The organism is Lactobacillus crispatus (assembly GCF_018987235.1).
Taxonomy (GTDB): Bacteria; Bacillota; Bacilli; order Lactobacillales; family Lactobacillaceae; genus Lactobacillus; species Lactobacillus crispatus.
Window position 1 is genome coordinate 1,960,828 of the sequence record NZ_CP072197.1, and the last position, 57,671, is coordinate 2,018,498.

The 57,671-nt window shown below is 36.0% G+C and carries 62 protein-coding genes, 3 pseudogenes and 1 other annotated feature (1 of these 66 running past the window's edge); of the genes and pseudogenes, 21 read left to right on the forward strand and 44 right to left on the reverse strand.

Going from position 1 to position 57,671, the window contains the following annotated elements:
• Window positions 1-898: 898 nt before the first annotated feature.
• From J6L97_RS09520 to J6L97_RS09540, 5 genes and pseudogenes are all read left to right on the forward strand, one after another.
• Window positions 899-1,066 (forward strand): hypothetical protein, encoded by a 168-nt coding sequence (locus J6L97_RS09520; protein WP_155515510.1) that lies wholly within the window; start codon window positions 899-901, stop codon window positions 1,064-1,066.
• Window positions 1,067-1,116: 50 nt separating this feature from the next.
• Window positions 1,117-1,295: pseudogene (tnpB, locus tag J6L97_RS09525) on the forward strand (IS66 family insertion sequence element accessory protein TnpB).
• Window positions 1,296-1,470: 175 nt separating this feature from the next.
• Window positions 1,471-1,680 carry an IS66 family transposase gene (locus J6L97_RS09530; protein WP_054833088.1) on the forward strand — a complete coding sequence of 70 codons (210 nt, stop codon included), beginning with the start codon at window positions 1,471-1,473 and terminating at the stop codon, window positions 1,678-1,680.
• 56 nt (window positions 1,681-1,736) lie between these two features.
• Window positions 1,737-1,826, forward strand: a pseudogene (locus J6L97_RS11300) (IS66 family transposase); the annotation flags it as partial.
• A gap of 252 nt (window positions 1,827-2,078) precedes the next feature.
• Window positions 2,079-3,257 carry an IS256 family transposase gene (locus J6L97_RS09540; RefSeq protein WP_005728142.1) on the forward strand — a complete coding sequence of 393 codons (1,179 nt, stop codon included), beginning with the start codon at window positions 2,079-2,081 and terminating at the stop codon, window positions 3,255-3,257.
• A gap of 34 nt (window positions 3,258-3,291) precedes the next feature.
• On the opposite strand, the gene J6L97_RS09545 is transcribed toward J6L97_RS09540, so the two are convergent.
• From J6L97_RS09545 to J6L97_RS09640, 20 genes are all read right to left on the reverse strand, one after another.
• Window positions 3,292-3,711 carry a DNA adenine methylase gene (locus J6L97_RS09545; RefSeq protein WP_081036439.1) on the reverse strand — a complete coding sequence of 140 codons (420 nt, stop codon included), beginning with the start codon at window positions 3,709-3,711 and terminating at the stop codon, window positions 3,292-3,294.
• Between the two features lie 222 nt (window positions 3,712-3,933).
• Window positions 3,934-5,442 carry an AAA family ATPase gene (locus J6L97_RS09550; RefSeq protein ID WP_057727056.1) on the reverse strand — a complete coding sequence of 503 codons (1,509 nt, stop codon included), beginning with the start codon at window positions 5,440-5,442 and terminating at the stop codon, window positions 3,934-3,936.
• Between the two features lie 874 nt (window positions 5,443-6,316).
• Window positions 6,317-6,916 carry a hypothetical protein gene (locus J6L97_RS09555; RefSeq protein WP_143436833.1) on the reverse strand — a complete coding sequence of 200 codons (600 nt, stop codon included), beginning with the start codon at window positions 6,914-6,916 and terminating at the stop codon, window positions 6,317-6,319.
• A 121-nt stretch (window positions 6,917-7,037) separates the two neighbouring features.
• Complete coding sequence (locus tag J6L97_RS09560) at window positions 7,038-8,216, reverse strand: IS256 family transposase (RefSeq protein WP_005728142.1); 1,179 nt, start codon at window positions 8,214-8,216, stop codon at window positions 7,038-7,040.
• 175 nt (window positions 8,217-8,391) lie between these two features.
• Window positions 8,392-9,819 (reverse strand): flippase, encoded by a 1,428-nt coding sequence (locus J6L97_RS09565; RefSeq protein WP_057726391.1) that lies wholly within the window; start codon window positions 9,817-9,819, stop codon window positions 8,392-8,394.
• 7 nt (window positions 9,820-9,826) lie between these two features.
• Window positions 9,827-10,936 carry a UDP-galactopyranose mutase gene (gene glf, locus J6L97_RS09570; protein WP_057726389.1) on the reverse strand — a complete coding sequence of 370 codons (1,110 nt, stop codon included), beginning with the start codon at window positions 10,934-10,936 and terminating at the stop codon, window positions 9,827-9,829.
• Between the two features lie 30 nt (window positions 10,937-10,966).
• Complete coding sequence (locus J6L97_RS09575) at window positions 10,967-11,920, reverse strand: capsular polysaccharide synthesis protein (protein ID WP_143436816.1); 954 nt, start codon at window positions 11,918-11,920, stop codon at window positions 10,967-10,969.
• Window positions 11,914-13,077 (reverse strand): hypothetical protein, encoded by a 1,164-nt coding sequence (locus tag J6L97_RS09580; protein ID WP_057726385.1) that lies wholly within the window; start codon window positions 13,075-13,077, stop codon window positions 11,914-11,916. The genes J6L97_RS09575 and J6L97_RS09580 overlap by 7 nt, the downstream gene beginning before the upstream one ends.
• Before the next feature lie 4 nt (window positions 13,078-13,081).
• Window positions 13,082-13,846 (reverse strand): DUF4422 domain-containing protein, encoded by a 765-nt coding sequence (locus J6L97_RS09585; protein ID WP_057726383.1) that lies wholly within the window; start codon window positions 13,844-13,846, stop codon window positions 13,082-13,084.
• A 26-nt stretch (window positions 13,847-13,872) separates the two neighbouring features.
• The gene (locus tag J6L97_RS09590) at window positions 13,873-15,000 is read right to left on the reverse strand and encodes a glycosyltransferase (RefSeq protein ID WP_057726381.1); all 1,128 of its coding nucleotides are present in this window, start codon (window positions 14,998-15,000) and stop codon (window positions 13,873-13,875) included.
• A 32-nt stretch (window positions 15,001-15,032) separates the two neighbouring features.
• On the reverse strand, window positions 15,033-16,037 hold the full coding sequence (locus J6L97_RS09595) for a glycosyltransferase (protein ID WP_057726379.1): 1,005 nt from the start codon (window positions 16,035-16,037) through the stop codon (window positions 15,033-15,035).
• Window positions 16,038-16,061: 24 nt separating this feature from the next.
• Window positions 16,062-17,141, reverse strand: coding sequence for a glycosyltransferase (locus J6L97_RS09600; protein ID WP_057726377.1), 1,080 nt, complete (start codon window positions 17,139-17,141; stop codon window positions 16,062-16,064).
• Window positions 17,134-18,258: a glycosyltransferase family 4 protein gene (locus J6L97_RS09605; RefSeq protein WP_057726375.1), complete on the reverse strand. Its 1,125-nt coding sequence runs from the start codon at window positions 18,256-18,258 to the stop codon at window positions 17,134-17,136. Before J6L97_RS09605 ends, J6L97_RS09600 begins: the two co-directional genes overlap by 8 nt.
• Complete coding sequence (locus J6L97_RS09610) at window positions 18,258-18,908, reverse strand: sugar transferase (protein ID WP_054832902.1); 651 nt, start codon at window positions 18,906-18,908, stop codon at window positions 18,258-18,260. Before J6L97_RS09610 ends, J6L97_RS09605 begins: the two co-directional genes overlap by 1 nt.
• 105 nt (window positions 18,909-19,013) lie before the next feature.
• Complete coding sequence (locus tag J6L97_RS09615) at window positions 19,014-19,784, reverse strand: tyrosine-protein phosphatase (RefSeq protein ID WP_057726373.1); 771 nt, start codon at window positions 19,782-19,784, stop codon at window positions 19,014-19,016.
• The gene (locus tag J6L97_RS09620; RefSeq protein WP_057726371.1) at window positions 19,784-20,569 is read right to left on the reverse strand and encodes a CpsD/CapB family tyrosine-protein kinase; all 786 of its coding nucleotides are present in this window, start codon (window positions 20,567-20,569) and stop codon (window positions 19,784-19,786) included. Before J6L97_RS09620 ends, J6L97_RS09615 begins: the two co-directional genes overlap by 1 nt.
• Before the next feature lie 14 nt (window positions 20,570-20,583).
• Window positions 20,584-21,462: a YveK family protein gene (locus J6L97_RS09625; RefSeq protein ID WP_057726369.1), complete on the reverse strand. Its 879-nt coding sequence runs from the start codon at window positions 21,460-21,462 to the stop codon at window positions 20,584-20,586.
• 22 nt (window positions 21,463-21,484) lie between these two features.
• Window positions 21,485-22,537 carry an LCP family protein gene (locus tag J6L97_RS09630; RefSeq protein WP_054832899.1) on the reverse strand — a complete coding sequence of 351 codons (1,053 nt, stop codon included), beginning with the start codon at window positions 22,535-22,537 and terminating at the stop codon, window positions 21,485-21,487.
• Between the two features lie 176 nt (window positions 22,538-22,713).
• Window positions 22,714-22,986 (reverse strand): Txe/YoeB family addiction module toxin, encoded by a 273-nt coding sequence (locus J6L97_RS09635; protein ID WP_013086891.1) that lies wholly within the window; start codon window positions 22,984-22,986, stop codon window positions 22,714-22,716.
• A complete protein-coding gene (locus J6L97_RS09640; RefSeq protein WP_054832897.1) occupies window positions 22,983-23,246 on the reverse strand; it encodes a type II toxin-antitoxin system RelB/DinJ family antitoxin in 264 nt (87 codons plus the stop codon). The genes J6L97_RS09635 and J6L97_RS09640 overlap by 4 nt, the downstream gene beginning before the upstream one ends.
• Window positions 23,247-23,356: 110 nt before the next feature.
• On the opposite strand from J6L97_RS09640, the gene J6L97_RS11260 reads away from it, so the two are divergent.
• From J6L97_RS11260 to J6L97_RS09650, 3 genes are all read left to right on the forward strand, one after another.
• Window positions 23,357-23,482 carry a hypothetical protein gene (locus J6L97_RS11260; RefSeq protein ID WP_255404450.1) on the forward strand — a complete coding sequence of 42 codons (126 nt, stop codon included), beginning with the start codon at window positions 23,357-23,359 and terminating at the stop codon, window positions 23,480-23,482.
• Between the two features lie 143 nt (window positions 23,483-23,625).
• On the forward strand, window positions 23,626-24,891 hold the full coding sequence (gene hflX / locus J6L97_RS09645; RefSeq protein WP_057726367.1) for a GTPase HflX: 1,266 nt from the start codon (window positions 23,626-23,628) through the stop codon (window positions 24,889-24,891).
• A gap of 16 nt (window positions 24,892-24,907) precedes the next feature.
• Window positions 24,908-25,936, forward strand: a complete 1,029-nt coding sequence (locus J6L97_RS09650; protein ID WP_057726365.1) for a CAP domain-containing protein — start codon at window positions 24,908-24,910, stop codon at window positions 25,934-25,936.
• A 438-nt stretch (window positions 25,937-26,374) separates the two neighbouring features.
• Here the strand turns inward: J6L97_RS09650 and J6L97_RS09655 are convergent, their stop codons facing one another.
• From J6L97_RS09655 to J6L97_RS09675, 5 genes are all read right to left on the reverse strand, one after another.
• Window positions 26,375-26,794, reverse strand: coding sequence for a DUF7679 family protein (locus J6L97_RS09655; RefSeq protein WP_054832896.1), 420 nt, complete (start codon window positions 26,792-26,794; stop codon window positions 26,375-26,377).
• Window positions 26,795-27,174: 380 nt separating this feature from the next.
• A complete protein-coding gene (locus J6L97_RS09660) occupies window positions 27,175-28,068 on the reverse strand; it encodes a C40 family peptidase (protein WP_005718198.1) in 894 nt (297 codons plus the stop codon).
• A 169-nt stretch (window positions 28,069-28,237) separates the two neighbouring features.
• Window positions 28,238-28,981, reverse strand: coding sequence for a C40 family peptidase (locus J6L97_RS09665; RefSeq protein ID WP_005726403.1), 744 nt, complete (start codon window positions 28,979-28,981; stop codon window positions 28,238-28,240).
• A 268-nt stretch (window positions 28,982-29,249) separates the two neighbouring features.
• Window positions 29,250-29,801, reverse strand: coding sequence for a C40 family peptidase (locus J6L97_RS09670; RefSeq protein ID WP_023488183.1), 552 nt, complete (start codon window positions 29,799-29,801; stop codon window positions 29,250-29,252).
• Window positions 29,802-29,973: 172 nt separating this feature from the next.
• On the reverse strand, window positions 29,974-30,516 hold the full coding sequence (locus J6L97_RS09675; RefSeq protein ID WP_057726362.1) for a guanylate kinase: 543 nt from the start codon (window positions 30,514-30,516) through the stop codon (window positions 29,974-29,976).
• A 95-nt stretch (window positions 30,517-30,611) separates the two neighbouring features.
• Between J6L97_RS09675 and J6L97_RS09680 the strand changes: the two genes are divergently transcribed.
• The gene (locus tag J6L97_RS09680; protein WP_023488185.1) at window positions 30,612-30,914 is read left to right on the forward strand and encodes a DUF2187 family protein; all 303 of its coding nucleotides are present in this window, start codon (window positions 30,612-30,614) and stop codon (window positions 30,912-30,914) included.
• A gap of 85 nt (window positions 30,915-30,999) precedes the next feature.
• On the forward strand, window positions 31,000-32,508 hold the full coding sequence (locus J6L97_RS09685) for an O-antigen ligase family protein (RefSeq protein WP_057726360.1): 1,509 nt from the start codon (window positions 31,000-31,002) through the stop codon (window positions 32,506-32,508).
• A 53-nt stretch (window positions 32,509-32,561) separates the two neighbouring features.
• On the opposite strand, the gene J6L97_RS09690 is transcribed toward J6L97_RS09685, so the two are convergent.
• Window positions 32,562-33,185: an LVIS_2131 family protein gene (locus tag J6L97_RS09690; protein ID WP_057726358.1), complete on the reverse strand. Its 624-nt coding sequence runs from the start codon at window positions 33,183-33,185 to the stop codon at window positions 32,562-32,564.
• 111 nt (window positions 33,186-33,296) lie between these two features.
• Between J6L97_RS09690 and nrdI the strand changes: the two are divergent.
• Together nrdI and J6L97_RS09700 are read left to right on the forward strand one after the other, a co-directional pair.
• Window positions 33,297-33,742: pseudogene (gene nrdI / locus J6L97_RS09695) on the forward strand (class Ib ribonucleoside-diphosphate reductase assembly flavoprotein NrdI).
• Window positions 33,743-33,744: 2 nt separating this feature from the next.
• Window positions 33,745-34,680, forward strand: coding sequence for a ribonucleotide-diphosphate reductase subunit beta (locus tag J6L97_RS09700; RefSeq protein ID WP_057726356.1), 936 nt, complete (start codon window positions 33,745-33,747; stop codon window positions 34,678-34,680).
• A gap of 39 nt (window positions 34,681-34,719) precedes the next feature.
• On the opposite strand, the gene J6L97_RS09705 is transcribed toward J6L97_RS09700, so the two are convergent.
• Window positions 34,720-35,250 (reverse strand): hypothetical protein, encoded by a 531-nt coding sequence (locus J6L97_RS09705; protein WP_057726354.1) that lies wholly within the window; start codon window positions 35,248-35,250, stop codon window positions 34,720-34,722.
• A 116-nt stretch (window positions 35,251-35,366) separates the two neighbouring features.
• Here J6L97_RS09705 and J6L97_RS09710 point away from each other — a divergent pair, with 116 nt between their 5' ends.
• A complete protein-coding gene (locus J6L97_RS09710; protein WP_013086905.1) occupies window positions 35,367-36,080 on the forward strand; it encodes a C39 family peptidase in 714 nt (237 codons plus the stop codon).
• Window positions 36,081-36,276: 196 nt separating this feature from the next.
• Here J6L97_RS09710 and J6L97_RS09715 read toward each other — a convergent pair whose 3' ends face one another.
• From J6L97_RS09715 to J6L97_RS09730, 4 genes are read right to left on the reverse strand one after another with little or no spacing between them, the layout of a single operon-like run.
• Entirely contained in the window at window positions 36,277-36,762 is a 486-nt protein-coding gene (locus tag J6L97_RS09715) for a threonine/serine exporter family protein (protein ID WP_061205119.1), read from the reverse strand.
• Between the two features lie 2 nt (window positions 36,763-36,764).
• Window positions 36,765-37,535 carry a threonine/serine exporter family protein gene (locus J6L97_RS09720; RefSeq protein ID WP_057726352.1) on the reverse strand — a complete coding sequence of 257 codons (771 nt, stop codon included), beginning with the start codon at window positions 37,533-37,535 and terminating at the stop codon, window positions 36,765-36,767.
• Window positions 37,536-37,545: 10 nt separating this feature from the next.
• Window positions 37,546-39,087, reverse strand: coding sequence for an ABC-F family ATP-binding cassette domain-containing protein (locus tag J6L97_RS09725; protein ID WP_057726350.1), 1,542 nt, complete (start codon window positions 39,085-39,087; stop codon window positions 37,546-37,548).
• Between the two features lie 17 nt (window positions 39,088-39,104).
• On the reverse strand, window positions 39,105-39,482 hold the full coding sequence (locus J6L97_RS09730) for a hypothetical protein (protein ID WP_054832736.1): 378 nt from the start codon (window positions 39,480-39,482) through the stop codon (window positions 39,105-39,107).
• Between the two features lie 144 nt (window positions 39,483-39,626).
• Here J6L97_RS09730 and J6L97_RS09735 point away from each other — a divergent pair, with 144 nt between their 5' ends.
• The 3 genes from J6L97_RS09735 (at window position 39,627) to J6L97_RS09745 (ending at window position 41,050) form a co-directional block, all read left to right on the forward strand.
• Complete coding sequence (locus J6L97_RS09735) at window positions 39,627-40,178, forward strand: GNAT family N-acetyltransferase (RefSeq protein WP_005722451.1); 552 nt, start codon at window positions 39,627-39,629, stop codon at window positions 40,176-40,178.
• A gap of 113 nt (window positions 40,179-40,291) precedes the next feature.
• Window positions 40,292-40,438, forward strand: coding sequence for a hypothetical protein (locus J6L97_RS09740; protein WP_005718178.1), 147 nt, complete (start codon window positions 40,292-40,294; stop codon window positions 40,436-40,438).
• Between the two features lie 39 nt (window positions 40,439-40,477).
• Window positions 40,478-41,050 (forward strand): PBECR4 domain-containing protein, encoded by a 573-nt coding sequence (locus J6L97_RS09745; RefSeq protein ID WP_225907786.1) that lies wholly within the window; start codon window positions 40,478-40,480, stop codon window positions 41,048-41,050.
• Here the strand turns inward: J6L97_RS09745 and J6L97_RS09750 are convergent.
• Complete coding sequence (locus J6L97_RS09750; RefSeq protein ID WP_057726348.1) at window positions 41,047-41,736, reverse strand: DUF554 domain-containing protein; 690 nt, start codon at window positions 41,734-41,736, stop codon at window positions 41,047-41,049. The genes J6L97_RS09745 and J6L97_RS09750 overlap by 4 nt on opposite strands.
• 66 nt (window positions 41,737-41,802) lie before the next feature.
• On the reverse strand, window positions 41,803-43,038 hold the full coding sequence (locus J6L97_RS09755) for an LCP family protein (RefSeq protein WP_057726346.1): 1,236 nt from the start codon (window positions 43,036-43,038) through the stop codon (window positions 41,803-41,805).
• Between the two features lie 165 nt (window positions 43,039-43,203).
• On the opposite strand from J6L97_RS09755, the gene pepF reads away from it, so the two are divergent.
• The 3 genes from pepF (at window position 43,204) to J6L97_RS09770 (ending at window position 46,030) form a co-directional block, all read left to right on the forward strand.
• Window positions 43,204-45,000 carry an oligoendopeptidase F gene (pepF, locus tag J6L97_RS09760; protein ID WP_057726344.1) on the forward strand — a complete coding sequence of 599 codons (1,797 nt, stop codon included), beginning with the start codon at window positions 43,204-43,206 and terminating at the stop codon, window positions 44,998-45,000.
• Between the two features lie 400 nt (window positions 45,001-45,400).
• Complete coding sequence (locus J6L97_RS09765) at window positions 45,401-45,616, forward strand: AbrB/MazE/SpoVT family DNA-binding domain-containing protein (protein WP_005723825.1); 216 nt, start codon at window positions 45,401-45,403, stop codon at window positions 45,614-45,616.
• Between the two features lie 3 nt (window positions 45,617-45,619).
• Entirely contained in the window at window positions 45,620-46,030 is a 411-nt protein-coding gene (locus J6L97_RS09770) for a type II toxin-antitoxin system death-on-curing family toxin (protein WP_057726342.1), read from the forward strand.
• 63 nt (window positions 46,031-46,093) lie between these two features.
• On the opposite strand, the gene J6L97_RS09775 is transcribed toward J6L97_RS09770, so the two are convergent.
• From J6L97_RS09775 to J6L97_RS09790, 4 genes are all read right to left on the reverse strand, one after another.
• Window positions 46,094-46,366 (reverse strand): bacteriocin immunity protein, encoded by a 273-nt coding sequence (locus J6L97_RS09775; protein ID WP_013086917.1) that lies wholly within the window; start codon window positions 46,364-46,366, stop codon window positions 46,094-46,096.
• A gap of 77 nt (window positions 46,367-46,443) precedes the next feature.
• Complete coding sequence (locus J6L97_RS09780; protein WP_223876341.1) at window positions 46,444-47,241, reverse strand: CPBP family intramembrane glutamic endopeptidase; 798 nt, start codon at window positions 47,239-47,241, stop codon at window positions 46,444-46,446.
• A 15-nt stretch (window positions 47,242-47,256) separates the two neighbouring features.
• On the reverse strand, window positions 47,257-47,454 hold the full coding sequence (locus tag J6L97_RS09785) for a helix-turn-helix transcriptional regulator (protein ID WP_013086919.1): 198 nt from the start codon (window positions 47,452-47,454) through the stop codon (window positions 47,257-47,259).
• A complete protein-coding gene (locus tag J6L97_RS09790; RefSeq protein ID WP_013086920.1) occupies window positions 47,451-47,930 on the reverse strand; it encodes a hypothetical protein in 480 nt (159 codons plus the stop codon). Before J6L97_RS09790 ends, J6L97_RS09785 begins: the two co-directional genes overlap by 4 nt.
• A 196-nt stretch (window positions 47,931-48,126) precedes the next feature.
• Window positions 48,127-48,375: a binding site (T-box leader), on the forward strand.
• A 216-nt stretch (window positions 48,376-48,591) separates the two neighbouring features.
• On the opposite strand from J6L97_RS09790, the gene J6L97_RS09795 reads away from it, so the two are divergent.
• Window positions 48,592-49,710: a 5-methyltetrahydropteroyltriglutamate--homocysteine S-methyltransferase gene (locus J6L97_RS09795; RefSeq protein WP_057726340.1), complete on the forward strand. Its 1,119-nt coding sequence runs from the start codon at window positions 48,592-48,594 to the stop codon at window positions 49,708-49,710.
• A gap of 58 nt (window positions 49,711-49,768) precedes the next feature.
• Entirely contained in the window at window positions 49,769-50,245 is a 477-nt protein-coding gene (locus tag J6L97_RS09800; protein WP_054832733.1) for an S-ribosylhomocysteine lyase, read from the forward strand.
• A gap of 85 nt (window positions 50,246-50,330) precedes the next feature.
• Here J6L97_RS09800 and J6L97_RS09805 read toward each other — a convergent pair whose 3' ends face one another.
• From J6L97_RS09805 to pfkB, 7 genes are all read right to left on the reverse strand, one after another.
• On the reverse strand, window positions 50,331-51,845 hold the full coding sequence (locus J6L97_RS09805; protein WP_057726338.1) for an L-lactate permease: 1,515 nt from the start codon (window positions 51,843-51,845) through the stop codon (window positions 50,331-50,333).
• A gap of 256 nt (window positions 51,846-52,101) precedes the next feature.
• A complete protein-coding gene (locus tag J6L97_RS09810) occupies window positions 52,102-52,896 on the reverse strand; it encodes a metal ABC transporter permease (RefSeq protein ID WP_005721027.1) in 795 nt (264 codons plus the stop codon).
• Window positions 52,896-53,543 (reverse strand): metal ABC transporter ATP-binding protein, encoded by a 648-nt coding sequence (locus J6L97_RS09815; RefSeq protein WP_005721761.1) that lies wholly within the window; start codon window positions 53,541-53,543, stop codon window positions 52,896-52,898. The genes J6L97_RS09810 and J6L97_RS09815 overlap by 1 nt, the downstream gene beginning before the upstream one ends.
• Before the next feature lie 26 nt (window positions 53,544-53,569).
• The gene (locus J6L97_RS09820; protein ID WP_013086924.1) at window positions 53,570-54,466 is read right to left on the reverse strand and encodes a metal ABC transporter solute-binding protein, Zn/Mn family; all 897 of its coding nucleotides are present in this window, start codon (window positions 54,464-54,466) and stop codon (window positions 53,570-53,572) included.
• A gap of 252 nt (window positions 54,467-54,718) precedes the next feature.
• Entirely contained in the window at window positions 54,719-54,997 is a 279-nt protein-coding gene (locus J6L97_RS09825; RefSeq protein WP_005721765.1) for an ArsR/SmtB family transcription factor, read from the reverse strand.
• A 217-nt stretch (window positions 54,998-55,214) separates the two neighbouring features.
• On the reverse strand, window positions 55,215-57,212 hold the full coding sequence (locus tag J6L97_RS09830; RefSeq protein WP_005721021.1) for a PTS fructose transporter subunit IIABC: 1,998 nt from the start codon (window positions 57,210-57,212) through the stop codon (window positions 55,215-55,217).
• A 20-nt stretch (window positions 57,213-57,232) separates the two neighbouring features.
• Window positions 57,233-57,671 carry the final stretch of a 1-phosphofructokinase gene (gene pfkB / locus J6L97_RS09835; RefSeq protein WP_005721020.1) on the reverse strand. The gene runs 476 nt beyond the window's last position, so the window shows 439 of its 915 coding nt (coding positions 477-915); its start codon lies beyond the right edge, outside the window; its stop codon occupies window positions 57,233-57,235.

Below are 57,671 nucleotides of genomic sequence, written 5' to 3' on the forward strand. Positions count from 1 at the left end.
ATTAAAAAATCAATTTACGAGAAAGATCTATTTACACAAAAGATTTGACAGTTTCGAATTAAGGGTAACTACTTAAAATTATAAAAATATCAAACACTTATTGCTGTATTATATTTTTATTGTTATCATTTTGTATCTCAAGTGTAGAGCAAGTGTTAGATATGCAAGTATATTGAATAATCCCCCAGTCCATATTCAGCTGAGGTGTATCTAATATGTCCTATGTACATTTATTTTAAATACTATTGCGGTTTGTAAGAATGTTTTTAATACTTAGGCTTTTATAATTAGCACCAGTTTTCTGGTTTCAATTTCGGAGATTAAAAATTTAACATGAGAACGAAAAGGCTGAACTTTTTTGCTCTCATGTTTGCAAAAAAAAGAATCAAATTTCATGAAAGGATTAATTTCAAAACTATTCATCACTTGAATTCAAAATAATATTTTCAGCTAGTATTCTAATCAAAGGAACCCCTTTTGCAAGATTATAATAGTCTCTAGTAGGATCATAATTATTAGCTCTTCCTTCTTTATTATGGACAAGGGCAGTTCTTATATTATAAATTGCTTTCAGCCTTTATAATATTTACGATTTCAGTTACAATTAAGTTCATAAAAAACCAGCTTCTAATTTTTTCGTTAACATTAGCCTACTGACTACTGGTCTTTTTGTTTTGGAGTCAAGTCCCGTAAGCGTCAAATAACCAGGTGTGTTGAAAAGTGTCTGGGAAAAAACTCAGAAATTAAACATACTAACCTAGTGCTAGATAATCATTCGACGGAATGATTGTCTAGCGCTTTTATTTTTGCTTTAAAAGTAAGCGTCAAATAACCTGGTACCTTCCAAGTGTTTAGGATTTCAGCTAAACTGATCTTGTCAACTTTAGGATGTATTTTTATGGAAAAGGAAAAGCATCCGATCATTTCCCTGGCTAGTCCTTGCACTGCCAAAGGTCGTAAAGGAAATATGATTTTGTTAAGCATCAAGCGTGATGATTACAGACTTGATTTGTACAGCAGTATGGATCGAGAATTCATTAAGGAAATTCTGCGTGACCTGTTATGATTAATCTTTGCAATTTAGGTCAAGTCTACATAGTTTGTGGCAAGACTGACATGAGAAAAGGGATTGATACTCTTGCCTTTCTGGTTAAGGAAAAATTTGAAATGGATCCCTTTGCCGGCCAGGTTTATCTTTCTGCGGCGGTAAGCAGAATCGTTTTAAAGCTCTTTATTGGGATGGTCAAGGATACTGGCTTCTATACAAGCGATTCGAAAATGGAAAACTAAATTGACCACATAACCAAGATGAGGTCAAAGCACTAACCCTCAGGCAAGTCGATTGGCTGATGAAAGACTTCTCAATCATGACTAAAATAAAGGACGCAAAAGCGCGCAGCTTCTATTAAGAGCTTGATACTGCGTGCTTTTTTGATATTCTTTTTGGTATTAAAGCAGGAGGATTCGATTATGTCAGATAAGCAGACTTTAGAACAAATCATTAAGCAACAAGCAGCTACTATTCAAAACTTAACCGATGAGATTAAACTTCTGCGCGAACAAGTTCAATACCTAATGCAAAAGCGTTATGGCAAGTCTTCAGAACAGATGCCACAAAACGGGCAATTGAATCTCTTCAACCAAGAGATTCAAGATTCGGATGATGGAGAACGTTCCTGAAAAAGTAGAGACAATAACCTACCATAAATAAAAAAGGTATGGCAATATTGTAGCCGCATATTTTGCTTAATGGCCGATTGGAATTACCCAACAATAAGGCTGAGCGTGCAGTTAAATCTCTGGTTATGGGAAGGAAAAACTGCCTAATGAAAACTGTTCAGATACAAGCCATTTGGAGGCTTATTTGCCAAGGCAAGAAGAAGTACAAAATAACTGTAAATAAAATATATGGAAAAAAGAGAAAAGCCTGGTTATATGACGTTTACGGAGACTGTAAAATAGTTTGTGTAAGGATGAATGATTCCTTAAATTTATTTCTTTAAACATTAGAAAAAGGAGTTCCTTTCTCGTATGATTGGTTTGAACAAAAAAACACATACAGAAAGAAGAACTCCTTCATGAATGATTTTACCAAAGATTTTGCTCAAGCTCTATTCAATCCAGACAAAATAAATGATTTATTGCGCAAAGAGCTACAACAGGCTGTTAATAACTTGCTAGAAGCTGAGTTGACTGCCTTTCTAGGCTATGATCCCTATGCCAGAAATGGCTGGAATACTGGCAATTCTAGAAATGGTGCTTATTTCCGCAAGGTTGATACCCAGTTTGGACCAATTGAAGTGCAAGTGCCTCGAGACCGCAACGGTCAGTTTCATCAGCACACGCTGCCTGACTACAAGCAGCACTCTGATGTTTTGGAAAGCACGATTATCAAGCTATACTCCAAAGGCGTAACTACCAGAGAAATCGCTGACTTGATTGAGAAAATGTATGGCAGTCATTATAGTCCAGCTCAAGTATCAAATATTTCCAAGCAGATGCTCCCCAAGATTGAGGCTTATCACAAGCGCAAGCTAAGCGACAAGTTTTTCTGTGTCTATTTGGATGCGACATACCTTCCTTTGCGCCGAGAAACGTTTGAGCGTGAAGCAGTATATATTGCCATTGGCATTAAACCTAATGGACATAAGGAAGTCATTGACTACTGCATTGCTCCTAGTGAGAACATTGAAGTTTGGACAGAGATGCTTCAAAACATGAAGTCCAGAGGCTTGAAGCAAGTTGAGCTTTTTCTTTCTGATGGTGTTGTTGGCATGAAAACAGCCTTGGCCAGGACTTATCCTAAAGCTCATTTTCAACGCTGCCTGGTTCATGTCATGCGCAATATCTGCGCTAAAGTACGCGTCGACGATCGTGAAAAGATCATGAACGAATTCAAGCAGATACATCAACAGACAAGCAAAAAAGAAGCTGCAGCTGTCTTGCACAAATTCTATGCCAAATGGAATAAAGCTTATAGCCATGTCATCAAAGGTTTGAAGGAAATTGAGCCCGATCTGCTAGTCTTCTACAATTATCCCAAACAAATCAGAGCTTCAATTTATTCAACCAATATGATTGAATCCTTTAACAACGTCATCAAGCGTAAAGCTAAGCCTAAGGCAGAATTTCCAACTGAACAGTCGCTTGATGCATTTATTGGCATCCAGGCAATGAGCTACAATGACCGTTATTTCAATCGAATTCATAAAGGCTTTGGTCAGGTTCAGGACACCTTAGAATCCTACTTTGATTAAATAAATAATTAAAAAATCAATTTACGAGAAAGATCTATTTACACAAAAGATTTGACAGTTTCCCATTAATAATCCCACTTACATTAGTTCTATTTAAAAAAAATGATGAAAAAGCATTATAAATAGAAGTAGGGTTATTTTTTTCTTTTTGGTGTATTCTTTTTTGTGTTTCCCATTCTAAAATATTCACAGGGGTAGAGTATATTAAATTAATAAATTCATCTGTTTCATTTAAAATGGCATTCCAAACTGAATAAATTGAAGGATCCAGATCATTTATTACTACCTTTTCTATATATTTTGAATAAAGTAATTCCAATCCCACACCGAAACCTCCCGCAAATGGTTCTATATAAGTACCAGAAATATTATTTATTTGTAAAAGATGTTTAATATAGTTTGACATTTGCGTTTTTCCTCCTGGATAACGCAAAGGTGATTTGGTTGTTGGCATTCTAAACCTCGTTGTTTTTTATTTTCTTGCATAAAGTATCCAAAATACCTAAAAATTCATTTACTTTTTCAGTATGATCTTTTATCCAATATTTTACAAAAATGTTTTTATAATTACTAATATAGTTAAACCACAACTTATATATCTTTGAGTTTGATTTTTCGTTTACCATAATCTGTGCGCTTGAACTCGTAGGATATATTTCTTTTTGATCAAACTTATTCATTTTTTAATATAATCTGTATTAATAACCCCCTTTCCTGTTAATAAAGGATCAAGGAACATCGGATCATCATCATTTAAATTATTTACATATGTCCACAGTTCTTTTTCAACTGAGTTATTTCCTGGCAATATTAACAAATTAGATGACGTAGAATTAACTTTGAAATTCACTATGTTATTCTCCATATATCCTTTTAAAGGCGAATTTTTATTATTTATGTTCATATCAGGATCTAATAGAAAGACATAATTACTATAATTATCTGGGTCATTATTTAACAATGTTACTAAAGTATTCCAAGACATTTTTACATCTAATTTATCAAATCTAGGTAAATTAAATTGATTTCCAGCCTGTATAATTAATTTATCAAAAAACCATCTTGCAGTTGCATCTTCACTCATTATCTTAACAGGTATATTTTCTTGGGGCATTTTTACATACGTGTCTTGTAAATTATTTCTATAATACCCTACTGATGGATTTTCTTTAATCCTTACATTTCCTGGCTCTTGATTAGACATTGATAAATAATTAATCAATATATCTTCACTATGATTTTTTTGAATATGAGATAAATGTTCTAACAATGTTAAACTATGTGTTGTAAAAACAATTTGCAACTTTAATTCTTTGGATTTTTTTAGCAACCAATCTATAAGCCTATTTTGAGCAGCCGGATGTAAAGTAGCATCGATTTCGTCAATGGCCAAAATACCACCTATGTAACTCTTTCCCAACTGTTTTTTTAACATTTCAAAAGATAAAACTGCCTCTATGATTTGCCCTGTATTGTCTTGACCACTAGAATTTGATTTAAATCCATAATATTGTGTATCAATTTCTGATTTTAAATGTGATACACCAATATCTAAATTTACCAAATTAGCACCTTCATTTAAATCTTCACCTAAAATTTCAGCGTGAGCCTGAACAATTTGTGGAACAATATTTTTAGGGATTTTTTTAGTGATCGCAGTATCATATTCACCTAATGGAGCTAATCTAGACAAACCTAAATAAAGCGACGGCCATTTCACCTTCTTTTCATTCTCATGACCCTCTACTTTTTTAGGTATTAACCTATATCTAGTATAATAGCTTTCTTTTTCAATTCGCTCATAATTATTTGTTCCCTTAATTTTATGATATGCATACTTTTTATTTTTGCTTTGCTGTCTTGTAGCTCGAAATTTTAATTGTTCAACAACATTAAACTCTTTTTTATTTTCAGGCAAATCTGCAAAATCAATGATTATCTTATCACCAGGCTTATCATAATTTTCATCATACATTATGACATCACTAAATTCTCCTCTAAATTGCGAACCATTAATAGTTTTATATTTAGAAAGGATTTCACCAACGTTTGTAAGAACAGCTAGTATGGTTGATTTACCTACACCATTCATTCCTGAAATTGCTGTAAGATGTTGATTTAAATTTATTTTCACTTTGTGCTGGAATGCTCTATAATCTTGTATTTTTAAGTCTTTAATCCACATAATCTATAATTTCCAATCAATAAAATAACATCAATTAATAGTAATTATAATACAAAAATAAATCTTAGTTAATGGTAAGCACTAAATATTGCAATAAGTGCATGTTTGATAACATTGACACACGTGATGCTAATTAATAAAAAAGTCCAATCAGATTAGACTCAAGTTATAGTATCAAAGAGTCCGATCTAATTGAGCTGCCTTAAGCTTAATCGTTTTTCTCACCATTTACAAGTTAGCTTTGCTCGTCTAAATGTAATTTGTCGTTCCTTGCCCTAATGGACTGAAACATCGCAAAAATATTGATCGGTCAAAATCTTCGAGAACTCTATATTAGCGATACTTATTTTGCAAACTGAAATTGGAATCGAATTTCAAAGAAGATGTTATAAATTCTTTGTCGGCTTGCCTTATTCTCGTTTTAATTGTCGAGTACGAATGCCTTATCTTTAATGCACTGTATTCGCCAGACTTGAAATCAAGAAGTAACGATAACTAGAGAATTCTTAATTATTTATAGCTTATTTCAGTTCGCCACCCATTTGCAACTGTCGGTCAAGATCTTTAGCGATATAGCTGATATCAGCTATAAAACCACTAAGAAAATCTGCTATTATGGTTCATGCTATAGTAAACTGGCTTTATATACAGTTACTCAAGTATTAGTACACAACGCAAAAAACAATGAAATTAATGCTCGATTATCTCTTAAACAATTAGGATTATTTAAGTTAAGAATCGATCTAGCTGCAAGGATAAAACATGTGGAACATGTTAATTAGACAAGGGCTTATTTAGCTTTACAGAGGCTAGAAGTAGCCATTAGCCATTTATTTTATAGCTTAGACCGATCTGCCTGTAAGCACTTTGCATATTAAATGTATTCTCCTATATGATCATTAAACTCCTGAATTGCTAACACATCAACTCCACAAGCATTACTTACATTATTTATATCCCTTGTCAATAATATCCCCACATTTACTTTATTGAATTCAAATCCAATCGCTTCTATAAAGCAATCTATATTTTCTAAAATTAATTTTTTTAATCTTAATAGTTTTCCAGCTTCTCCATTTAATTTTTTCTTCACTTTACTCAAAGCAGCTAAAGAAAACGGAATTTCATAGTCCTTCAAATCATAAATAATTAATGTATCATCTTTTTTATAAAATAAATCGATTTCATGAGGTATCTTTTTCTCATTATCAATAAGATATTTTGTTCTCATATCTTTACCAAAATCTTTATTTATTCCAACTGGACGTTTACCTTTTTCCAAGATTCTTTCTTTTATTTTAGGTAATTCCCTTTCATTTCTAAGTTCTTTTATCAAAATACTTAATTTTCTTTTCATTGGAATCTTTCTGTAAATTATTCTTTTTCTTAAATACATTGCTGCCTCTACCAGATTATACTTCATCACATATAAATTAGTATCACTATTTTTATGTACAAATGGTGTTGTAAACAAGCTACAATTTTCATTTTTTATAAATTTTTGCTTTCTAATTTTGTCGAAATCGAAAAACAGAAACTGTCAAATCTTTTGTGTAAATAGATCTTTCTCGTAAATTGATTTTTTAATTATTTATTTAATCAAAGTAGGATTCTAAGGTGTCCTGAACCTGACCAAAGCCTTTATGAATTCGATTGAAATAACGGTCATTGTAGCTCATTGCCTGGATGCCAATAAATGCATCAAGCGACTGTTCAGTTGGAAATTCTGCCTTAGGCTTAGCTTTACGCTTGATGACGTTGTTAAAGGATTCAATCATATTGGTTGAATAAATTGAAGCTCTGATTTGTTTGGGATAATTGTAGAAGACTAGCAGATCGGGCTCAATTTCCTTCAAACCTTTGATGACATGGCTATAAGCTTTATTCCATTTGGCATAGAATTTGTGCAAGACAGCTGCAGCTTCTTTTTTGCTTGTCTGTTGATGTATCTGCTTGAATTCGTTCATGATCTTTTCACGATCGTCGACGCGTACTTTAGCGCAGATATTGCGCATGACATGAACCAGGCAGCGTTGAAAATGAGCTTTAGGATAAGTCCTGGCCAAGGCTGTTTTCATGCCAACAACACCATCAGAAAGAAAAAGCTCAACTTGCTTCAAGCCTCTGGACTTCATGTTTTGAAGCATCTCTGTCCAAACTTCAATGTTCTCACTAGGAGCAATGCAGTAGTCAATGACTTCCTTATGTCCATTAGGTTTAATGCCAATGGCAATATATACTGCTTCACGCTCAAACGTTTCTCGGCGCAAAGGAAGGTATGTCGCATCCAAATAGACACAGAAAAACTTGTCGCTTAGCTTGCGCTTGTGATAAGCCTCAATCTTGGGGAGCATCTGCTTGGAAATATTTGATACTTGAGCTGGACTATAATGACTGCCATACATTTTCTCAATCAAGTCAGCGATTTCTCTGGTAGTTACGCCTTTGGAGTATAGCTTGATAATCGTGCTTTCCAAAACATCAGAGTGCTGCTTGTAGTCAGGCAGCGTGTGCTGATGAAACTGACCGTTGCGGTCTCGAGGCACTTGCACTTCAATTGGTCCAAACTGGGTATCAACCTTGCGGAAATAAGCACCATTTCTAGAATTGCCAGTATTCCAGCCATTTCTGGCATAGGGATCATAGCCTAGAAAGGCAGTCAACTCAGCTTCTAGCAAGTTATTAACAGCCTGTTGTAGCTCTTTGCGCAATAAATCATTTATTTTGTCTGGATTGAATAGAGCTTGAGCAAAATCTTTGGTAAAATCATTCATGAAGGAGTTCTTCTTTCTGTATGTGTTTTTTTGTTCAAACCAATCATACGAGAAAGGAACTCCTTTTTCTAATGTTTAAAGAAATAAATTTAAGGAATCATTCATCCTTACACAAACTATTTTACAGTCTCTTTTTCCTTAAAAAGGTAATTTCAAATCTTTTTCTTTTATTATATTATTTCTTAAACTTATTAGTAATCAACTTCTTAGCTTCATCCACAATAGGCGCTCTCAATAACATCACCATAACGACATAGATTACAACACCAACAATAACTTCAAATCCCATCATTAACCAAGAATCTTTCAAGTGTGTATTCATCCAAAAAACTGGTAAAAACATTACTACACCGGAGACCAAATACTTCCATAGGCTGTTAAATAGAGTCCTATAGCTCAATAAACCACGAACCGCAATCAATTGATACAAAGTAACGCTAATTTCAGACAACACAGTTGACCACATAGCACCATTCAAACCATAAAAGTGAATTAATGGGAAATTTAAAATTATGTTTACTATGGCACCAACTGTAACAGAAATTGTAAATTGCTTCTGATGGTGAATCGGTAATAGGTACTGCACACCAAGCGCATTACTCCAAGCAATCATCAAAATTACAATTGATTCAATCATCATCGCCGGACCAACAGGTCCATAACCAGGACCATAATATTTTGGAGCTAATGTTAAGGAAATTGCTGCTAATCCAAACATCATAGGTATTGCCACAGCAGACACAAAATCAAAAGACTTATACAACATCTGATTTACCTTCTTCATGTCACCATGCGATACCGCATTGGCTACGTGTGGCAACATGACCGTACCAGTTGCTGTCACTAAAGCCAAAATCAACTTCACTAAACTATCAGAATATTGATAGTAACCAGATGCTGTTTCATTAACCATGATACCCAACATCGTACGATTCAATTGTACATAAACTTGAGTAGCTATTTGCGGTATAAAAAGCTCGACCATTGGTAGAAAGTGAATCCACGGATTTAGACTTCTAATCTTAACCTTAGGCAAATCCCGATAAATATCCGGCCACAAAGTCAAATTGCCTAACAGTGTTGATAGTGCCAATACTACAATATATAAAGTTACATCATATGGTCCTTTGATAAAAAGGAAGATTGCAATCATCGATACAATCTTCACTAAAGAGTTTTTTAAAACCGTAACTTTAAAGTTTTCAACACCTTCGTAGAACCAAGAAATGTCAAATGCTACAGCAATTAGATTAAGCGATTGTGCCACCATATAATCAAATTGACGTGTATAAAAAATCAGAAAAATTTCAAAAGCAATAATTGACACAAGCGTCATTATTGTTTTAACTATTTGAATTTCCCAAAAAGTCTTGGCCATTTTAGGTCGATTATCACGAACGTAGGCTATCTGACGATTCCCATAATATCCAATACCCATGCTAGCAAACAGAATAAAATATTGAATAATAGAATTGGTAAACGCATTTGCACCTACACCTTCAGGTCGAAGTACACGACTAACATAAGCTGAGGTAATAAGTGGGACTATTATTGCTAATACTTGATAACCTACATTATAGAGATAATTTCTAATGACCTTCATTTAAAACCTATTCACCAAATTCGTTATTTACTGCATCGAGTGCAGCATCAATTACCTGATCCATATTGTAATACTTGTATTGACCAAGACGACCACCAAAGATTACCTTGTCTTGTTTCTTTGCTAATTCAGCATATTTAGCGTACAAACTATTATTTCTGTCATTATTCACTGGATAATATGGCTCGTCTCCACGTTTCCAATCAGCTGGATATTCCCGGGTAATAATTGTCTTATCTGGATCACCTTTACCGAATTCAAAATGTTTGTGTTCAATTATACGAGTGTAAGGAATTTCAGCTTCAGTATAGTTGATCACTGCATTACCTTGATAATTAGCAACATTCTTTTCTTCAGTTTCAAAGCGAAGCGAACGATATTCAAGTTCACCTAACTTATAGTCAAAGAATTTATCAATCATACCGGTATAGACAATTTTGTCATAGTTACTAAGATACTCTTCTTTATCATCAAAGAAATCAGTATTTAATTTAACTTCAATATTTGGATGATCAAGCATCTTTTCCACCATTTTTGTGTAACCATCAATAGGAATACCTTGGTAATCATCATTGAAGTAATTGTTATCGTAAATCAATCGCACTGGAAGACGCTTGATAATAAAAGCAGGCAATTCAGTACATGGTCTACCCCACTGCTTTTCTGTATAACCCTTGATTAACTTCTCATAAATGTCACGACCAATTAAAGAAATAGCTTGTTCCTCAAGATTTTGTGGTTCCTTTCCTGCCATTTCTTGTCGTTGTTCATTGATCTTAGCCATAGCTTCTTGCGGAGTTCTTACTCCCCACATTTCGCTGAAAGTATTCATATTAAATGGCAGATTATACATATGTCCTTTATAGTTGGCAACAGGACTATTAGTATAACGATTAAATTCAGCAAATTGTTGTACATAATTCCATACTTTTTTATTTGAAGTATGAAAGATATGAGCACCGTATTGGTGAACTTGAATTCCATCTACTTCTTTAGTGTAAATATTACCTGCAATATGGTTTCTTCTTTCAATTACTGTTACTTTGTTTCCACGTTTTGCTGCTTCATGTGCAAAAGTTGCACCAAAAAGACCAGAGCCAACTATTAAATATTTCATGAACATATCTCTCCAATTAACATTCTAATATTATAAATCTATGTTTTTTAACAGATCAGTAATCAAATTATCTGAATCTTTTAATAATCTTCGATTAAATTTATAGGTTGTTTTTTGGCAGCTGAACCAAAGATTACTATCAAATTTATGTAGTATCTCTCCATAATCTTTACTACCTAACTTAAAAGCGAAAAGATACGGATGCCAATTACCTTTACACCTATTTTGATAATTATTAAAAATTTGCTTATTTTTATAAAAAAAATGGGCCATGGCATCATCTGTTAAAAAATAATCAATAACAATATCATGAGATTCAAAATACGTATCATAAAATAAACACATATATTCAAATAAATTTGAGTTACTTTTTCCACCCAAAAACCAACTTTGCCATTTACCTAACGAAACATAATGATACTCCCTTTGCTGCATGCAAATTGAAATAAAATCTTCCAATCTATTCTTCTGAATAAATTGTCTAAAAAAAAGATTTGATAATATTAACGTTGAATCTATCCAATAGCCACCATTGTCTCTTAATAAATTAAATCTGACTATATCACTCCAATGAGTAAAAGAAATTTTGTTCGATTTTAATTTTTCTTCTATATTACCCGAAATCTGTGTAAACTTTTTATAATTTTTCTTAGTTATAACTACTACATTTTCTTTCCCAACCATATTTTGTAAGCGAATTATATTATTCTTCACTAATTTAGGAGCGCTTTCAATTCCCTGCCACCACATTATCCAAAATATAAATGGAATTTTTTCCTTTTCATTTTTTTCTTTTATAATCAATCTCAAATATTTTTTATCACTTTTCTGAAAGTCTTTATTTAAGCAACTAAAGATAAACTTGTGATACAAACTATATAATTGTTCATCTAATGGTTTTATACTTACCTTACTTAATATTTTATTTAAACTTTTTATAGCTAGCCTAATAAATTTATCCTTCATTTTTTTCAAACCTAACACATTACTACATGTCTATATGTTTGCCAATTCCAATAAAATAGCATTATTAAAGAAAAAATTACACTTGAATATTTATAAAAATAAATAATACTATAATTTAAAATATTATTTTTATATTCTGAAAATAAAAACATCTTTATTGGTATACTTAAAAACAATAATAAGAATATCGATCTTAAATACACCTGTACACTTAAGCAGGAACCTATTGTAAATAAAATTGCTATCATATAATATTGCAAATAATTTTTTGAAATTAATTTTTTGAAATTGCATTTACAAAAAATTAGCAATTCCAATATTAATGATACCAACAATAATGTAGAAAACAATATTTCTGGAAAATCTGAATATGCATTATAGGTTGTTTGACCAAAAAGATAGGTTTTTGAATCATCATTTATAAAATAAGTAAAACTACTAAATAACTGTAATATTTGTGGCAATAATACTGTATAAGTAGCTGCACAGACAGCTAATACCATTCGGATTAATTTGCTTTTTAAAATAAAAATTATTCTAAATAAAACAAATGGCAATGCAGCTGGATGTAATCCTATAGCTAAACAATAAGCTAATATACATAATATTTTTGTTCTAAATTTATAAGAATTAAAATCAATGAAAACAAAAGTCGCTAATATAATATAAGATAAAAAGTTACGAACACCTTCTATTTCAAAAAATATATTAAATGACATAAGTATTATGAATTTAACAATTAAACTTATTTTATTCGAAAATTTATAAATTTTTTGTACTTGAATAATTAATAACGACATTAGGAATAAAAATAATAATATATTACAATAAAAGAAAACATTATTATTTCGAAAGAAACTATATAACCATACATATACAACTACAACTGGTTGACCTGGATAATATCCTGAGGAATTTAAAGCCCAGTTTAAACCACCTGAGATCCCATAAATATTATTAGCTCCCCTAAATAGATTTAACATTGTAGCAAATCTAACGCTGTCCCATACACTAGGTATTGCAGTATTAATAAAATAAGCAGGAATTGCAATTAATATGTCTAAAAAATACAAAAAACAAGGGCTTACATATTTTAAATGTATCCAAAGACTACTAATTAGGAATGTAACTATTAAAATTGAAATATATGAACTACCAAAATTATTAAAAATCATTTTTCTACTTTATCGCATTATATATTTTCTTAAGTTTGTTCTTAATCCTTTTATTAACTGATCTTTTATCTGTAAAAGCTACAGGTAATTCCTTAATTTTTACTTTTTTATGCTTTATCCAGATATTGAATAATCTTTCGGCAGCAAATCCAAACATTCGTTTGTTATAATCATTATATCTATTTAAATCAACTGTTGGTTCCAATAAAAATAAAATAGAAAATAACCATTCACAATATTTATCAAACAACTCTTTCCGACAAATTAACATATTAAAAAGATATTCATAATTTTGATAATTTATTTCATCGAAATCATTCAAATATTCCGGATATTTACCCTTTATTATTTCTCTTATTGAACTCCATACTAAAGGATCATGTGAATAACAAAATTGCTGTCCGACTGTTTTATTATTAAGAAAAGAATATTTTTTTGGTACTAAAATATCATATTTTTTTAGATACTTTTTCACATCATCCTCATTTATTAATTCTTTTCGTTTACCATTATTTTCTTTTATAAAATATCTTCTATAATGATCTATACCGATTACATCATCTTTATAATTTTTCCAAATCCAATATAACCCAGTTAATTCACAATAACTTTGATTTTTTAATGAAATATTTATATCAGTATTATCCTTTAATGCTCCTGTATTACTTTTATTTCCATTCTCTACACCTACAGTTAAAGTAACATAAATATCCGGTACATTTTCAAATTTATTTTTATATGGTTTATGTGCAATAACAAATATTTTCAATTTTTTCTCCAAATATACTTAATGAATTAACCAATTATTAGCCGTTGTACTTTATCAGATTCCAATCTTATATCAAAACCCTTTTCTTCAAAATTCCTTTCTATTTTTTTATTATTTTCTCTTTTCAATTTTTTATGCAAATATAAACTCAAGATTTCATTAGCCCAAATCTCAGGATCATCTTTTAAACTCAATAATTTTAGATTATTATTGATTATTGATTGTTTCGGTACCACTGCCTTATTTACAATCATAGTTATACCATTTGCTTGTGCTTCTACTGCTGTTAACGGTAAACCTTCATATAACGATGTAAGTAGCAAAAGATCAAAAGAACTATACCAATCATTAACATTTTTTTGTACACCCGCAAATATTACGTTTTTTTCTATTTTTAGTTCTTTTACCTTTTTGCGTAATATTTTTTCATCTTCTCCTTGACCTAACAAAATCAATTTTGAATTAGGTATTTTCTTTGATAGCTTTTGCATGATTTTCAAAGAAAATATTTGATTTTTTTGTTGAGTCAACCTGCCTACATTACCCAAAACTAAAGAATTATTTAAATCATATTTATCACGAATTTTTCTTCTACCATTCAAATTAAATTCAAACTCTTTTACATTTATTGCATTGTTGATAATCTTAACTTTATTATATAACTCTGGAGGAAATAACCATTTTTTAGCATTTTCTGAGCATGCCCAAAAATCAGTCCCATATTCAATTATTCTTTTTTTATTTATTTTATGTCTAATATTATCAATTACGCCCACTTTGCTACTCCATTTAGAATTATGGCTATGAATAATTATTTTAGGAACTTGCATCTTTTTCGCTAATTTAATTAATTCTATATTTTTCAAATCTAAAGTATTAAACCATATACAATCATAGTTCGGAAAAATTTTTCTAGTAACGGTCTTAAGTCTTATAAAATGCCTTACAGGATTTTTCTTTATTGTGGGCATATTTAGTATATAGATTCTTCCTCCCCATGCTTTTATCCTATTTTCAAAAGCTAACGGTTCTGGATCATTTCCCAAAATATCTACTTGTATCTTTTTATTATCAAATTGACTACAATAATTTGTAATAAATCTTTCTATTCCACCTGGATTACTTCCATATCCGACTACCAGAATCTTGTACATTTCAAAGTCCTATTCCATAACACATTATATTATTAATTCTTAATAGAGTTTATTTTTTTTACATTTTTCTTCAATTGAACATACTTTTTTATCAATTTTAACCAACTATGTTCAATCGCAGCTATTTTTAGTCTATTAAACGCTGATATATTTTTATTATCAGGTTTAATTTTATATATAAATTTTTCAAAAAATTTTTTATACTTTTCTGCTTCTTTATAGCTGTTATCAACTATATGTGAATATATTTCAAAAATATTTTTACAATATTCGTTGTCAATATTACTACTTATATTTTCTAAATTATTTGAATCTATTTTTTGTAGAATATTTTTACGTAAATTCCATATATAATACATGTCATCAAGATTATTTTTTAACTTTAATTTTTCTCTTTCTACCCCCGTACTATAGCTATATAAATAAACATACAGAATTTTATCTATATATATTGTACTAGGATTTGATAATAGCAATTTAACAATGAAATCTAAATCCTCACCATTAACGTGAGATGTATCAAAATATATATTATTTTTCTGTAAAAATTTTCGATTATACACCTTAGAAAATACCCAATTTAAAATTCCATTTTCTAGTGTTTTTTCTAATAATTGCTTACCTTCAAATACATTATTGCTGATACAATTATTTAGTATTACTTTATGTGATTTATTATAATCAACATTAGTTTTTTGTACATTGAATATGACTAAATCACATTGTGAACACAAATCTTCACTTGATATTATTGGACATATATAATCATCCGCATCTACAAAAGTAATGTATTTTCCCTTAGCCTTTTTTATTCCAAAATTTCTAGCTGCACTTACACCTGAATTATCTTCATAATAATAATTCAATCCATTATTAATACAGATTTCTTTATATATTTTTCCCATATTTGGTGAAGATCCATCATCAACCACAATAATTTCATATGTAATATTCTTTACTTTAAGGATTGATGAAATACATCTTTTAAATTGTTCTTCCGACTTATTGTAAAGGGGGATAATAAAACTCAAATCCATATTTTTTCTCTTTCATACTTTACATTACGATTCAAATATTTTTTTAAGAAATTGCGCCGAATTCTTCATATCAAAGCCAGCTACTTCTATTTTCCTTCCAACATTCTTTCTAACAACAGAGCTCTGAGCTATATTCCTTAAATTAGTCTCCCATTCATTAATATCTGATAAATTAATGAATTTAACAAGATTAGTAACTTTTACTTCTTTAGAAACATTAGCTGATAATAATGTCTCCAATCCACTTGCCTGCGCCTCTATTGCAGCAACACTCAGTCCTTCCCACAAAGATGGCATTACAAAAACATCACAAGCTTGTAAAAGATTGGCTATATCATGTCTAGTACCTAAAAAAAGCACTCTATCAGCTAATCCCATATTTTGAACACTTTTTTGTATCTCAGGCTTTAAAACGCCATCACCTATCAATATTAATACAGCATTAGGATCATCTAATTTCGAAAATATTTTAAGTAGAAATTTGTGATTTTTTTGCTCTCTAAAAGCACCAACATGTCCTATTACAAACTTACCTTTTAGTCCTAATTGTTCTCGCGTTTTAACTCTAACTTCAGGATTATAAACATAATCTTGAGTAATTATACCATTTTTTATAATTTTTACATTTTTACTTTGATAATCTTTACCAAACATCCACTCTGCTGCAGTATCCGAACAAGCAAAGCGATAATCACTTAACTGGCATAACTTTTTTCTATTGAATTTATGCAGCACAATAGCAATTTTAGAACCGCCACTTGGACTCGTATTATGTGAATGAACTATTAATTTTGCATGTGAATACTTCTTCACCATAACTGGCAATAAAATATTTGCCGCAGAATTTTTATGCACATATACAAAATCATAATTATTTTCTTTAAGTAATTTTTTTACAAACTTAGAATATTGTAGGGGATCAGCGGGTACCTTGTAGATTGTTACACCTAGTCCTTTTAGTTCGTTCTCTAAATACGGATTGTTGCCTTTCATCAACATATCAAAATGGATATTCGTCATGTCCATTGACTTGGTTAAATTCAACAAAAAAGATTCAATACCACCGATATTAGATTGAAGTTCACTATGTAATACTTTAATCATTTAATAACCTCAAATACATTTGAATACTTTCATGAGTTAATCTGATAGCATTGTACTTTTCATTTACTATCTGCTCAGCATTATTGATCAATTGTCTTATTAAGCTAGATTCATCAAATAATTCATTTACAGCTTTGGAAACTGCTTCAAAATTATTTTTCCTTACTAAGATTCCATTTTCATTATTCTGAATAATATTTGGAATTGCATCAATATTAGTCGCAACTATAGGTACACCACAAGCCATATATTCTGGAAGAACTAAACCAAACCCTTCCCAACGTGACAGCAATGTTCCTACATTCATAATTTTCATATACGATGCAGGACTATCAACCCAACCAGTAATCAAAAAGCTACTATCTAATCCATCTTCATGAATCATCTTTTTAATTTGATTGCGAAGTTCACCATCACCTACTAAGATGAAATAAGCATTCGGAATTTCTTCTTTAATCAATTTAGCTGCTTTAACAAAAGTATCAGGCGCTTTCTGTTCCGACAATCTGCCAACTTGTCCAACAATAAAGGCATCTTCAGGAATGCCGAGTTCTTTTCTAGTTTTGGACTTAGTATTCTTTATTTTCTCTAAATCAATACCATTATAGATAACCTGCAACTTGTTCGATTTACAGATTTTCTCTCTTAAAGCTGACTCTCTTTCAGCATCTGAAATACATACAATCTTATCGCAAAAGTGGGCTGAAATTCGCTCAACCCATTTATACATTTCTTTTTTCTTAGGAGATTGTTGCATATTAAAAGCCCAACCATGAGGATTATAAATCACTTTATTATTAATCCCTAAGTCGGCAATTCGAGCTAGTGCACCAGCTTTACTAGAGTGAGCATATATAATGTCAGGTTTGATTTGCTTAATATAATGACGGATAGCTCTAACTGATTTAATATCAGCCTTGCTATCAATTTGATGTGCCATTTTAATCACAATTACTCGATCAGCTAACTGCTTTATTCTTTCATAATCGTAATTTTGTGAACAAATCAGTATATTCTCAACTTGATTATGGTCAGTGTATTTAAATAGAGTTTCTAAGTATCGCTCTACTCCACCTGCAGCTTCTGCAACATGGAGAACGCGGGTTTTCTTTTTCATCAATACGCTCCATTAGGATGAATAACCACCCCAATTGTCTTAATAATCAACTTAAAATCTTCCCACAAGCCGGAATGGTTGATATAAACAATATCAAGCCAAACCATTTCGTCGAAGTCCGCTTCACTGCGGCGTGTTACTTGCCACAGACCAGTACAACCTGGCATAACTAGCAAACGTTGCTTGTCATAATCAGTGTACTCAGCTACTTCACTTGGCAAAGGTGGACGAGGGCCGACTAATGACATGTCACCAATCAGCACATTCCAAAGTTGTGGCAATTCATCAAGACTGTACTTACGAATCGTGTGACCGATCTTGGTAATTCTTGGATCATTTTTGATCTTGAACATTGCTCCGTCAACTTCGTTTTCGTCTTCTAGTTGATCTAGCATTTGGTCAGCATTCACAACCATTGAACGGAACTTCCACATCTTGAATGGCTTTTCATACTTACCAATTCGCTCTTGTGAATAAAAGGCCGGGCCACCATCTTCATGTCTTATTTTTATTATCAGAAATAAAAATAACGGAGACAGTAAGATTAACCCAAGTGCACTAGCTAGTATATCAAATATACGCTTAATCGTATGATACACTGGACGTCCCTTAACTTTTGCCGGATTAACCTGTAGCTTCTCCATTACCATCATATTCCTCTTATACTCTAGTCTCTGATCTATTAAATACACTCTCTGTTAATATTACCACGCTCTATGCAGCTTAGATGCAAACTTGCATATTTACATCAAAAATTAAAATAACCAGAACTTCTTTTTCTGCTTCAATGGGTGCCAATCCATCTGAACTGGGTCGCCATTGATGATACTTCTAGCATTATCTTGCCACTGCTGAGCTAGGTCTTGACTGAATTCTTGACTCATCTTTTTATAAGCTTCACTCAATTGATACTGCCGTCTTGGCAAGTCGTGTGCGTCGCTGGCAAAGGTACATCCCTGCCCCGCCGCAATCAACTTACGCGACATCTCTTCAATCTTCTTGCCAAAAATTCCAGTATAAGAACTAGCAGTAATCTGCACCAAGCATCCTTGCTCCAGCATCCCTTGCAAGATCTCGGGTTCCTTCAAGATGCGGCTATTGCGCTCCGGGTGCACGATAATCGGCGTCACCCCGCGCTGCATGATCTTGAAGATCGTGTCTTGCGCATAAGTTGGCACATCTTCACTTGGAAATTCCAACAGCATGTAAGTACCGTCTTCATCACAGAACAAGATGTCATCGTTATCAAGCGCATCAATCAAGTCTCCCGACAAACGAACTTCCTGTCCGGGGAAGACTGTCAATGGGATCTTAGCTTCATCTAACTTTTTTTGGTAAAGATCAGTTAGCCAGATAATATCATCTTTATGATTCGTATAACGCCCATTCAGTGTATGCGGCGTACAAATTGCATGCGTTACGCCATCTTTTACCGCAGCCTTGGCTAACTTAATTGAAGTGTCCCAATCTTTTGAGCCATCATCAATGCCAGGCAAGATGTGGCAGTGAATATCGACTAAAACCATTATTGATCGTCACTCTTTTTTCTACCGAACAGGCCCTTTTTCTTCTCAGCGCCATATCCATAACCATAGCCATACCCGTAGCCGTAACCATAGCCACCGTTTTCAGCTCTAATATCGTTCATAACGTAGCCTAGAATTCGAGCCTTAGCAAACTTCAGCATTTGCACAGCTCTAGTAATCCCAGCCTTTTGCGTAACACCTTGACGTACTACTAGAACTACACCATCAAGGTGACTAGCCAATTCTTGCGTATCAGACACTTCAAGAACAGGCGCCAAGTCAACGATAACCATATCGTAATGTGACTTAACCAATTCAATGAAGGTTTCCATTCTACGTGAACCAATCAATTCAGCTGGGTTTGGTGGAATCGGACCAGAAGTCAAGATTGACAAGTTTTCAATTCCACTTTCTTCAACCACATCATTTAAGTTGATTTCGTCAGCTTCTGAAGTAAGAACAGTTGTCAAACCAGTATTGTTCTTAACGTTGAATGTACTGTGCAAAGTTGGACGACGCAAGTCGGCATCAATTAATAAAGTCTTGCGTCCTGCTTGGGCATAAGTAATCGCCACGTTAGCCGTGACAGTTGACTTACCTTCACTAATGTTGGCTGAAGTAAAGGCTAAAGTATTAATTTCTTCATCAACTGCCATGAAGTTAATGTTAGTTCTAATTGTTCTAAATTGTTCAGCTACCGCACTACGAGGATCAGCAACTGTGATTAATTGGGCACCATGCTTAATCGTATCATCGGTACCACGTTTTTTTCTAAATAATGACATTCGCTTCTCCTTTCCTATACTCGACGGCTTCTACGCTTAGGGCCATTAGAATTCTTATTCTTTTTTCTAATGACAAATGATGATGACACATGGAAGTGTGACACTTGACCCAAGTCAACTAAACCTAAGGTGTCAGTCAAGAATGCATCATCCTTAACTGTAGTGTCAGACATTTCACGAATTAAGACTACTGCGAAACTTAAAACCAAGCCAATAACAAAGCCAGCCAAGGTAAAGAGCTTCACATTAGGTGATGATTGACTACCATCAGTTGCTGGCGCAACAATCGTAACGTTGTTAATGTTCATGATGTTAGGAATTTGATCTCTGAATGAACGCGCTACAGCGTTAGCTTCAACCTTTGCCTTTTCAGGTGTATCTGCAGTAGCAGAAATTGAGAAGACCTGTGATTGTTGTTGGGTATTAACTGAAACGCTCTTAGCTAATTCGCTAGTAGAAACGCTGTAGCTCTTACCGCTACGTTCAACTACTTCTGGTTGAGCCTTTCTTACTAATACTCGGCGGCCCTCTTCATTAGTTCTGTACTTAGCAGGTCTAGCTTTTCTAACTACACGTACAGGGTTAGCCAAACGATCTGATGCGTCCTTCAAGATAACGTGACTAGTTACAATATCCTTATAGGTAGTAACCATTTGCATGTTAGCTTGTTGAGTATTATATGCCGCATTCGGGTCATTCTTGTTAGCCTTTTGGTTAACCAAGATCTGTGCATTAGAAGTATACTTTGGTGAAATAATAAAATTAGCGACGCTCCAGCCGACTAAAGCCAGACCGACACTCCAGATAATCAGTGCCCAGATGTGGCGACGGCAAATTTGTAGCAATTGAGTAAGATCAATTGTATTTTCAGTTTGCTTTTGCTCTTGTTCCATTTACCTTTTCCTTTAATAACGATTAATGATTCATAATATAGCTGGCCTTGTTAGCAGCTACCTTAACATGTGGCAATTCTAGCGCCGTTCTGATCTTGTCAGAAACTCGTTGACGCTCATCTTTACTTACCACTTCAATTTCCATTGTGCCAAACTTAGGGTTTTGCGTTTCTTTACTTACACCCTGAGCATGATCTTGAGAAAGATTGTTAGTGGCTTTTCTATAATCCATAGCAATCTTGTACATTTGATTCATGGTCAAGTCAGTTTGCATCTCGCTAGAAATGGAATTCAAGAAACTTGAATTAAGCAAAGTTGAAGGTGAAACAGACTTCTTAAGCAAGGCCATAATTACCAAGCGGTCACGCTCTTGTCTACCATAATCCTGACGAGGGTCACCATGACGAAGTTGGGCAAATGCTAAAGCCTTTTTACCATTCATATGATAAGTCTGGCCTTTGACAAAGCTATAACCCATATTGTTGAAAGTTAATGGAGAAGTTACATCAATTCCCCCAACTTGGTCAATTGCCTTCTTCAAACCACCCATATTGATCATGATGTAGCCGTCAATTGGAACACTGTAATATTTATCAAGTGTCTTAATTGTTTCGCTAACCCCGCCCAATGTATAAGCTGAGTTAATCTTAGTTACACCATATTGTGGGTAATCTGGGAAGATTGCGTTTGAGTCACGTGGAATTGAGACAATGCTTGTACTATTGGTCTTAGGGTTGATCGACATCATCATGATGGTATCAGTTCTACCCTTCCAGTGACGACCCATGGCACCAGTATCTGTACCTAATAATAGGATATTAATTGGCTTTTTCTCATTCAGCAAATTATCAAGAGTACGTCCTTTATTACTCTTGGTAGTCTTAGCAACGGGAGTGTACATATTCTGCGTCGTATCACGCAAATTCTTGTAGATCACCCCGCAAACAAAAAGACCGACTACAATGATCACGCCAATAACAATCCAAAAACCGCGCCAGAACTTACGGTGACGACGGTGGTGATGATGGCGATGACGATGTATCGGTTTATTACTTGATTCTGCGTTATTTTCCATTTTAATCCTCTTAATCCTATAATCGTTATTATTATATACTCAAGAACCCATTTTGACCACCCTTAAAAGGTTTACATGCGGCAAATACTTTGAGTAGAAATGAAAAATGCATCCCTCAAAAATGGAATGCATTGATGCTGAATCATTGTATTTACTATGTATGTTTATTCCTTACTCTAACTATTTTTTCGATAATGTGATTTACATTCAATAATTGTAAAATTATTATCTTCCTCAGGAACATATACTAAACGATCAACGTCATTAATTCTTCTCGACCACAAACCTGACAAATCACCTTTTAAAGGCTCTGGTTTACCTATGCCTTCGAATAATCCATCGCGTTGAATAGACTTAATTAATTTATTGATTCGTTTCAGCGTCTTCTTATCCTCTGTTTGCCAATTTACATACTCATTCCAAGCTTCATCTTTCCATCTGACAGTCATCCATCATCCTCCAGAAGCTTGTGATGAGAAATTGAAGTCCCCTTTTTATATTCTTCATACCTGGTCTTAAGTACATTCATATTTTCATTACTGTAAAAAGGACTTGCTTTAACTTCAAATGGAATTTTTCTTTCATTAACTAAAGCTTTCGTAGCTATGTTAATCCAAACCGAAAAATTCAATCCCATATCCGCCAATAATTCTTCAGCCTCGTTCTTTAATTCAGGATCCATACGAGCTGTAATCTTTGTATCTTTCATTGTTGTTATCACCTTGCCTTACATTGTACTTACATTGTATCATATAAATAAGACTAAACTAGCAAAAAGCATCTACAACTATGTTAAGTATTGATAGGAGTTGATTAATTATGCTAAATATTGAAGAATCAATTAAAGAATTTGAAACATATTTTCAAGGCAAGCCTAATGAAGTTGAAGTAGTTACACGAACTATAGCAGTAGTGAATAAGAAAGATCAGCATAAAAATAAATAATTCTACTTGCATCCTTCAAAACACATCTTACGAGTGGTCATTTGACCGCTTTTTTTCTACCTCTTTCCAATCAATTCGACTTCTTTCCTTATTATATGGATCTGTAATACAATAAACTTAACAACAAATAACGAGGTGTTTTTATGATTGATAATCAACCTAAAAAGACAAAAGCATATATCGCGGGCGTAAACTTAAACGACCCAAACTTCGACTACTACATGACCGAGCTGGCCAACTTGACTGAAGCCAACAACATGGAAGTAGTTGGACAAAGTTTTCAAAATGCAGAATCAATTGTCGCTGGGACCTACCTCGGTGTCGGCAAAATCAATGAAATTAGAACTATGGCTCAGGGATTGAAAGCCAAGGTATTAGTCTTAAATGATGAATTGACACCGGTCCAAATCCGTAACTTGGAAAAATTAACCAAGATGCGAGTAATCGATCGGACGGAATTGATCCTTGAGATCTTTTCTAACAGAGCGCGTACCAAGCAAGCTAAATTGCAGGTACAGCTAGCACGATTGCAATATGAACTCCCCCGCTTGCATCCCTCCGAGAACAACTTGGACCAGCAGCGTGGTGGTGGCTTCGCTAACCGTGGTGCCGGTGAAAGTAAACTAGAGTTGAACCGGCGGACAATTGGCAAGCAAATTTCAGCCATCAAGAAAGAATTGAAGGCTGTTGCCGGCCAGGAAGAAATCAAAGCGGCACGACGCAACCAAAGTCGCATCCCTAAAGTCGCTCTCGTTGGCTACACCAATGCCGGTAAATCAACCACAATGAACGGACTATTGCGTGAATTTTCTAAAGAAGGAGCCGACAAGGAAGTCTTCGTTAAAAACATGCTTTTTGCTACGCTAGATACTTCCGTGCGGCGGATCGACTTGAAAGATAACTTTAGCTTCATTCTGTCTGACACTGTCGGTTTCATTTCCAAACTGCCCCACAACTTGGTTGAATCCTTCAAGGCTACCCTGCAAGAAACGCGTGATGCTGATTTATTAATCAACGTTGTTGACGCCTCTGACCCGAACATGGTGCAAATGATTCGGACAACGCAGAACGTTTTAGATGAAATTGGCGTTAAAGGAATTCCGATGATTACCGCCTACAACAAGGCTGATAAGACTGATCGCAATTACCCACAGATCGAAGGCGACGACATTCTTTATTCCGCCATCGATCCAAAATCGATCAAACTACTGGCCGACTTGATCACCAAGCGCGTTTTTGCCAACTATGAAAAGTTTGACTTGATCCTGCCACTAAGCGCGGGTAAGGAACTGGCTTACCTGCATGATCACGCCCAAGTTTTACGTGAAGACTACCAAGACGATGGCGTACACATCGAAGCGAACATCGCGCCCGACGACCAAGGACGCTTCCGTCAATATTTGGCCTAACTAGACTAGGAAAAATATGAAAAAACATAATCTGCTGTTCCTTTTTGCTCTCACATTTTTGTTAGTTCCTACTAACACGCCTGTAATGGCTGCTAAATATAGTGCTAGTGAGGCAAAAAAGGTGCGCACTTTTCAAAAAAGCTATCATCGTTTGAGCCAGAAGAATTACGATCGGATTTCACTTTTTGCCATGCAGCCAAATTTTGGTATTCCTTTTTCAGCGGGAGTGCTTGACCCTGATTACATCAAAACTTCAATGGCTTATGTCAATTATTACCGCTCATTGGTTGGACTGCCTGATGACGCTAACTATGCTAATGACAACGTTAACGCACAACTTGGTGCTGCCGCGCTAGCTTCAGTTAACGCGGAGCAAAATCTGCGAGCCCATGGCTTACAAGGTTACGTCAAGCCTGGCTACATCAGCGATACTGACTGGGACACAGCGGAAAATACCACATTGGGCAATATCAATTTTTCAGAATCAACTAGCGGAACTACCGCTGGCGAGATCGTCACCGATCTGATACGTGAAGATAATAATATTGCAGGTAATGGCAACATCGGTCACCGCGGCATGATCCTGTCGACGCGAGCCACCCGAATGGGAATTGGTGCTGCTTATGGCACTGAAAATAATGTCTTGTATTCTGTTGAACATGGACTATTTGCTGATGATATTTTGCGTCAGCCTGTGAAAAGCCGAATCGTTTATCCAGCTGCCGGCGTTTTTCCCTACGAATTAGTTGGTGGTAAAACGCCATGGTCTTACTCAACAACCGAGCGAATTTCTGGTCAGCCGAAAATTTACATCACGGATTTGACCACCAAGAAAAAGCGGCAAGCGACACAGGTGCGCAACTTCGGCACCACTTTTTACGGTGACGGCTACACAACAACGATCACTTACCGACCTGGCAAAACCAAGTTAATCAACACGCACAAGTACCGTGTACAAATCGGCAAACATTATAGCTACAGTTTCAGATTTTTCAGGCAAAATAGCACATTGAAAAATAAACAGATTGTAAAGCATCGAAAATGAAATACGTTGATATGCAAAACGGCTCAAGCAGTTGTACATCCTGCTTGAGCCGTTTTAGATAGTAACAAATATTGTAGTCTGTTCAACAATCTTCATGTAAAATAATATTTAGGTCTATTGTAGCGGTTAGCTACCGCTAAGACTTAGTAACTTTAGCATGGCTACACACCCCTCGATCAATTCTTAAGTTATGGAGGTGGAAGCTATGCATAAATTGGGTAGACTGGAGAAGTAGGCTTCCAAATGATTGCTTGGGCTATCGCTATTGCGATTGTGCTGAATGCCTTAGGCGTTTTCGCTATTCGTTTGGCTATTGCGTATGCGATAACAAAAAAAGCTAATCACAAGGATTAGCCGAAACAACAGTCATCTTAAGTTACGATTGGAGTTAGCGACTGGTACTCGCTAGCTCCTTTTCTTTTATTATTTTAATATGATTTAGAATTTATTGCAATGTTTAGAAGCGCTTATTCTACGCCAATGACGTAACGCATGATGAATCAATAGCTTGTTATACCAAGCATAATTGTGCTTCATATAATTATAGGCGGTTGTAAAATTTTCCAGTTGGCTAGCCGCAATGAATTGATTGCGTGTCCAATGCCAATCCTGAGTAGGATAATATAAAATTTTCACTCGGATTACCCTTCCTACTGTAATAATTGCCTGATCATGATGATAACGCGTGCGAGCAACATTGAGGTAGCTACCAATTAAAGTATTGCGCCAGTATCGATTATGCAGATAATTTTTCTCCCAAAGCAAGGCCTTGCGCAATACCTTAGAAATGCAGTACCATTCGCGTTTGCCGTTAGGCAATTCAACCAAACACCAAAGATATTGGTGTCTCTTCGCCATTCAATCCACCCCTTCTAATTAATATCGGCTTTAATTATACCGCTACTAGCTATTCAGTTAGAAAATCAATAATGTCAGAAAATATTAGGTCATGATGTCAAATCTATTCAACTGACATCATTTGTCCTAAGAACGCATTTACCGCTTGCTTAATATACTCGCTGCAAAGGTGAGTATACTGCGTTGAATTTCTGGACATGGCTCTGCTTAAACGGTCTTGATGGGTGTCATTTTAATCCCTTCTTTAATTTTTGCCATAATTTTCTCCACACTGAAAACTATGGCAAAAAAGTAGAATTTTTCAGTCTAGAGAAAACTTTTATCAATACAAAAAAGCAAGCGCATTAATCGCCTGCCTAAAAGTATTCAAAATTACTTCTCTATAGCACTCTCTTAGCAATCGATGGTGTAAAGTAACTCGATACCGTTTGCAAAATAGTACCTTGCTCCGGTGTTGCTGCGTTTACATATTGATTGTTTCCTACATAAATTGCAACGTGGTATGGAGCTGTCGTTGAACCCCAGAAGACTAAGTCACCTGGCTGCAAGTTGTTCAATGAAACAGTTTGACCAACCTTAACTTGATCATAAGTTGTTCTTGGCAAGTTAACGCCGGCCGCTTTTTGGTAAACATATTGTACTAAGCCAGAACAGTCAAATGAATCCGGACCTTCTGCACCCCAGACATAATTCTTACCTATCTGTTGTTTAGCTAGCGCAACAATTGAAGCGGCCTTACTAGTAGCTTGCGTTGAAGAAGTTTGGTTAGTATTTTGGCTAGTCTTCTTGATTGCCGTATTAACAATTTGCTTAGCCTTCTTCACCTTAGCTATCTTTTCAGCCTTCTTCTGAGTAGCCGTTTTAGTAGCTACTGCCGCTGTCTTCTTATTAACAGTAGTCTTTGTCTGCTTAGCTTCCGTTTTCTTAACAGTTGGTGCTTGCGATACTTCTGCTTTTTCTCCAGCAGTAACATCTACGGTATAACGCGCTTCAATCCATTCACGCGTTCCAACCTTGTACCACAAGTTGCCCTTCTTATCGAGTGCAGTCTCAGCTACATTCCAGACCGTGCCGTCCTTAGCACGGTAGCCCATGAATTGACCATTCTCATAGTTGGTCCAAATATTCAGGCTCTTACCTGGTAAATAGCTAATCTTAACTTGCTTAATCGCAGTAAAATTAGCTGCACGAACAGTTTTCATTGATGTGATTGCGGAAACACCCGTAACGGTCAGGGCTGCAGCCGCTCCCACTTTAAAAAAATTATGTTTCATAATTGAATCCCCTTGGTAGCGAAACAGGTGAAAACTTTTCACCTAAAATTACCCACTCTTACTATGTAACGCCTTCATTATTGCATGTCCTACCTCAAGAAGCAAATTGGAACATTACAATATTACAAAAAAGACGGATCACTGGAATCCGTCTTCATTACTTACTATCTTAATTTAAAACACGCTTAGCAACACTTGGGTAGAAGTATGAACTCAAAGTTTGCTTGATTACGCCTTGACCTGGTGTAGCAGCGTGGATGTATTGGTTGTTACCAACATAGATACCTACGTGATATGGAGCACTTGCACTACCCCAGAAAAGCAAATCACCCGGTTGAAGATTATCCATAGAAACGGTTGATCCTTGCTTAACTTGATCATAAGTAGTTCTACCCAACTTCACGCCAGCAGCGTTAGAGTAAACATATTGTACCAAACCTGAACAGTCAAAACCGTTAGTTCCTGTACCACCCCAAACATAGGACTTGCCTAATTGTGCTGAAGCCAAAGTAATAACTGCTGAAGCATCACCAGTTGCTTGAACTGACTTCTTAGCCTTTTTAGCTTTCTTAACTGCTTGAGCCTTATCTGAACTAGCATCAACAGTATATTGAGCTAAAATCCATTGGTTATCACCAATTTGGTACCATGTACGGCCCTTCTTATCAGTCTTGGTGTCAAAAACATTCCAAGTAGTACCATGTTGAGCACGTTGACCAGTAAAGTGGCCACCATTGTAGTTGTCCCAGATGTTAATTCCATAACCTGCAATGTAGTTAATCTTTACTTTGGTAGTAGCAGCTTGAACAGTAGCATTAGTTGAATCTGGCTTGATGACATTTACTGCAGCTACACCGGTCAGAGTTAATGCAGCAGCTGCGGTAACTTTTACGAAATTGCTCTTAATATTCATCAAATTCTCCTATATGTTTTCACTATATATATAAGCATTCTTAGAATTTATTACTTAAGCTGGTAACGAAAATATTAATTCATCGAAAAATCTTTAAATTTCTTTAACGTATTTAACAAAATCTATAATAATGTCCTAATGTTACAGTAGTGTTACAAAAGTAATACTGATTTAATAAATATTACGTTTCCGTCAAAAAGAAAAATAGCTAGGGAGATTTCCCTAACTATCTTAATTAGATATTTTATTTTTAGGAAGACTAACGCAATTAGTCGATTACACGCTTAGCTGATGATGGGTAAAATGAAGCTAAGGTTTGTTGCTTAACATTTTGACCAGGAGCTGGAGCGTGAACAAACTTGCCGTTACCTACGTAGATACCTACATGGTAGTTACCCCAGAATAATAAGTCACCCTTCTTAAGCTTCTTAGTTGAAACTGAAATGGTCTTACCAAGAGTAATTTGACCGTAAGTAGTTCTTGGCAAAGTCTTGTTAATAGCATTCTTGAAAACGTAAGTAGTTAAGCCTGAGCAGTCAAAACCGCTAGGACCAGCAGCACCGTAAATGTAAGGCTTGCCGATTTGCTTCTTAACAAGCTTAACAACTGCATTACGCTTCTTAGTAGCAGCTGATTCTTGCTTAACTGAACTTGAGTCAGGTTTAGTAGTTTCAAGATCTGAAGTTGAGTTGTTAGTAGTTACAATAGTGTTTTCAACGTCATCAGCGTGAACAGTTGATGGAACATTGATAGCTGAGATACCGGTAAAGAATACTGATAAAGCTGCGGTGTATTTTACTAAAGTACGTCTAAAATTCAAAATTAATTGTCTCCTCTAAAAATTACTAAATTGTTTTTTTGATTTCTTAAATCAATTGACGTTTTATATAATACCGATTGAATGTTACACGAATGTTTCAAAAGAGCTACCATCGCGTTAAGAAACCTTATTAAAAAACACATTTTATGTAAAAAAGGGAAGACCCAAAAAGCTAGCGAAGCTTTGCTATCAGTGCATCGAGAGCACTTTTGGTCTTTGTTAAATTGTCGTTAATTAATATATGAGCGTAATTTTTCAGATCAGCTGGCAATGAATTTAATTCACTACCACTAAGTCTTTCTTTAATCTTACTTGGATCATCACCGCGCTTGAGCAAACGCTCTTCTAGCTCTTTTTTGGTAGATGTTGTTATATAAAGGAAATAGACTTTGTCACCCAATTGCTGAATATAGGTATAAACGCCTTTGATATCGACAATTAGAGAAACTAAGTCACTTTTTTTCCAAGCTAAATTCAATGCTTCACGACTTGAGCCATACTGATAAGATCCATACTTAATATGTTCAAAAAAGTGCAGCTGGGCAAAAGTTTCATCGGTTTCAAAATGATAAGAAACATTCTGCTCCTCGCCTGATCGCATCGGCCGCGTGGTATGCGTTAATACGCGTGGAATACCATATTTTTCAGTTAAATATTCTGAAACAGTCGTCTTGCCAGCACCACTAGGTCCTGCAATAAGAATTATTTTTTTCAAAACCTGATTCTCCCCACTTGAAAATGTTGCTTTTTTATAATAGCATTCTTGTGTTATAAAAGACTAAAACTTTTTCTCGGAAGGGAGAATTATAGATGAAAAAAGCAGATGTAAAAGTTGGTGCAATCGTTGGTGCCAAATCAGAAGAAGAACTTAAGAAGCCATTCCAAGGCAAAGTTGAAAAGATCTACGAAAATTCCGCATTGCTTGCAATTACTTCATACGATCCCGTTGACGCCACTGCTATCAGCGACTTGAACAATAAGATTGTAGTTAACTTCAAGAATTTAAAGACTGCTCGCGCTGCCAAGAACAGTAAGACTGCTTCAACTAATGAAGTTAAGATTGAAAAAATTGCCAAGAAGAACGACGATAAAAAAGAAGCAGACAAGAAGTAAAATTTGACAAAAATAGCCCGCGCAATGTTTACGCGAGCTATTTTTTTGCCTAAAATTAGGACATCGATACGAGAGGAAATATTTTATGAAAGAAAAAACGCGAACTGTTTTATTTTGGTTTATTTTAATCCAGCCCTTTTTAGACCTTTATTGGTTCTACAACGGTAAATTAGCGGAAGTTTTACCATTTACTCTACCTACGATTATCCGAATTTTAGCTGTTTTTGTGATTTTCTGTATGTTTTTCAGTCAAAAGCAAAATTGGCAAAAATTAGGGCAAGACAAGTGGTTAATTCTATATTTAGCCCTACTAATTTTGTATTCGATTATTCACTTAATCCACGTCAAAAACTTTAACAGCATTAATCCTAATGACTACAATTATTCAACCGTAAGCGAAATTTTTTATCTCATTAGAATGCTTTTACCTCTGATGGTGATCTTTTTTACAAAAGAATTGAATTTCAGTCAGGAGCAATTCAGACACGTTATCGAAGGCATCAGCGGACTTTTTTCATTTACAATTGTCATTACCAATCTTTTTGTCATTTCGCTTAGAAGCTACGAGACAGGCCCGATTAGCGCTAATATTTTTGAATGGTTTGTTAACCCCAATATCGGTTACTCCCATATGGCCTCCAAAGGCTTCTTCAATTTTGCCAACATGGTATCAGCCGTACTCTTTATGCTGGTGCCTCTGATGCTTTACTTCATGTTCAGTCGTTTTAACTGGAAAATCGTCACTTTGAACGTAGTTCAAGCTTTAGCGATGATCGAGTTAGGAACCAAAGTGGCCCTCATCGGTTTAATCGGTGGCGTGATTATCAGTATTTTGCTGTATGTTTTCCACTTATTTATTGTTAAGGATGTTAACAAAAACGGCAAAGCCATTATCGTGGCGCTTTTAATCGAAGCTGGCACCTTTGCCATCATCCCCTTTGGTCCAGCAATCCAGCGCTATAATTATGAAAAATATTTGGCTCAGCAATCCGATGATTCTTTGACACAGGCCAAGCGAGAATTAAATGCTGGCTTAAAAAAATATCCTCAAGGTAAACAGCGCAAGGAATTTTTAACGAATTTCATCGGCAATCATTATCAAGATTACGCCTTAAATAAGAAGTTTGTTTTTAAAAGCTACCCTTATAAATACGATCCTGAATTTTGGCTCAAAATCATGAACGAGCCAGGCACCGCTAGAATGCAAAACCGACATGTAGAAAAAGCGATGCTTGATCAAGTTGTGAAGACTAACAACAATCGGCTCGACAAGTTCCTGGGCATTTCTTACACACGAGAAACCAACATTTTCAACCTTGAACGTGATTTCACTAGTCAAATTTATTCACTTGGTTGGATCGGCATGCTGTTGTTCATTGGGCCTTATGTCATTATCCTGCTCTACGCTTTAATCAAGTGGCTAATGAACAAAGAAACGCGTACTTATTTGATCAGCTCAATGTTGCTTTCAATCGCCTTTATGATTTTCGCAGCATTCTCGTCAGGTAACGTAATGGACTTCTTAACAGCTAGCTTCATCCTGGCTTTCGTTGAAGGCAGCTTGTTAGCTAGCGTAACCAGAAAAGAAAATTAAACAAAAAAAAAGTTAGGTAGTTGCTCGCCTAACTTTTTCTTAGTTTTTAAACATTATTTTTCTTGCTTAATAAAGCTTGAATCTGGCACCCGAATTAAGTAGTACCGAGTTGCTAAATGACCTGCATGCATCCCGATTCCATTTTGCCAATTCCGCTTGTACTTAGCCGTATAAATTGCCACGTAAGCACGTTGATACTTTTTATCCATTTTAGCCAATTCCTTTTTTACATAAGGAATCTTCTCGGCATTCACATCAAGCGCAGTGTTACCATAAGCAATCGAGGCATAGTCACTACCAATCGTGACCTTGCTGCCATCGCGATAAAAAGTATAAGTTTGTGAGCCATATCTCTTCTTAGCAGAATTAATCGTTACATAGCTTGAATTTCCCGCACCTGTACGCATTATCAGTGGCTCATACTTCACGTTTGAAGTAATACGATTTGCATCTTCCAGGTCTGGATTGTCCATAAAGGTCTGATTAAACATCCAACCTGCAGCTAATAAAAGTACTACAATTTCCACAATATTAAGAGCCATATTCGGCCAACTAAAGCGTTTATGCTGTTTGATAATCATCTTGATTCGTCTTTGACGAATGTTTTGGACGATAAAAACTAAATAAAGAATGATGGCAACCCAAATTAAGATCCCAATGATATTCCAGCTGAACATATCTCGCCCTCCTTTTTTTCAATTATATGGTAAAAAAAGCAAAATTTGAATAGGATAATAATTGAATAGTGAGAAGATCTTACTAGTACATTAGATTTATTAGGGAACATTATGGTAGCAATAGCTTTTTATTCAATTACTGGGCAAACGGAACGTTTTATTAAGAAAACTCAACTTTCGGCCCATCAAATCGACGATGCCAACCCTAAGTATGATATGGGAAAATCTTATATCTTAATCGTACCCTCATATCAGGACTTCATGATGGATTCAGTCGTTGATTTTTTAACGTATAAAGATAACAAAAAAATATTATAGGGATTATCGGTTGTGGCAACCGAAACTTTAACGACCTCTTTGCTCAAACTGCCAAAAAGATCGCGGCAACATTGAAAGTGCCTATTTTGTATCTTTTGGAATTTAGTGGTACTAACCAAGATGTCAAAAATGTACGAAAAATCGTACACGATCTTTCTGCTGGTGAGAGTACTAAGCAAGTCCAAAAGCCTAAGGAATTACGTGGGAATATCAGCTCTTTGAGTGATTTTAGAGATTAAATATGACTGAAAAATATTACAAAGCAATTAACTGGAATGACATGGAGGACCGGGTTGACAAATCTGCTTGGTCCCGCCTGAATGATATTATCTGGGAACCCCGTAATGTTCCAGTTAGAGAAGATAAAAAAGAATTTTTACAATTAGACAAGCCGGTGCAAGATGCCTTGCTTCACGCATTCGGAGCACTATCTTTTTCATCTGGACTCCAAATGAAAAATGGGCTAGAGCAAATTAAGGTAGATGCCATCACACCAGAGGAAGCAGCTGTGCTGAATGCCTTGCAATATTTGGAATCTATTGCCAATAAAGGCTACAGCTACGTTATCAACGAGTTGACGGACTCAAATACAGCAAAAGACGTTATTAACTGGGCTGATGACAATCCTTACCTGCAAAAGAAGATTCGGATTTTGAATAAAATCTACCAAGGCGGGGATGCACTACAAAAGAAGGCAGCTAACGTTATCCTAGAGACAGCTCTCTATCATTCTGCCTTCTACGCTCCGCTTTATTTATTCGGACAAGGCAAAATGGTACGAACAGCTGAAATTGTTAAGTTAGCTTTACGTGGCACTTCATTTAGTGGAATTTATCCTGGTTACAAGTTCCGCTTAGGCTACCAAAAATTAGGTAAAACTGAGCAAGCAGAGCTAAAAGAATGGATCGATAACTTGTACGATGTGCTAATTGATAATGAGAAGAAGCACATTGAGTTAATGTACAGGGGCACTGACTGGATCGATGATGTTACGCACTATTTCTACTACAGTGTCAACAAGGCCTACCTCAACCTAGGTTTTTCAGCCAAGTATCCTGACACTTCTGATTCAATCAACCCTATTATTGAAAAAGGGGTCATCAAGAATGCAGTGCTTGAAGACTTCTTCTTCTACACTAACGATCACTCGCTGACTAAGTTTAAAGAAATTAAATAATTACAAAAGACGCAATCGAAAATTCGGTTGCGTCTTTTTTTACTTCTTAGTAGTTTTCTTGGTTGCCTTTTTAGTAGCGGTTTTCTTTTCTGCTTCCTTTTTTTCAGGCTTCTTATATTCACGTATTGTGGTTAGCTTTTCAATAATTGCCTCCACCAGTTGATCAACAATCTTCGCTGGATCTTGTTCGATCTCTGCTTCACTGGCTAATTGATCAATTCTAAAGCCTGAAACATTAACGTATTCAGAGCGCGTTTCAAAGTAAACATTTAAAGGATATTCCTTACCCTCTTCAAAGAAGTTAGCAACTCGTTTGTAATTGCTATAAGGCAAATTGATAATATTTGTCTCCAAGGCAAAAGTAGCCGGCCGCTGACCCGTCACTGCTAGTTGCGTTTGGATCAATGAATTATGCTTAAAAGCAGCGATAACTTCCTTGACCATCTTTTCAGCATACGGCTTGATTTTGCTCTTCGACTTGCTAATGTCGGCATATTTAACTGTTTCAAGATCTTGAATATAATCTTGATTTTCAATTTTTTCGTTGAGATCTTTTAAATTAATTTCCAAAATAAACTTTCCTTTTTCATTGGTTATAATTACAAAATACTACAAAAAAATTTTTTGTCATCCTTTTTAAGGATTCAATTCAGCATTTTTAGCTTTTTATTTGTTAAAATGACACTATGAAAAAGCAAAAATTTGATCTTAAGTATTTATTTTTACTCATTCCCATTACGTTAATTCTCATTATAGGATTGATTTACCTTTTTAACAAAAATAAAATCTATAATGAAATTAATTGGATGACAATGAAGGAAGAACAGCGGCTCAATGTCCCGCTAGAAAATCAACTGCCCGATCTACCCAACGGCTGCGAGGTTACTAGCCTATCAATGTTACTGAATTATTATGACATTAAGGTTAACAAATATGATCTCGCCGATAATATTGCTCATGTTGATTCTTTCACCGACAACGGTAAATATCGCGGCAACCCCAATCAGGGCTTTGTCGGCCATATGTCTGTCGCTAATGCTGGCTGGTGCGTTTATCACGGGCCTTTATTTGATGTTGCACGTAAATATACCAACCACATAGAAGATGCCTCTGGCAGCAATTTTTTAGCGATTCTCAAGTTAATCTCCGATGGGCATCCCGTGCTGATCATTACCACAACCACTTTTAATCATGTTAACAATATGCAAACATGGGAAACCAATACTGGTAAAGTCAACGTTACACCGTCATCACATGCCTGCGTGATCACGGGATACAACAAGCAAAAGAAGCTCGTCTATGTTAATAATCCTTACGGTATTAAAAACCAACCGGTTAATTGGCATAACTTAGAATTGAGTTATGACCAGCAAGGACGACAGGCACTTTACATCAAATAACAAAAAAGGGCAAGCCACGAAGGCTTGTCCTTTTAACTCAAGGCACATGCTCAAAGCATATGTGGACGTTTAAACTGTTCACATCAGTGCGTCCAACATCAGCACTTCCCGTGCTTGCCACTTAAGGCGGATGTCCTCTATCTCATAAATATACGCATCTCGCGTTCATTAATCGACTCGTCAGTCAGTAATTGTACTATTTTTTATGTTTGATGTACAGTCTAGCACTTTTAAAATGACGATATTTAAATTTATAAAAAACTTCAGTACACATAGTCGATAACATGAAACCTAAAGCAATAGCACCAGTAACAATTGCTACTCGTAGAAGCAAATTCTCTCCTTGACTATAATCCCCCACAACTAAAGCACGTACTGCTTGATAAGCAGGCACGCCCGGGACTAACGGTACTAAGGCAGGAATATTAAAGACCGTCACTGGACTTTTTTTAATGCGTGCAAAACACAAGCCCAAAATACCTATCAAAAAGGCGCCAATTAAATTTGAAATCATTCGCCCAAATCCCAAATTAAAGCAAGTCCAATATGCCATCCAGCCCACTGTGCCACTGACTCCTGACAGGTGAAGATCGCGATGAGGTATATTAATAGTTAATGCAAAACCCACCGAAGCTACATAAGAAAAAATGACATTAATAATAATTTCTAACCAAAGTGGCATTTTTATACTCCTATGAATTTAAGTACAAGTGCAACTCCACCGCCTAAAGCTAAAGCGGTTAACACAGCCTCGCACATTCGCATAATCCCTGATAATAAATCTCCCATGAATAGATCTCGCAAAGCATTAGTAATTGCCAAGCCTGGGACTAAAGTCATCAGAGCGCCGATCAAAATATTATCAGTAATCATTTGTGGATTAAAATGATTGAGTAATACTGCCAAGATCCCCATGACCATTGCTGCAATTAGCTCTGATAAAAAACGAATCTTAGTATATTTTTTAAACTCATAATACGACCAAAAACCAACAGCCCCTACTAAGGCAGCACCTGGGAAATCAACCCAGTCGTAATTATCCATAAACAAAACCATCAAGGTAGCAGACAATACAGCAGCTCCCAATACCTGGAGCCACATTGGGAAAGTAGGTGCTTGTGATACTAAAGCAATCTTTTCTTTTAATTTAGAAAGAGTGATTTTTTCAACTGCAAATTGGCGCGACAAGTCATTAACCCGGTCTACTAATTCCAAATTGATGTTGCGATCACGAATTTGTTTCATCTGACTTAGCTTGCCACCATCTAAGCTCATGAAAACACAGGTTGGCGTCGCAAAAACACGCGGATCATCAATTCCGGCATTGCGAGCAATTCTGAGCATTGTATCTTCTACCCGATACATTTCGCTCCCGCCTTCGATCATTAGTCGGCCCGCAGTTAAACAAATATCCATTACTTCTTGATAAAATTGGACATCCCGCTTCTCAGACATAGTTTTAGCCTCAGTTCATAGTTTCAATATCGATGGTCTTGTCGACCCAATCACCGCGGAAAAAGTCACGTTCGTGACTAACAATAATGACTCCGCCTGGGAAGTTAACAATCGCTTTTCTCAAAGCATCCTTGGTATCGTTATCCAAGTGATTAGTAGGTTCATCAAGGAAAAGCAAATTAGCTGGTTCAAACTGCATCTTAGCTAATTTTACTTTTTCCTGTTCCCCACCAGAAAGTTCCTTTAGCGGACTCATTGCTTGTTGTGCAGTTAAGCCCATGCGTGCCAGCGCTTGTCGCAATTCCTTTGGCTTTTTGCGTTCAAATTCTTCTTGTAAATATTGGAGTGGAGTCATGTTGCTATTAGGCCAGGTTAGATCTTGCTTGAAGTAAGCCAACTTTGCAGTAACAGATAACTCATATGAACCATAAATTGGCTTTAATTGCCCTAACAATGTCTTAAGCAAGGTAGTCTTACCAATTCCGTTAAAACCAGTAATCGCCACTTTTTCATCCCCACCAACAGAGAAATTGAAGGCTGACTTGACCAAAGCATGGTCGTAACCGATGACCAAATCTTGCGTCTGTAGCAACAAATTAGAAGCAGTCGCAACATATGGAAATTCAAAGCGTGCCTTGCGGTTGTTTTTTGGCGGTGTCAAAACATCCATCCGCGCCAGCTGCTTTTCCCGTGACTTAGCACTCTTAGCACGTGTACCCGCCTTGTTCTTGCGAATATAGGCCTCAGTCTTAGCAATCTTGCGTTGCTGGTTAGCATAAGCCTTCAAGTAGGTCTCACGGTTGGCTGCTTTTTGCCGCAAGGCTTGCTTCAACGTTCCTGTATAACGGGTAATTGTGCCAAAATCGATATCGATAATGCAGTTAGTGATTCGGCCTAAAAAGTCATAGTCATGGCTGACCACGATAAACGCACCATCAAAATTATTCAAATAATCAACTAACCAATCAATGTGAGAGACATCCAGATAGTTAGTCGGTTCATCTAGTACCAAGACATCTGGACTTTGCAAAAGTAATTTAGCCAAAATAATTTTTGAGCGCTGACCACCAGATAACTTTGAAACATCATGGTCATAGCCCAGATCGGCTAAGCCCAACCCTGACGCAACCTGTTCAATTTCAGTATCAATATCATAAAAATTATTTTCTTCTAAATAAGTCTGTACCTTGCCGGCTTTTTCTAACAGGGCTTCGTCCCCGTTTTCGGCATATTTGGCATACAGATCATTCAACTCTTTTTCTTCTTGAAATAAATGATCAAACGCCGTCCGCAAAAAAACACGGATAGTCACACCAGGTGCCAATTTAGCATACTGGTCCAAATAACCAACATCAATTTTATTTTGCCAAGTTACTTGACCATCATCGGGCAAGATTTCACCGGTTAAAATTTTAATCAAGGTTGACTTACCAACACCATTTTGACCAGTAACCCCCATATGGTCTTCTTTGTTAAGCACAAAGTTGGCATCTTCATATAAAGTTTTATCAATAAAACTCTGACTTAAATCTTTAACAGTTAATAAACTCATTTTTCATCCCTTAATTATTATTCAGCTGATTCATGTTCTTTTTCATAATTTTGGAGTGCATCAAGAACACGAGGCCAATAGCGCTTAGGTAAGATCAGTTGCAAACGATCATGATAAATAGGAAAATCACTTGCTTTTAGCCCCGTAATCTTAGCTAGCTCCTGATCTGTCAGCTTATATTTATAAACAATACGCTTAATTTCGACTGATGCATGTCCTCTAAAATAGGATAGGCCGAAGAAAAAGATAGCAAAAACACTTGCTGTGATGATTGCTAATTGCAAATTCATCCTGAAGCTGTGTAGACAAATAAAAATCACGGCAATAAAAGAAATCACAGCTGAGAGTACACCGTAAATAACTGGAAATATTGATTCTTTTTCTTCCTTTTGCATAATCTTTTCCTCCCTAATTGAGACTTAGTAACTTTACGAACTTAGCAAAAATTGTTAAAGTTTGCAAGATACGACGTTTTCATTATTTTTTACATAAGTTAAGTATACTTAGCAAAAATGAAATTGCACGAAGAAAGAAGAAAAATGAGCCAAGAAAAGCAAAAATACTATTTTTTCCCACTTCGTTTTCAACAACAGGACTTAAAGATTGAACTAGTTTTGCCTCAAATTACGCAAGCTGAGGCACTTTATCAAGCTGTTGTCCGCGATCGAAAGCAATTAGGTCAATGGCTAGCCTGGGCTGATCAAATGCACTCAGCTAACGATGAAGCAAAATTTATTAAGCAAATTCAAACCAAAATGTCCCAGCAGACGATGCTTGTGCTCACTATTTTAGTCAATGGCGAACCTAGCGGCATGATCGACTTGCATAAGCTAGTGCCAAATAAAAAAGCCGAGATTGGCTATTGGCTTGCTAGCAAGTATCAAGGCCGCGGCATTGTTACTAAGAGTGTAACGGCGTTATGCCAATATGCCTTTAGTGAATTGAACTTGCAATACATTGATCTGCTCGTTGCCGTTGGCAATGACAAGAGCAGCAATGTCGCAAAGCGTTGCGGTTTTAAATTAATGGGGATTGAGCCAAAATTAATTAATGGCTATGACGGCCAAATTTTTAGATTAATTCGACGTTAAAACTACTTTGTTCGCTTGTCATTGCGTTAAATATTAGGTAAACTAATAAAACAAGTGTTTGGAATCTTAATACTTTACTACCAAAACAAACTCAAATATAATTATGTTATACGATGCTTAGCATCAATGAGTGGTCGGCTCATGGTCAATCTGATTCTAATGCAGGACATAAGGGCCTGACGGGTCGCAGGGACCAAAATAAACCTGATATTATATATCTAAGACATAAGGGCTTAGCTGGTGGCAGACACCAAAATTAAACCGACTTAAGAGTTCACGAGTTTGTGAACTCTTTTTTATTGGAGAAAAAAGAGATGAATCGCAACTTATTTAAAAACGCAAATTTAAAAGAAATCGGACAATTACGTCGTTATATGTCGATTATTTATGATAATGCTGACTTTTACAGCAAACACTTTGTAAACAAAACCATTATCTACACTACTAAGAATAAAAAAATCGAACTTACTGCTAGAAGAGATAATTTTATGCATTTGTGTGGAGTAACGTATATCGACGGTCCAAGAAAATTTTTTAATGATGCATTAGATCAAAAAATACAAATCAAAAAAATACTTATAAAAAAAGATGGGTCTACCTTTCAAAAATTACAAATTATGAATCAATTTCAAGAAATGCTTGGACCACATTTAAGATTAACAGGACGCAGTAATTTTACATATTTAAAATTTGATCACTCTATACGTACCAACAAAAGCATACTAGCTCTTGCACTATTAAATAATCAAAACTACATGATACCTATCTCTTTATTAAATCTAAAATTTATTCATCCTTTTCCAAATGGAGAAAAAATAATAAAAATAGAATCTCGAGATCTAAAAACTGGTAAAATTACTATTCTCAACTAAAACCAACCAGTCAGATCTTTAATAATGAAAAAGATAATTGGAACTAACAATGATGGTAAAAAATTTAGCGTTTTAACATCACGAATCTTCAATAAAGCTAAGCCAGAGCAGGCAATTAAAAAGCCACCAACAATGGAAATCTCAGTTACCAATGGTCCCGTAAAAAAGCTAGCTGACAAAAATTTAGCTACCAGGTAAATACTACCCTGCCAGCAAAATAGCACCGGAGCAACAACGAGCATCCCCCAACCGAAACTAGCGCCAAAAACCATCGAGGTCACAAAATCCAACGTAGCATTAGTAAACAGCATCGTATAGTCGCCTTTAACTGCCGCAATTACTGGCCCCACAATTGATAGTGCTCCAATACAACAAAGCAAAATTTCAGTGGCCAGCCCTTTACCTAAGTTTGATTTACCTGTTTTTTCTACTAAGCGATCAAAATGGCCAGAGATATCCCCAGCCGTGCCGCACAAACCACCAAGTGCTAAGCTAACAATAAATAAAACAGGATAGTGACTCTTGGGCATATTATTAGTAACATTCTCCCAACCGATGCCTAACGCTGCCAGTCCCATTGCGATGAACAAAACGTCTTCATAACGCTTATTCAATCCTTTCTTTACCAAGCAGCCAACTGTAGTACCAACCAGCAAAGCGCAAGTATTTACAATTGTTCCGATCATTTTTCTCACCTCTTAGTTTTATTTTACCGCAGAAAAAAAGTATCCATCTCGGATACTTTTTCATATTTACCATTTAAAATGCCAACTACTACTCGATGACGCTGAAGAACTAGATGAAGATGTGCTTTCACCCGTACCTGAACCATAACCAGAATTCGAACCACCTGCCGGCTTATCTTGATTTTGATCATAAATCCGATAATTGGTGAAAGCATTGGGATCATCCCACTTGATGTGATTGTTCTGATCATTCAATTCATTTTGCCGCGTTTCTTCATTGTTCAAAGTTTGTGTTTGCAAATTCAGGTTCTTACGAATTTTATCTGACGTCTTTTGTAATTCCTTAGTAGACGCCACCTGAATTGAAGAACCATCAATCCAAGCATCATGCCCTTGAATGTAGCCACTCTTTAAGCTATTCATGCAGCCACGATAATTGAGCGCCAAACTAAGCATATCATTGAATGTCAGATTAGTTTTCACATATTTATTGAAAATATCTACCAGCTTGCGGTAATTGCCAAGCGTATTAACCGACATTGCCTTATGCGCAATTGCTTCAATCACCTGACGTTGCCGCATCTGACGACCATAGTCACCACGTGGGTCTTCTTTTCTCATTCGAACATAAGCCACCGCGTGCCGTCCATTTAAATGCTGCTTACCTTTGTGGAAATCACACCAGTCATACGAGAAGTCAAATGGAACTTGGACATCGACACCACCAACTGCGTTAACCAGGCTCTTTAGCGCCTTCATATTAACTTCTAGATAATAATCAATTGGCACATTTAACATTGATGACACAGTCTTCATACTTGATTCATGTCCACCGATTTCATAAGCAGAATTTACCCGAAACATGAAGTATTTATTTCCTGGATCGCCCTTAATATCTGCCAAAGTATCACGTGGAATTGAAGTCATTGTCGCAGAATTCTTTTGTGGATTAGCTGTTGCTAAAATCATAGTATCGGAATTACCACGATCATGGCGACCTTCAATCCCCTGGTCAACCCCTAGAACTAGGATAGAAATTGGCTGTCTATTGGCAATTTTAGCTGAAGTAGCAGTGTTGCCGCCGTTTTTACCATCAATCACACTATGGACGGTAAAATACATGTGAGCAGCCCATGCCATGCCAAAACAAGCAGTTAATAATACTGCCACACCAATCAAGCGGGCAAAAAAGTTACCTGATTTGAGCGCTGATGCATCTGCGGCTAAAGCACGATTCCGATGAAGATTAAGCGATGAACGATGAGCGCGATAATCTTCTCTTCGTTTTGGATTTTGGTCCATTCTTTTGATCGTTTCCCTTCGAATTTAATACAAGTTAGTTTATTTGTATCACTTTTAATCTATCGATAAAATAAAAATGCTAATAATTAATAATAACTTATTTTTTTGCGAAATATAACGCAACAAGCTAAGATGTATAGAAAATGAAATATTATGGAGGTAAAAATGGCAATTCCAACTAGAAACGAAGTCCCTGAAGAGCTTAAATGGGACTTAACCCGTATTTTTAAAAATGACGATGAATGGGAGCAAGCTTATGCAGCTGCACAAGAAAAAGTGGCTAAACTTGCTGAATTAAAAGGTACACTAGCTAAATCAGGCAAGAACCTGTACGAGAGCTTAACCAAAATCTTAGCTGTTAAACGTGATGTGGAAAATATCTACGTTTACGCTACCATGTCCAGCGATGTTGATACTTCTAATTCGCACTATCTCGGCTATGTCAGCCGGGTACAAAGTTTGGCTAACCAGTTTGAGGCTGCAACAAGTTTTATTAATCCTGAAATCTTGAGTATCCCTAGTGATAAGCTTGAGCAATTTAAGCAAGCTGAACCTAGATTAAAGGATTACGCACACTATCTTGAAACAATTACTAACAAGCGTCCTCATACATTACCTGCTGAGCAAGAAAAATTGATCGCCGATGCTGGGGATGCTTTAAGTGTTTCTGAAAATACCTTTAACGTCTTGACCAACTCCGACATGGAATACGGTTACGTTCAAGACGATGACGGCAATATGGAACAATTATCAGATGGCCTTTATTCTTTGCTGATCCAATCCCAAAATCGTGATGTCAGAAAAGGTGCTTTTGATACACTTTATGCCACTTATGGACAGTTCCAAAATTCCTTGGCTTCAACTTTGTCTGGCGTTGTAAAAAAGCACAACTATAACGCACGTGTGCACAAGTATAATTCAGCTCGTGAAGCTGCTTTAGCCGATAATGGCGTACACGTAGCAGTTTATGACACTTTAATCCAGGAAGTTGATTCACACCTAGACTTACTTCACCGTTATGTTGCGCTACGTAAAAAGATCTTAGGCATGAAGGATCTGCAAATGTGGGACATGTATGTGCCACTAACTGGAAGACCTTCTCTTTCATACAATTTCGAAGAAGCAAAAGAGACAGCAAAAAAGGCTTTGGCTCCACTTGGTGAAGACTACTTGAAGCATGTTGACTATATTTTTAATAATCGTGTCATCGACCCAATAGAATCTAAAAATAAAGTAACTGGTGCCTACTCTGGTGGTGCTTATGATACCGATCCTTATGAGTTGCTCAACTGGGAAGATAACATCGATTCACTTTATACTTTAGTCCACGAAACTGGTCACTCCGTTCACTCCTGGTACACTCGCAATACTCAACCTTACGTTTACGGCGACTATCCAATCTTTGTGGCTGAAATTGCTTCAACTACTAATGAAAATATTTTGACCGAATATTTCTTAGACCACATTACCGATTCTAAGACGCGGGCCTTTATCTTAAATTACTACCTTGATTCATTTAAAGGCACTTTATTCCGTCAAACTCAATTTGCCGTGTTTGAACAATTCTTGCACGAAGCCGATGCTAAGGGAGAACCACTGACTGCTGACACTTTAGACGATGTTTATGGTCAAATTAATCAGCATTATTACGGCGATAGCGTTGAACCAGGCGGCGATATTGCCCTTGAATGGTCACGAATTCCACACTTCTACTACAATTTCTATGTGTACCAATATGCGACTGGCTTTGCGGCTGCAACGGCATTAGCCAACAAGGTGGTTCATGGAACGCCTGCTGAGAGGGATGCCTACCTTGGCTTCCTTAAAGCTGGTTCAAGTGATTACCCAACTGAGATCATGAAGCGTGCTGGCGTGGACATGACCAAGCCAGACTACTTGGAGGATGCATTCAAGACTTTTGAAAAGCGGTTGAATGAATTTGAGAATTTGATTGAGAAGTAAGAAGAAATAAATATGCTTCATTACTCACAAAAATACATTGACGATGTATTAGTCCGCTTTGCTTACCATTCAAATGCCATTCTTGATCATTGAAAAAGACAATAAAGCTCAATACATTACTTATGAGGCTGACCAAGATATAACAAGTCTTACCCAGTATGCAAAGTAAAAGTTAACCGAAGAACAAAAGCGCTATGAAATCTTTGAATAAAATTATCAGGCTCAAAAAGATTTTGACGAAAATCATCAATAATCGCGCTCATATAAAAATAATCGATATCATTTCGTGAGATTTGATATCGATTTTTTGTTGATGATCTTGATTTATCGCTTGGCATATTTATCGCTCAATATGTATAATACGTATATAAGTATTATAGTGCGAGAAAAGGTGAAAAATATGGCTGAAACTTTATATAAAAAGGTCGTTAAAAATGGTTCTTCCTTAGCTATCAATATCCCAGCTAAGGAAGTAAAAGAGCAAAATCTCAAAGTAGGCGATATTGTTGAAGTAAAAATCAAAAAATCAGACCGTCCTAATTCTGAAAATTTAAAAGAAATAGATGGCTTAATCTCTGATTACTGGGATATGTTAGAGTACTTAAAGGATAAGTAGTCAATGAAGATCAATTATCTAACAGAAAAGGATATTTTAGTAATCAATGCAAGGGTTATTCAAAGAGAAGGTGCAACGGGACAAAAACCACCTCACGTTAGGGATGCAGAAGCCCTTCATTTTTTAATTGCTCAACCTAAGCAAACTAGTTTTGGACAAGAATTATATCCGTCTTTTGCTGAAAAAGCTGGGATTTTATTAATTAAATTAGTTAAAAAGCATGTTTTTGAAGATGCAAATAAACGAACTACAGCAATTGCATTCTTACTATTTTTAAGACGAAACTCTTATGAATTAACCTGTGATTGGCAAGATCTAGCAAATCAAATCTTAAAAATTGCCCAAATAGATGACAATGAACTAAATTACCAAGAAATTTACCAATGGATTAACCAAGTAATTCATGAAAATTAAAAAATCGGTATCATTTCGTGAGATTTGATACCGATTATTTGTTTTAAGATTGATTTTTATTCTTTAAATTGATCCTGTTAGCCCTGCATCTCGCCATTTATTGGGATTTTCGTCTAACTTTAGCTGTAATTCAGTTAATGGCTGAGACAACTTGAAATTATGCGACAATGAATAATTATTCAGATCACGTTTCAAGTCAAAGACTACTTTTTCAATATTAACTCCCTGCTCCAAATTACTTAAAGCGTGATTGATTAGCTCTACTGCTGCGCTATCTTCGACAACCTTTTGTTTTACACCGACTAGAAGTGATTTCAACTCTTTTGCGTTTTCCATATCGTTCTCCTATCACGCTCATATAAAAATAATCGGTATCATTTTAGCATATTTGATACCGATTATTTTTATCGATTTTAATTACTTAATTCCAAAAATCTACGATTAATTGTATAAATACAAATTAACATTAAAATTACAATCAGTGTTGCCACCAATACCGTCAATTTAATTTTAGAAGTACCATAATCTGTGCTCAATATCTTAGGTGAAAAGTCCTGTAAAAAGTGTACTACCATACACCAAATTAATCCATTGGACCACACTCTTAGATAACTAAGGAATAACCCCATACCCAATGTAATAATCACTTGACCAACAGTTGAAATTAATGATTGACTAGTTAAATTATTTAAATGATATAAGCCGAACAGAATTGAACATACAATAGATGTCCATAAGATATCATATTTTTCTTTACGAAAAACTAGCAAGAAAGTATTAAATAAAATCCCTCTAAATAAAAATTCCTCACAGATTGCGGGCAATATCGCAGCTAAAGCCGCTACCATTATTTGATACAGAGGCAACTTAAATAATAATATTTTATCTTTTAATGCTCCAAAAACCATTAAGGCCAAAAAGACACAGTAGATGATCATCATTACTTTTGACATTCCTTGCAATTTTAACCTTTGATTAAAAGTCTTAGTTGTTAAAATAAAATGTTCGGCTACATATGCAAAAGCGACTATAAAGATGATTACAATCAACCACTTGGTTATCATGTTGCCTACAATTAAATGTGGCAACACAAATGAACCTATTAAAAGAATGATTGCAAGTATAAATAGATTTCTGATTGTTTTATTGACTTCAGCTTTATTACTAAATTCTACTTCGTCGGCTAATGCCAAGTAATATTTGTTATTCATAGTTGTATTTTCTACCTACTCCTCCGGCCAAAAAAGGTCATCCAATGTCTTATCTAACACCTGACAAATCTTAATACACAAGTTAACTGACGGATTATAATTTCCCTTCTCAATCGCTGAAATTGTCTGTCTTGAAACATCAACCTGCTGCGCCAAATCTTCCTGCGTCATGTCTTTGCCAACACGTGCAGCTTTCATTTTTAAATTTTTCACTCTTTATCACTTTCCTTATCACGATGGAGTTGAAAGAGACTTACCGCACCAATAATCAACCAATAGATCCCCATAATGGTCATTGCACTATTAAAGTCATTAACATATCCCAGAATAAAACAAATACCCATAACAATATCTAACCAACTGTTTGATTTTATATTCTTTTCATTAATTGCAAAATAAGCGCCGTGCAGAATATCATAAACTGACATCACTGCTAATGACAACATAATAATTGAGAAATTAATAGTAATTCCATATCTCATGAAAAAAGGATTTTTCATAAAAAACGTAACGATAATCTCACTAAAAACTAAAACAATGAACCCCCATTTAGCACCTTGCCCACGTACAAGTTTCTGTCTTTCATCATATTTATGCTCATACTTTTTTTGACTACCGAAAGTAACCACTAAGATAAATATAATTACTCCAATAAAAATACCGATTGCAAAAAATTTTAAATCATTCATTTTAAACATCCCTTTCTTTCGATAGTCCAATATTAAAGCTCACTTTCTATAATGTCAAGTTTACTTTACATTGTTTCTAATAAACTTGCTTTTTACATAACCTATTTTGCAACTTATCTTCCAAGTCTAAAAAATAATTTTTTAAATTTCCTTGACTTCTTCTTTTCATCGTCGTATTATAATGACAATTAAATTAATAAAAGCTTAGAAGAGATGAGTAATTACTTAAGACTTCTGCAGAGAGTCGGAGTTGGTGCAAGCCGATGTAGTCGAGAGTAACGAATATGGTCTTGGAGCTATTTTAAAGAGCAAGCTATTAAGTAAGCAATTTACGAGTGACGATCGTTACCCCGTCCGAGTCTTCCCAATCCTGGGAGTACTTAGTAAGGAGTTAGCTGTGAAGCTAGCTTGAATTTGGGTGGTAACACGCTTAGGCGTCCCTAGCATAGAAGTTCTATGCTAAGGGCGCTTTTTATTTTGCTTATTTAATTTTTCAGAAAGGAGCCAGACAATGGATAAACCTATCAAAACTACAAGTTCACGAATCATCATCAGTAAAAAGGCATTCAACCGAATGTGCACTATTGTCTGGTTGATCTTGATCATCATCGGACTTTTCATCGTTAAATAAAACATTGAAGCAAAACTAAGGAGAAAAATTATGACAGAATTACATTACGATATCGTTGGTAGCTTTTTAAGACCTGCAGAATTAAAAAAGGCTCGCGCAGAATTTGAAGAAGGAAAAATTAAGCAAGAAGAATTAACTCATGTTGAAAATACAGAGATCAGAGAATTAGTTCAAGAAGAAATTGATCATGGTCTTAAAATCGTAACTGATGGTGAATTTAGAAGAAGTTACTGGCACCTCGATACTTTCTGGGGCTTTGGGGGTATCAAACATACTAAGCAAGCCCACGGCTATTTCTTCCACGATGAAGAAACTCGTAACGACTCTGCCCAAGTTGAGGGGAAAATTAAATTTACTGGTAAACATCCAGATCTTTCATCATTTGAATACTTAAAAAAGGTTGTCGATGAAACTGGCGCTAACGTAATCCCACGGCAAAGTATTCCAGCTCCCGCACAATTTTACGCAGAACTTGTTCGTGGAGAAGAAAATATTGCCGCACTTAAAAAGATTTATAGTTCAGAAGAAGATTTACTCACCGATATTTCTAAAGCATACCGAGACTTAATTTTAGCCTTATACGATGCAGGATGTCGCGACATTAAACTCGATGACTGTACTTGGGGTATGATTGTAGATAAGCGCTATTGGAAAAGTCATTTACAAGATGACTTTTCATTAGACGACCTTAAAAGAAAATACTTGAAGCTTAACAATGATGCAATCAAAGATTTGACAACAGATTTGCGAATATCAACTCATATTTGTCGCGGTAACTATCACTCAACTTGGGCAGCCCAAGGAGGTTATGGTCCAGTAGCGGACTATGTTTTTGCTAAAGAAAATGTCGACGCCTTTTATCTTGAATTTGACAATGATAGATCTGGCAGTTTTGATCCAATTGCACAAATTCCTAACGACAAACTTGTTGTCTTAGGTGTAGTAACTAGTAAAAAAGCAGAATTAGAAGATCCACAAAAATTAATCGCTAGAATTAAAGAAGCAGCTGAATTCCACCCATTAAATAATCTAGCCTTAAGCACACAGTGTGGATTCGCTTCTACTGAAGAAGGCAACACCTTAACTGAAGATGACCAGTGGCAAAAGATCAAGTTGGTTGTCGACACTGCCAAGCAAGTTTGGAGCTAAATGGCAATTAACTAGTTAAAATAAAGATAAATAGATTTAGACAAAGGAGAAAAAAATTATGGGAAAAGTTGAAAGTTTTGAATTAGATCATACTAAAGTTAAGGCACCTTACGTTCGTTTAATCACTGTTGAAAAAGGCCAAAAAGGTGACCAGATTAGCAACTTCGATTTGCGTTTAGTTCAACCTAATAAGAACGCCATTCCTACTGGCGGCTTGCACACGATTGAACACCTTTTAGCCGGTCTTTTACGTGACCGCATCAACGGCTACATTGACTGTTCACCGTTTGGCTGTCGGACTGGCTTCCATCTTTTAGTTTGGGGCACCCCATCAACTACTGAAGTTGCCAAGGCACTTAAGGAGTCATTAGAAGAAATCCGTGACAACATTAAATGGGAAGACGTACCAGGAACGACAATTGAATCTTGTGGTAATTATCGCGACCACTCATTATTCTCAGCTAAGCAATGGTCAAGAGATATTTTGGCTGAAGGCATTTCTGATGACCAATTTGAAAGACATGTGGTTGAATAAAATTTAAAGGTTTAACTGAAAAATAGTAAATAATTAAAAAAGCTAGCAATTCATTTTAGTGAACTACTAGCTCTTATTTTTTCACTTATATCATCCCGGCAACTAAGCCAACTATATACAAGAAGACACAGCAGACTACCAAATACAAACCGCCCCACTTGACCGTTTCTTTTAGGATCTCGCCTTCGTCTCCCTCACGATTAATTGAGCCGGTCGCTACTGCAATATTCTGCGGTGAAAGCATCCCCGCCGTGGCCCCTGTCATGTTCGAGGCTACAACCCAGTACTTACTTACGCCTAAGTCCGTTGCTGCAGTATACTGCAAATTACCAAATAAAACATTAGCTGATGTAGCAGATCCTGTTAAAAATGTTCCTAGTGCACCAATTAACGGCGCAAACAATGGATAAACTGGTCCTAAAAGGCCAACCAAGGCCACTGCTAATGCATTCGTCATACCAGCATAAACCATTACCTTAGCCAAGCCTACAATCGCACAAACTGTAATTGTAGTTTTCCATACGCTTTTTATCGATTGTCCTAATATTTGCATCATTTTTTTCAAGCTGACACCCTGAATCGCCCCACCAATTAATGTAGCTACAAAAATTAATGTTCCAGGAGAAGATAACCAACTAATTGACAATGTATTTGGGTTCTTTCCTGTATAAACAACAAGATTAGTGGTTACTTTATTAAGTACATCATTGACAGTTGGAACTAATGAAGAAGCAAAGATCACGAAGATAAAGACCAAAATAAATGGTGAACACGCCTTGAGCATTTCCTTAGCATTTGGGCGTAAAACATCTGGCTCTTCTTCATCATCATGCCATCTAGTTAATAAGACTGTAATCGCAATTGAACACAATGAGCCAACAATTGCAGGCAATTCTGCCCCTACAAATTTTGCAGCTATTACCTGGGGAATAGCCATTCCCAGTCCTGACATCAATGTAATAAAGCCTACACCTTTAATTGCCTTAATGCTGCCTTCAGTCAAGATAACTAAAATAAATGGTACCAGTATTACCAAAATAGATAATTGCAATGTCACGATGAAGGATAGTTTTTCTTGATGTAGACCCGTCACTTCAGCTAAAGTTAAAACTGGTAATCCAATTGCACCAAAAGCCGTCGCAGTTGTATTAGCAATCAAACTAATGACTGACGCGCGAATCGGATCCAAGCCAAAGGCAATCAATATTCCTGCCGCAATTGCTACCGCAGTCCCAAAGCCAGCGATTGATTCTAAAAAGCCACCAAATCCCCAAGCAATAATCAAAACAATAATCCGCTTATCGGTTGAAATCGTCGCCAGCATATTTTGAATAGTTTCCATACCGCCAGATTCTGTAGTAACGTTATATGCAAATAAAGCCATGACAATAACAAACATAATCGGCCAAATGCCCATGATAATGCCTTCTAGCGCCCCACTTGCCGTATCTAGCACCGATAATTTAAAACTAAAGACTGCTAACACCATCGTCAAAATTAAGCCAATGACACAAGCGCGTGCAGCTGGCATTCGCATAACTCCCAGCGAAATAATCAACCAAACGATCGGCAACAATGCGATCGCAAATCTAATCCACATCAAAATCCTCCATCATCAAAAGTGTTGTACTATATTATTTAATCATGATTTGGGTAAAAAGTTAAAATAAGACACAAAATTTTAGTTAAAATTACAATTTTCACAAATTTCACTTGCAAGTTTAACCAACAAACTATATAACAATTAATGGAAAGTAAAATTTCTCACATCATGTTTGAACTACTCCGTGGAATAGAGTAGTTCTTTTTTTGCGTAAAAAAATAGCCAGACCGAATTCAGCCTGACTTCTGTTTTTTTAGCGATGTTTAATTACGTGAATACCATAAGCGATTAAGTAAATTACCACTTCGATCGTTGCAATAAAGAAAGTTACCGGCCAGTTGGTGATAAAGCCGAGATACAGTCCAGCCCACACGCCAACTAAAGCGAAAAACACGGACCAACTGATCATTGCTGGTATTGTTTTACCAATATAGCGCGCCGTTGAAGATGGCAATGTTAATAGAATGAAGACTAGCAATGAACCAACAATCTGGGCACCGATAGCAACTGACATAGCCAAGGCTACCAAGAAAGCAATACCAACCCAGCCAGTATGTACACCATGTGCAACGGCACCGATATGGTCAAATGAGTCAAAATTCAAGCTTCGAGCTACCAAAATAATTAATAGTAAAACTAGAATTGACAAAACCACTAGCTGAATCACGCCTTGTTTATCAACACCGATGATACTACCAAACAGAATATTAGTAGCGTAACGGCTATTTGATCCAGAAATGGCTAAGAACAGCACACCTAGCCCAATAAACAGAGCTGAGATCGCACTAACTGACGATTCTTTTTGATCGCTGTGCAAGGACAATTCTCCTACTCCAATTGAACCGAGCAAGGTAAATAGTAGCATCCCCCATAACGGTGCAATGCCGATAAAGACGGCAAAAGCTGCTCCAGCAAAGCCGATTTCTGACAGTGTGTGAGCTAAAAAAGCATAACTCCGTGCTACTACATATACACCGACCACGCCACAGGTAATCGCAATGAATGTACTAGCTAAGAAGGCATAACGCATAAATTCGTATTGAAACATTATTCGAAATCCTCCTTAAATTTATCCATCTTTCCTTGCCTGATCGTTCCCTTATTTAAATATAGATAATCAGTCATATACTTTTTAGCTAAAGGAATATCATGAGTGACAAACAAAACGGTAATTTTGTGTTCACGATTCAGGTGCTTGATTAATCCCATCAATTCTTCCTTAGCAGCCGGATCTAGGCTAGCTGTTGCTTCATCTAAGATGATCATATTGGGATGATCAAGTAGAGCCTGCGCTAAATATGCACGTTGTTTTTGTCCACCTGATGCCTCACCCATTCGGGTATTCTGAATCTTTTCTAAATGAGTTTCTTCTAACTGATGATCAATCTGTTCCTTAACCTTTTTGGTCTTAAACAATGGGGCGTTAAGTCCAATAAATGCGCGAATCGACAATGGATACTCCGCATCAATATTTCTAAACTGGGGTACATAACCTAACTTAACGTCTGAATCAAACTTAAAGTTGCCCGCAGTCGGCTTTAACATCCCCATTAAAATCTTAATTAAGGTGGTCTTCCCTGTTCCATTAGGTCCAAGTAGTGCAGTCATTGACCCGTCTTCAAGCTGAAAACTCAAATCTTGAAAAACATCTTTAGTATCAAATCTCATCGAGAGATCATTTACTTCTAAAATCACTCTTCTCCCCCCTCCCTAAGTTGCTATTATTTTTCTATTTTAGCCAAATTTTGATAATTTTCTTTCATCCAAGCCAAGTAAGTAGTGTGGTTAGGAATAGTCTCCCGCACATTTAACACTGGAATATTATTTTCCTTAGCTAATTTTACAAATGACTTCACAGTTGAACTGCTTGCCTGTGTATTGTTAACAAAGAATGCAATCTTCTTTGCTTTAATTTCATTATTCATTTGATTAATCATCTTAGGACTCGGATCAGTACCATTCTCAATTGCTTCTTCAAAGCCCTTATCCCCAATCTTGTATCCTGCTTCTCTTAAAGCATAATCAAAGACAGGTTCACTAACAAAGACTGGCTTACTATTTTTCTTATTAGTCTTCACCAATTGTTTAACTTGATTAATCTTAGCTAAATACTTGTCACCATTAGCTTTAAAATAAGCTGCATGCTTTTTATCAAGCCTAGATAAACGCTTAACTAGGTAATTAACATACTTGGTTGGCATACTTAGATTGTACCAAATATGCGGATTATCCCCCTTCTTTAATCCCATCAAGTCTTCACCAACTAAGACAGGCTTTTTGCTAACAGAACTAGCTAGCTTATTCATCCAAGAATCATAGCCTAAGCCATTAGCAACAATAATATTTGCCTTGGTCAATTCTTTAGCATCTGCCGTAGTTGGTTCAAAATCATGAGGATCAGTACTGCTATTGCTAATGATTGCCTTAGCCGTACCATATTTTCCTACAACATTTTTAGCAATATCTGCATAAACATTGGTGGTGGTAATGATCGAGACTTTACCCGAATTGCTCGTCGAATTTGATCTATTCGAGCAAGCTGAAACTAACAGCGCAATAACGCCAATTAGTCCCAAAAAAGAGATTAACTTCGTAATTTTAGATTTCGCATTTTGCATAAAATATCCTCCTTGTGCAAAATAAAAAAGCATTTAAGTTAGAAAATTCAGCATAAATTCTAACTAAAAGTTAGAATAATCTAGTTAATTACATATGTCAACATATTTTTGCATAGACAAATAGCACCAGTCTCCCATAAGCCTGATGCTATCAATAATTTAAGTCATAAAATTTTGCTGAATTTTATTAAATGCTTTGTTCTAAAATTACATTATTATATAAACATATTTTTATATAATTGTCAAACTAAACTAAAATTCTTCCTTCACGTGCTGACGCAAAACATCTAAGATTTTAATCACATGCTTATCTTCTAAGCTATAATAGCGCTCCTGCCTAACCCGCTCGCTCTTAACTAGCTTAGCCTCTTCCAAAATACGCAAGTGACGCGAAATAGCTGGCTGACTAACATCAAACTGCTTAACTAAATTATTAACACTACTTTTTTGATTATCATTTAAATAATATAGGATTTGAATTCGAATCGGATGATTCAACGCTCTAGTAATCCGAATAATTTGCTCGTCCAATTTCTTCACCCATTCATACTTTTTAATTTATTATAGCTTAAATTTAGGTACAAAAAAACGCTACCCTTCGGGTAGCGCAAAACATAACAGAGTATCTTGATTTAAGTAGAGATCATCAAGATATTTATATTATAATACGTTTTTGCCAAAATGTATTGTTTTTTGATTAATAACCAGAATTATTTAATAATACTAATATTCGATATTACTTATAGTATTATTCGTTTGGGTCTTCTTTGACATTCTTCTTCCAGAAACTCATGATTAAACCAGCAACGATTGAACCAATAATAGTAGCTAGGAAGTAGAATAAGATGTGGCTTGGACCACCGATGTTACCAGCAAGTGGTGATACCCAAAGACCACCGTGAGGAGCTGGGACACCAACGTGCCATAAACCAACTAAAGCACCACCGACAGCTGAACCAATGATACATGATGGAATTACACGACCTGGGTCAGCAGCAGCAAATGGAATAGCACCTTCAGTAATGAATGAGAAGCCTAATACCCAGTTAGAAACACCGGCACGACGTTCTTCTACAGTGTACTTGTTCTTGAAGAATGTAGTACCAATTGCAGTAGCAAATGGTGGAACCATACCACCCACCATTACAGCAGCCATCAAGATAGCAGCAGTAGCTGAGTGAGGGTCGTTAGCAAATGCACCTGAAGCGAAGACATAAGCAGCCTTGTTGAAAGGACCACCCATATCGATTGACATCATTCCGGCAAGGATAGTGGTCAAAAGTACCAAGTTACCAGTACCCATTCCGTTCAAGAAATGAGTAATAGCAAAGTTAATGCCACTAAAGATTGGGTTAATGATGTAGAACATAATTGCTGCAATAAAGAGCAATCCTAAAATTGGATAGAACAGCATTGGCTTCATACCTTCAACAGAACGAGGTAATTTAGCAAATACTTTCTTCAAACCAACCATCAAGTAACCAGCAATAAAACCAGCAGCAATACCGCCTAAGAAGCCGGCTGGTGAAGTTGCGTGAGCTTGAACGTTAACTTGGAATTGACCGTTAACAATAGAGGCCATGTAACCACCAACAAAACCTGGCATTAAGGCTGGCAAATCACCGATTGATTCAGCGATATAGGCTGCCAAAACTGGAACCATGAAGGCAAATGCCAAGTTACCAGCATTGTTTAAAAAGATGAAAGCAGGAGTCTTAGCGCCACCCATGTAGTTTTCTACGATGAATGAGATGGCCATTAAGATACCACCACCAATAACGAATGGAAGCATGTGACTAATACCATTCATCAAGTTCTTGTAGATACCTGCCCACAAACCTGGCTTCTCAGTTGATGAAGATTCAGTTGACTTGTCTTGAGCACTTGCACGGTAAACATCAGCCTTACCACCCATAATGTCATCAATCAATTCGCCTGGCTTGTTAATTCCATCAACAACAGGACGGTTAACTAAGTGCTTGCCGTCAAAACGTGGCATATCAACTTTCTTATCAGAAGCGATAATAACACCTTTAGCACGCTTGATTTCATCAGGAGTCAACTTATCCTTAACCCCTTCTGAACCGTTAGTTTCAATTCTAACTTCGATGCCGCGCTTCTTACCTTCCTTAATCAAGGCTTCTTGAGCCATGTAAGTGTGGGCAATACCGTTAATACATGCAGTAACACCAACAATCAATGGCTTGTTGTCGTCATCACTTGTACCTTGAGCCTTAGCAGCTTCCTTAGCCTTCTTAGCTTCAGCTGCCTTCTTGTCTTCTTCGTCTTTTTTAGCTTCAGCCTTTTCAAAAAGATCGATAACTTCTTCAGGAGTCTTAGTATTCTTCAAAGCTTCAACTAAATCAGGATCAATTAACAAACCTGAAAGTTTTGCTAATGCTTGAAGGTGAGTATTGTCAGCACCATCTGGTGCAGTAATCATGAAGAATAAGTGAACTGGTTGACCATCAAGTGAATTATAGTCAATTCCTTCCTTACTCTTGGCAAATAATACGCGTGCCTTGTTAATAGATTTGTTACGTGCGTGAGGCATCGCAATTCCGCCACCAATACCAGTAGTTGATTCGTTTTCACGTGCCCAGATTGACTTAATAAAAGCATCTTCGTCGTTAACGATATCAGTTGCTACTTCAAGGTCAGCCATTTCTTTAATGGCATCTTCTTTGTTCTTAGCCTTAAGCTCCATAATCATGGAGTCAGGGCTTAAAATATCCTTGATTCTCATATTTTTCCCCTCGTTTTTTATTAAGAAATTTGCTCAACTTTGATTTGTGGAAGAACAGCATCAATTTGGCTCTTAACTGCAATATCCTTAGTAAAGGCGGTAGCGGCACCACAAGCCATTCCAATTCTGAAGCCTTCCTTAGGATCTTGGGTCTTGTAGTAGGTACCAACGAAGCCGGCAATCATTGAATCACCTGCACCAACTGAGTTAACAGCAGTACCAACAGCACCCTTAGCATGGTAAACATGATCCTTGGTAAGAAGGAAACCACCTTCACCAGCCATAGAAACCATCACATTTTGAGCACCCTTATCTAAAAGCTTTTGTGCGTATTCAAGCATCACATCACTTGAATCAAAAGTTACGCCAAACAAGTCTGCTAATTCATGGTGGTTAGGCTTAATTACTAGTGGCTTATATGCCAAAGTATCAAGTAAAGCTTGTCCAGTAGTATCAACA

Coding starts and splice junctions, on each gene's coding strand:
- J6L97_RS09520 (WP_155515510.1), top strand. CDS start 899: ATGGAAAAGGAAAAGCATCCGATCATTTCCCTGGCTAGTCCTTGCACT.
- J6L97_RS09530 (WP_054833088.1), top strand. CDS start 1,471: ATGTCAGATAAGCAGACTTTAGAACAAATCATTAAGCAACAAGCAGCT.
- J6L97_RS09540 (WP_005728142.1), top strand. CDS start 2,079: ATGAATGATTTTACCAAAGATTTTGCTCAAGCTCTATTCAATCCAGAC.
- J6L97_RS09545 (WP_081036439.1), bottom strand. CDS start 3,711: ATGCCAACAACCAAATCACCTTTGCGTTATCCAGGAGGAAAAACGCAA.
- J6L97_RS09550 (WP_057727056.1), bottom strand. CDS start 5,442: ATGTGGATTAAAGACTTAAAAATACAAGATTATAGAGCATTCCAGCAC.
- J6L97_RS09560 (WP_005728142.1), bottom strand. CDS start 8,216: ATGAATGATTTTACCAAAGATTTTGCTCAAGCTCTATTCAATCCAGAC.
- J6L97_RS09565 (WP_057726391.1), bottom strand. CDS start 9,819: ATGAAGGTCATTAGAAATTATCTCTATAATGTAGGTTATCAAGTATTA.
- glf (WP_057726389.1), bottom strand. CDS start 10,936: ATGAAATATTTAATAGTTGGCTCTGGTCTTTTTGGTGCAACTTTTGCA.
- J6L97_RS09580 (WP_057726385.1), bottom strand. CDS start 13,077: ATGATTTTTAATAATTTTGGTAGTTCATATATTTCAATTTTAATAGTT.
- J6L97_RS09590 (WP_057726381.1), bottom strand. CDS start 15,000: ATGTACAAGATTCTGGTAGTCGGATATGGAAGTAATCCAGGTGGAATA.
- J6L97_RS09595 (WP_057726379.1), bottom strand. CDS start 16,037: ATGGATTTGAGTTTTATTATCCCCCTTTACAATAAGTCGGAAGAACAA.
- J6L97_RS09600 (WP_057726377.1), bottom strand. CDS start 17,141: ATGATTAAAGTATTACATAGTGAACTTCAATCTAATATCGGTGGTATT.
- J6L97_RS09605 (WP_057726375.1), bottom strand. CDS start 18,258: ATGAAAAAGAAAACCCGCGTTCTCCATGTTGCAGAAGCTGCAGGTGGA.
- J6L97_RS09610 (WP_054832902.1), bottom strand. CDS start 18,908: ATGGTAATGGAGAAGCTACAGGTTAATCCGGCAAAAGTTAAGGGACGT.
- J6L97_RS09615 (WP_057726373.1), bottom strand. CDS start 19,784: ATGGTTTTAGTCGATATTCACTGCCACATCTTGCCTGGCATTGATGAT.
- J6L97_RS09620 (WP_057726371.1), bottom strand. CDS start 20,569: ATGTCATTATTTAGAAAAAAACGTGGTACCGATGATACGATTAAGCAT.
- J6L97_RS09625 (WP_057726369.1), bottom strand. CDS start 21,462: ATGGAACAAGAGCAAAAGCAAACTGAAAATACAATTGATCTTACTCAA.
- J6L97_RS09630 (WP_054832899.1), bottom strand. CDS start 22,537: ATGGAAAATAACGCAGAATCAAGTAATAAACCGATACATCGTCATCGC.
- J6L97_RS09635 (WP_013086891.1), bottom strand. CDS start 22,986: ATGACTGTCAGATGGAAAGATGAAGCTTGGAATGAGTATGTAAATTGG.
- J6L97_RS09640 (WP_054832897.1), bottom strand. CDS start 23,246: ATGAAAGATACAAAGATTACAGCTCGTATGGATCCTGAATTAAAGAAC.
- J6L97_RS11260 (WP_255404450.1), top strand. CDS start 23,357: ATGCTAAATATTGAAGAATCAATTAAAGAATTTGAAACATATTTTCAA.
- hflX (WP_057726367.1), top strand. CDS start 23,626: ATGATTGATAATCAACCTAAAAAGACAAAAGCATATATCGCGGGCGTA.
- J6L97_RS09650 (WP_057726365.1), top strand. CDS start 24,908: ATGAAAAAACATAATCTGCTGTTCCTTTTTGCTCTCACATTTTTGTTA.
- J6L97_RS09655 (WP_054832896.1), bottom strand. CDS start 26,794: ATGGCGAAGAGACACCAATATCTTTGGTGTTTGGTTGAATTGCCTAAC.
- J6L97_RS09660 (WP_005718198.1), bottom strand. CDS start 28,068: ATGAAACATAATTTTTTTAAAGTGGGAGCGGCTGCAGCCCTGACCGTT.
- J6L97_RS09665 (WP_005726403.1), bottom strand. CDS start 28,981: ATGAATATTAAGAGCAATTTCGTAAAAGTTACCGCAGCTGCTGCATTA.
- J6L97_RS09680 (WP_023488185.1), top strand. CDS start 30,612: ATGAAAAAAGCAGATGTAAAAGTTGGTGCAATCGTTGGTGCCAAATCA.
- J6L97_RS09685 (WP_057726360.1), top strand. CDS start 31,000: ATGAAAGAAAAAACGCGAACTGTTTTATTTTGGTTTATTTTAATCCAG.
- J6L97_RS09690 (WP_057726358.1), bottom strand. CDS start 33,185: ATGTTCAGCTGGAATATCATTGGGATCTTAATTTGGGTTGCCATCATT.
- J6L97_RS09700 (WP_057726356.1), top strand. CDS start 33,745: ATGACTGAAAAATATTACAAAGCAATTAACTGGAATGACATGGAGGAC.
- J6L97_RS09710 (WP_013086905.1), top strand. CDS start 35,367: ATGAAAAAGCAAAAATTTGATCTTAAGTATTTATTTTTACTCATTCCC.
- J6L97_RS09715 (WP_061205119.1), bottom strand. CDS start 36,762: ATGCCACTTTGGTTAGAAATTATTATTAATGTCATTTTTTCTTATGTA.
- J6L97_RS09720 (WP_057726352.1), bottom strand. CDS start 37,535: ATGTCTGAGAAGCGGGATGTCCAATTTTATCAAGAAGTAATGGATATT.
- J6L97_RS09725 (WP_057726350.1), bottom strand. CDS start 39,087: ATGAGTTTATTAACTGTTAAAGATTTAAGTCAGAGTTTTATTGATAAA.
- J6L97_RS09730 (WP_054832736.1), bottom strand. CDS start 39,482: ATGCAAAAGGAAGAAAAAGAATCAATATTTCCAGTTATTTACGGTGTA.
- J6L97_RS09735 (WP_005722451.1), top strand. CDS start 39,627: ATGAGCCAAGAAAAGCAAAAATACTATTTTTTCCCACTTCGTTTTCAA.
- J6L97_RS09740 (WP_005718178.1), top strand. CDS start 40,292: ATGCTTAGCATCAATGAGTGGTCGGCTCATGGTCAATCTGATTCTAAT.
- J6L97_RS09750 (WP_057726348.1), bottom strand. CDS start 41,736: ATGATCGGAACAATTGTAAATACTTGCGCTTTGCTGGTTGGTACTACA.
- J6L97_RS09755 (WP_057726346.1), bottom strand. CDS start 43,038: ATGGACCAAAATCCAAAACGAAGAGAAGATTATCGCGCTCATCGTTCA.
- pepF (WP_057726344.1), top strand. CDS start 43,204: ATGGCAATTCCAACTAGAAACGAAGTCCCTGAAGAGCTTAAATGGGAC.
- J6L97_RS09765 (WP_005723825.1), top strand. CDS start 45,401: ATGGCTGAAACTTTATATAAAAAGGTCGTTAAAAATGGTTCTTCCTTA.
- J6L97_RS09770 (WP_057726342.1), top strand. CDS start 45,620: ATGAAGATCAATTATCTAACAGAAAAGGATATTTTAGTAATCAATGCA.
- J6L97_RS09775 (WP_013086917.1), bottom strand. CDS start 46,366: ATGGAAAACGCAAAAGAGTTGAAATCACTTCTAGTCGGTGTAAAACAA.
- J6L97_RS09780 (WP_223876341.1), bottom strand. CDS start 47,241: ATGAATAACAAATATTACTTGGCATTAGCCGACGAAGTAGAATTTAGT.
- J6L97_RS09790 (WP_013086920.1), bottom strand. CDS start 47,930: ATGAATGATTTAAAATTTTTTGCAATCGGTATTTTTATTGGAGTAATT.
- J6L97_RS09795 (WP_057726340.1), top strand. CDS start 48,592: ATGACAGAATTACATTACGATATCGTTGGTAGCTTTTTAAGACCTGCA.
- J6L97_RS09800 (WP_054832733.1), top strand. CDS start 49,769: ATGGGAAAAGTTGAAAGTTTTGAATTAGATCATACTAAAGTTAAGGCA.
- J6L97_RS09805 (WP_057726338.1), bottom strand. CDS start 51,845: ATGTGGATTAGATTTGCGATCGCATTGTTGCCGATCGTTTGGTTGATT.
- J6L97_RS09810 (WP_005721027.1), bottom strand. CDS start 52,896: ATGTTTCAATACGAATTTATGCGTTATGCCTTCTTAGCTAGTACATTC.
- J6L97_RS09820 (WP_013086924.1), bottom strand. CDS start 54,466: ATGCAAAATGCGAAATCTAAAATTACGAAGTTAATCTCTTTTTTGGGA.
- J6L97_RS09830 (WP_005721021.1), bottom strand. CDS start 57,212: ATGAGAATCAAGGATATTTTAAGCCCTGACTCCATGATTATGGAGCTT.